At 72.0% G+C, this 56,353-nt stretch carries 51 protein-coding genes and 1 tRNA gene; 10 read left to right on the top strand and 42 right to left on the bottom strand.

Annotated features, from left to right (window positions below; translation table 11 throughout):
- The 22 genes from SM793_RS03310 to SM793_RS03205 form a co-directional block, all read right to left on the bottom strand.
- The gene (locus tag SM793_RS03310; protein WP_320436452.1) at positions 1-915 is read right to left on the bottom strand and encodes a F0F1 ATP synthase subunit gamma; all 915 of its coding nucleotides are present in this window, start codon (positions 913-915) and stop codon (positions 1-3) included.
- A gap of 32 nt (positions 916-947) precedes the next feature.
- Positions 948-2,522, bottom strand: a complete 1,575-nt coding sequence (gene atpA / locus SM793_RS03305; RefSeq protein WP_266312931.1) for a F0F1 ATP synthase subunit alpha — start codon at positions 2,520-2,522, stop codon at positions 948-950.
- Positions 2,523-2,677: 155 nt separating this feature from the next.
- Positions 2,678-3,493 (bottom strand): F0F1 ATP synthase subunit delta, encoded by an 816-nt coding sequence (locus SM793_RS03300; protein ID WP_320436451.1) that lies wholly within the window; start codon positions 3,491-3,493, stop codon positions 2,678-2,680.
- Positions 3,490-4,047: a F0F1 ATP synthase subunit B gene (locus SM793_RS03295; RefSeq protein WP_320436450.1), complete on the bottom strand. Its 558-nt coding sequence runs from the start codon at positions 4,045-4,047 to the stop codon at positions 3,490-3,492. The genes SM793_RS03300 and SM793_RS03295 overlap by 4 nt, the downstream gene beginning before the upstream one ends.
- A gap of 34 nt (positions 4,048-4,081) precedes the next feature.
- Positions 4,082-4,318 (bottom strand): ATP synthase F0 subunit C, encoded by a 237-nt coding sequence (gene atpE / locus SM793_RS03290; RefSeq protein WP_030392786.1) that lies wholly within the window; start codon positions 4,316-4,318, stop codon positions 4,082-4,084.
- 96 nt (positions 4,319-4,414) lie between these two features.
- Positions 4,415-5,227, bottom strand: coding sequence for a F0F1 ATP synthase subunit A (gene atpB, locus SM793_RS03285; RefSeq protein WP_320436449.1), 813 nt, complete (start codon positions 5,225-5,227; stop codon positions 4,415-4,417).
- A gap of 285 nt (positions 5,228-5,512) precedes the next feature.
- Positions 5,513-5,956 (bottom strand): hypothetical protein, encoded by a 444-nt coding sequence (locus SM793_RS03280; RefSeq protein ID WP_320436448.1) that lies wholly within the window; start codon positions 5,954-5,956, stop codon positions 5,513-5,515.
- A 284-nt stretch (positions 5,957-6,240) separates the two neighbouring features.
- A complete protein-coding gene (locus SM793_RS03275; RefSeq protein WP_320436447.1) occupies positions 6,241-7,599 on the bottom strand; it encodes an MraY family glycosyltransferase in 1,359 nt (452 codons plus the stop codon).
- A 160-nt stretch (positions 7,600-7,759) separates the two neighbouring features.
- A complete protein-coding gene (gene glyA, locus SM793_RS03270; RefSeq protein ID WP_320436446.1) occupies positions 7,760-9,034 on the bottom strand; it encodes a serine hydroxymethyltransferase in 1,275 nt (424 codons plus the stop codon).
- 213 nt (positions 9,035-9,247) lie between these two features.
- On the bottom strand, positions 9,248-9,889 hold the full coding sequence (locus SM793_RS03265; protein ID WP_320436553.1) for a protein-tyrosine-phosphatase: 642 nt from the start codon (positions 9,887-9,889) through the stop codon (positions 9,248-9,250).
- A 29-nt stretch (positions 9,890-9,918) separates the two neighbouring features.
- Complete coding sequence (locus SM793_RS03260) at positions 9,919-10,566, bottom strand: L-threonylcarbamoyladenylate synthase (protein ID WP_266271495.1); 648 nt, start codon at positions 10,564-10,566, stop codon at positions 9,919-9,921.
- A gap of 162 nt (positions 10,567-10,728) precedes the next feature.
- Positions 10,729-11,595 (bottom strand): peptide chain release factor N(5)-glutamine methyltransferase, encoded by an 867-nt coding sequence (gene prmC / locus SM793_RS03255; protein WP_320436445.1) that lies wholly within the window; start codon positions 11,593-11,595, stop codon positions 10,729-10,731.
- Positions 11,596-11,653: 58 nt separating this feature from the next.
- Complete coding sequence (gene prfA / locus SM793_RS03250) at positions 11,654-12,730, bottom strand: peptide chain release factor 1 (RefSeq protein ID WP_320436444.1); 1,077 nt, start codon at positions 12,728-12,730, stop codon at positions 11,654-11,656.
- Between the two features lie 142 nt (positions 12,731-12,872).
- Positions 12,873-13,094, bottom strand: a complete 222-nt coding sequence (rpmE, locus tag SM793_RS03245; protein WP_320436443.1) for a 50S ribosomal protein L31 — start codon at positions 13,092-13,094, stop codon at positions 12,873-12,875.
- Between the two features lie 144 nt (positions 13,095-13,238).
- The gene (locus SM793_RS03240; protein WP_320436442.1) at positions 13,239-14,402 is read right to left on the bottom strand and encodes an LCP family protein; all 1,164 of its coding nucleotides are present in this window, start codon (positions 14,400-14,402) and stop codon (positions 13,239-13,241) included.
- A 132-nt stretch (positions 14,403-14,534) separates the two neighbouring features.
- Positions 14,535-16,685, bottom strand: a complete 2,151-nt coding sequence (gene rho / locus SM793_RS03235) for a transcription termination factor Rho (protein WP_320436441.1) — start codon at positions 16,683-16,685, stop codon at positions 14,535-14,537.
- A 600-nt stretch (positions 16,686-17,285) separates the two neighbouring features.
- Positions 17,286-18,221, bottom strand: coding sequence for a homoserine kinase (gene thrB, locus SM793_RS03230; protein ID WP_320436440.1), 936 nt, complete (start codon positions 18,219-18,221; stop codon positions 17,286-17,288).
- A 380-nt stretch (positions 18,222-18,601) separates the two neighbouring features.
- Positions 18,602-19,699 carry a threonine synthase gene (gene thrC, locus SM793_RS03225; RefSeq protein WP_320436439.1) on the bottom strand — a complete coding sequence of 366 codons (1,098 nt, stop codon included), beginning with the start codon at positions 19,697-19,699 and terminating at the stop codon, positions 18,602-18,604.
- 9 nt (positions 19,700-19,708) lie between these two features.
- Complete coding sequence (locus SM793_RS03220; RefSeq protein WP_320436438.1) at positions 19,709-21,001, bottom strand: homoserine dehydrogenase; 1,293 nt, start codon at positions 20,999-21,001, stop codon at positions 19,709-19,711.
- A gap of 139 nt (positions 21,002-21,140) precedes the next feature.
- Positions 21,141-22,535, bottom strand: a complete 1,395-nt coding sequence (lysA, locus tag SM793_RS03215) for a diaminopimelate decarboxylase (protein ID WP_320436437.1) — start codon at positions 22,533-22,535, stop codon at positions 21,141-21,143.
- 87 nt (positions 22,536-22,622) lie between these two features.
- On the bottom strand, positions 22,623-24,278 hold the full coding sequence (argS, locus tag SM793_RS03210) for an arginine--tRNA ligase (RefSeq protein WP_320436436.1): 1,656 nt from the start codon (positions 24,276-24,278) through the stop codon (positions 22,623-22,625).
- A gap of 87 nt (positions 24,279-24,365) precedes the next feature.
- On the bottom strand, positions 24,366-24,803 hold the full coding sequence (locus SM793_RS03205) for a response regulator (protein WP_320436435.1): 438 nt from the start codon (positions 24,801-24,803) through the stop codon (positions 24,366-24,368).
- Positions 24,804-24,995: 192 nt separating this feature from the next.
- Here SM793_RS03205 and SM793_RS03200 point away from each other — a divergent pair.
- A tRNA-Arg gene (locus SM793_RS03200) sits at positions 24,996-25,067 on the top strand.
- A 1,559-nt stretch (positions 25,068-26,626) separates the two neighbouring features.
- Here SM793_RS03200 and SM793_RS03195 read toward each other — a convergent pair.
- Genes SM793_RS03195 through SM793_RS03185 form a run of 3 tightly spaced genes read right to left on the bottom strand, consistent with a single transcriptional unit; the run spans position 26,627 to position 27,452 of the window.
- On the bottom strand, positions 26,627-26,848 hold the full coding sequence (locus tag SM793_RS03195; RefSeq protein WP_320436434.1) for a hypothetical protein: 222 nt from the start codon (positions 26,846-26,848) through the stop codon (positions 26,627-26,629).
- Positions 26,845-27,087, bottom strand: a complete 243-nt coding sequence (locus SM793_RS03190; protein WP_320436433.1) for a hypothetical protein — start codon at positions 27,085-27,087, stop codon at positions 26,845-26,847. The genes SM793_RS03195 and SM793_RS03190 overlap by 4 nt, the downstream gene beginning before the upstream one ends.
- Entirely contained in the window at positions 27,084-27,452 is a 369-nt protein-coding gene (locus SM793_RS03185; protein ID WP_320436432.1) for an ATP-binding protein, read from the bottom strand. The genes SM793_RS03190 and SM793_RS03185 overlap by 4 nt, the downstream gene beginning before the upstream one ends.
- A gap of 304 nt (positions 27,453-27,756) precedes the next feature.
- Between SM793_RS03185 and SM793_RS03180 the strand changes: the two genes are divergently transcribed.
- Both SM793_RS03180 and SM793_RS03175 read left to right on the top strand, forming a co-directional pair.
- Positions 27,757-28,611: a helix-turn-helix transcriptional regulator gene (locus SM793_RS03180; RefSeq protein WP_320436431.1), complete on the top strand. Its 855-nt coding sequence runs from the start codon at positions 27,757-27,759 to the stop codon at positions 28,609-28,611.
- 8 nt (positions 28,612-28,619) lie between these two features.
- Positions 28,620-28,811 (top strand): DUF397 domain-containing protein, encoded by a 192-nt coding sequence (locus tag SM793_RS03175; RefSeq protein ID WP_320436430.1) that lies wholly within the window; start codon positions 28,620-28,622, stop codon positions 28,809-28,811.
- Positions 28,812-28,867: 56 nt separating this feature from the next.
- Here the strand turns inward: SM793_RS03175 and SM793_RS03170 are convergent, their stop codons facing one another.
- The 4 genes from SM793_RS03170 to SM793_RS03155 all read right to left on the bottom strand — a co-directional run bounded on the left by SM793_RS03170 (position 28,868) and on the right by SM793_RS03155 (position 34,313).
- Entirely contained in the window at positions 28,868-29,845 is a 978-nt protein-coding gene (locus tag SM793_RS03170; protein WP_320436429.1) for a serine protease, read from the bottom strand.
- 182 nt (positions 29,846-30,027) lie between these two features.
- On the bottom strand, positions 30,028-31,506 hold the full coding sequence (locus SM793_RS03165) for an MFS transporter (protein ID WP_413815868.1): 1,479 nt from the start codon (positions 31,504-31,506) through the stop codon (positions 30,028-30,030).
- Positions 31,507-31,814: 308 nt separating this feature from the next.
- Positions 31,815-33,539, bottom strand: coding sequence for a DUF885 domain-containing protein (locus tag SM793_RS03160; protein ID WP_320436427.1), 1,725 nt, complete (start codon positions 33,537-33,539; stop codon positions 31,815-31,817).
- 84 nt (positions 33,540-33,623) lie between these two features.
- Positions 33,624-34,313, bottom strand: coding sequence for a rhomboid-like protein (locus tag SM793_RS03155; protein WP_320436426.1), 690 nt, complete (start codon positions 34,311-34,313; stop codon positions 33,624-33,626).
- A 328-nt stretch (positions 34,314-34,641) separates the two neighbouring features.
- Between SM793_RS03155 and SM793_RS03150 the strand changes: the two genes are divergently transcribed.
- The gene (locus SM793_RS03150) at positions 34,642-35,391 is read left to right on the top strand and encodes a TetR/AcrR family transcriptional regulator (protein ID WP_320436425.1); all 750 of its coding nucleotides are present in this window, start codon (positions 34,642-34,644) and stop codon (positions 35,389-35,391) included.
- Between the two features lie 133 nt (positions 35,392-35,524).
- Here the strand turns inward: SM793_RS03150 and SM793_RS03145 are convergent, their stop codons facing one another.
- Positions 35,525-36,385, bottom strand: a complete 861-nt coding sequence (locus SM793_RS03145) for a fumarylacetoacetate hydrolase family protein (RefSeq protein ID WP_320436424.1) — start codon at positions 36,383-36,385, stop codon at positions 35,525-35,527.
- Positions 36,386-36,775: 390 nt separating this feature from the next.
- Between SM793_RS03145 and SM793_RS03140 the strand changes: the two genes are divergently transcribed.
- The gene (locus SM793_RS03140) at positions 36,776-37,477 is read left to right on the top strand and encodes an MBL fold metallo-hydrolase (RefSeq protein WP_320436423.1); all 702 of its coding nucleotides are present in this window, start codon (positions 36,776-36,778) and stop codon (positions 37,475-37,477) included.
- On the opposite strand, the gene SM793_RS03135 is transcribed toward SM793_RS03140, so the two are convergent.
- The 7 genes from SM793_RS03135 to SM793_RS03105 all read right to left on the bottom strand — a co-directional run bounded on the left by SM793_RS03135 (position 37,433) and on the right by SM793_RS03105 (position 44,416).
- On the bottom strand, positions 37,433-38,647 hold the full coding sequence (locus SM793_RS03135; RefSeq protein WP_320436422.1) for a serine/threonine-protein kinase: 1,215 nt from the start codon (positions 38,645-38,647) through the stop codon (positions 37,433-37,435). The genes SM793_RS03140 and SM793_RS03135 overlap by 45 nt on opposite strands.
- A 124-nt stretch (positions 38,648-38,771) precedes the next feature.
- Positions 38,772-39,758 carry an ABC transporter substrate-binding protein gene (locus SM793_RS03130; RefSeq protein WP_320436421.1) on the bottom strand — a complete coding sequence of 329 codons (987 nt, stop codon included), beginning with the start codon at positions 39,756-39,758 and terminating at the stop codon, positions 38,772-38,774.
- Positions 39,759-39,813: 55 nt separating this feature from the next.
- The gene (locus tag SM793_RS03125; protein ID WP_320436552.1) at positions 39,814-40,566 is read right to left on the bottom strand and encodes an amino acid ABC transporter ATP-binding protein; all 753 of its coding nucleotides are present in this window, start codon (positions 40,564-40,566) and stop codon (positions 39,814-39,816) included.
- 95 nt (positions 40,567-40,661) lie between these two features.
- Positions 40,662-41,681: an amino acid ABC transporter permease gene (locus SM793_RS03120; protein ID WP_320436420.1), complete on the bottom strand. Its 1,020-nt coding sequence runs from the start codon at positions 41,679-41,681 to the stop codon at positions 40,662-40,664.
- Between the two features lie 28 nt (positions 41,682-41,709).
- Positions 41,710-42,663, bottom strand: a complete 954-nt coding sequence (locus SM793_RS03115; RefSeq protein ID WP_320436419.1) for an ABC transporter substrate-binding protein — start codon at positions 42,661-42,663, stop codon at positions 41,710-41,712.
- Between the two features lie 92 nt (positions 42,664-42,755).
- Positions 42,756-43,241, bottom strand: coding sequence for a GNAT family N-acetyltransferase (locus SM793_RS03110; protein ID WP_413815864.1), 486 nt, complete (start codon positions 43,239-43,241; stop codon positions 42,756-42,758).
- The gene (locus SM793_RS03105; protein WP_320436418.1) at positions 43,238-44,416 is read right to left on the bottom strand and encodes an LLM class flavin-dependent oxidoreductase; all 1,179 of its coding nucleotides are present in this window, start codon (positions 44,414-44,416) and stop codon (positions 43,238-43,240) included. The genes SM793_RS03110 and SM793_RS03105 overlap by 4 nt, the downstream gene beginning before the upstream one ends.
- A gap of 778 nt (positions 44,417-45,194) precedes the next feature.
- On the opposite strand from SM793_RS03105, the gene SM793_RS03100 reads away from it, so the two are divergent.
- Both SM793_RS03100 and SM793_RS03095 read left to right on the top strand, forming a co-directional pair.
- Positions 45,195-46,250, top strand: a complete 1,056-nt coding sequence (locus SM793_RS03100) for an amino acid ABC transporter permease (RefSeq protein WP_320436417.1) — start codon at positions 45,195-45,197, stop codon at positions 46,248-46,250.
- Entirely contained in the window at positions 46,247-48,202 is a 1,956-nt protein-coding gene (locus tag SM793_RS03095; protein WP_320436416.1) for an FAD/NAD(P)-binding protein, read from the top strand. Before SM793_RS03100 ends, SM793_RS03095 begins: the two co-directional genes overlap by 4 nt.
- Positions 48,203-48,235: 33 nt before the next feature.
- On the opposite strand, the gene SM793_RS03090 is transcribed toward SM793_RS03095, so the two are convergent.
- Positions 48,236-50,146 carry a serine/threonine-protein kinase gene (locus SM793_RS03090; RefSeq protein WP_320436415.1) on the bottom strand — a complete coding sequence of 637 codons (1,911 nt, stop codon included), beginning with the start codon at positions 50,144-50,146 and terminating at the stop codon, positions 48,236-48,238.
- Positions 50,147-50,367: 221 nt separating this feature from the next.
- Between SM793_RS03090 and SM793_RS03085 the strand changes: the two genes are divergently transcribed.
- Genes SM793_RS03085 through SM793_RS03075 form a run of 3 tightly spaced genes read left to right on the top strand, consistent with a single transcriptional unit; the run spans position 50,368 to position 53,737 of the window.
- A complete protein-coding gene (locus SM793_RS03085; RefSeq protein WP_320436414.1) occupies positions 50,368-52,653 on the top strand; it encodes an FdhF/YdeP family oxidoreductase in 2,286 nt (761 codons plus the stop codon).
- The gene (locus SM793_RS03080) at positions 52,646-53,320 is read left to right on the top strand and encodes a CatB-related O-acetyltransferase (protein WP_413815863.1); all 675 of its coding nucleotides are present in this window, start codon (positions 52,646-52,648) and stop codon (positions 53,318-53,320) included. Before SM793_RS03085 ends, SM793_RS03080 begins: the two co-directional genes overlap by 8 nt.
- An 18-nt stretch (positions 53,321-53,338) precedes the next feature.
- Positions 53,339-53,737, top strand: a complete 399-nt coding sequence (locus SM793_RS03075) for a hypothetical protein (protein WP_320436412.1) — start codon at positions 53,339-53,341, stop codon at positions 53,735-53,737.
- A gap of 174 nt (positions 53,738-53,911) precedes the next feature.
- On the opposite strand, the gene SM793_RS03070 is transcribed toward SM793_RS03075, so the two are convergent.
- From SM793_RS03070 to SM793_RS03055, 4 genes are all read right to left on the bottom strand, one after another.
- Entirely contained in the window at positions 53,912-54,103 is a 192-nt protein-coding gene (locus SM793_RS03070) for a DUF397 domain-containing protein (RefSeq protein WP_320436411.1), read from the bottom strand.
- Between the two features lie 248 nt (positions 54,104-54,351).
- A complete protein-coding gene (locus SM793_RS03065; RefSeq protein WP_320436410.1) occupies positions 54,352-54,786 on the bottom strand; it encodes a DUF397 domain-containing protein in 435 nt (144 codons plus the stop codon).
- A gap of 253 nt (positions 54,787-55,039) precedes the next feature.
- Positions 55,040-55,231 carry a DUF397 domain-containing protein gene (locus SM793_RS03060; protein ID WP_320436409.1) on the bottom strand — a complete coding sequence of 64 codons (192 nt, stop codon included), beginning with the start codon at positions 55,229-55,231 and terminating at the stop codon, positions 55,040-55,042.
- The gene (locus SM793_RS03055; RefSeq protein WP_320436408.1) at positions 55,224-56,102 is read right to left on the bottom strand and encodes a helix-turn-helix transcriptional regulator; all 879 of its coding nucleotides are present in this window, start codon (positions 56,100-56,102) and stop codon (positions 55,224-55,226) included. The genes SM793_RS03060 and SM793_RS03055 overlap by 8 nt, the downstream gene beginning before the upstream one ends.
- Positions 56,103-56,353: the final 251 nt, after the last annotated feature.

The raw sequence follows: 56,353 nt of genomic DNA, 5'->3' as shown, positions 1-56,353 counted from the left end.
TCATTCGCTCCCGCGGCTCGCGTCAGCGAGCGCGTTCGCGCCACCGACGATCTCGCTGATTTCCTGGGTGATCTCGGCCTGGCGGGCCGAGTTGGCAAGCCGCGTGAGCGACTTGATGAGCTCGCCGGCATTGTCCGTCGCGCTCTTCATCGCGCGGCGGCGGGCGGCGTGCTCGGAAGCGGCCGACTGCAGCAGCGCGTTGTAGATCCGGCTCTCCACGTACCGCGGCAGCAGCGCGTCGAGGACGCCCTCCGCCGACGGCTCGAAGTCGTAGAGCGGGAAGATCTCCGTCTTGGCCGACGACTCGTCGCTGACCTTGACCTCGTCGAGCTTCAGCGGCAGCAGCCGCGCGTCGACGGCGGTCTGCGTCAGCATCGACTCGAACTTGGTCGAGATCACGTGGACCTCGTCCACCCCGCCGGTCTCGGCCGTGAAGGCCTCGATCAGCGCGGCCGAGACGAGCTTGGCGTCGCCGTACGTCGGCTTGTCCGAGAAGCCCGTCCACGACTCCGCGACCGCGAGGTCACGGAAGCCGTAGAACGAGACGCCCTTGCGGCCGACGGCGTACGTCACCACGTCCTTGCCCTCGGACCGCAGACGCTCGGCGAGCGCCAGCGAGGCCTTGATGGCGTTGGACGAGTAGCCGCCCGCCAGACCGCGGTCCGCCGTGATCAGCAGGACTGCGGCACGCGTGGCGTTCGGGTTCTCGCTGGTGAGCGGGTGCTTGGCGGTGGACCGGGTGGCCACTGCCGTCACCGCCCGGGTGAGCTCATCGGCGTACGGGGTGGAGGCGGCCACCGCGCGCTGCGCCTTACCGATGCGCGCCGCGGAGATCATCTCCATCGCCTTGGTGATCTTCTTCGTCGCGGTGACAGAGCGGATCCGGCGCTTGTAGACCCGAAGCTGTGCTCCCATGGGTCGTTACGTCCTTTCCCTCGCTACCGGACTCAGGCCTGCTCGGAGAGCAGCTTGCCGTCAGCCGTCTGGTAACCCTGCTTGAACTCGCCGATGGCGGCGGTCAGCGCGTCGACGGTGCCGTCGGCGAGCAGGCCGGTCTCGACGATGCCCGCGAGCAGGTCCTTGTGCTGCAGGCGCACGTAGTCCAGGAACTCGCGCTCGAAGCGGCGGATCTCGGCGACCGGGACGTCGTCCAGCCTGCCGGTGGTACCGGCCCAGATGGAGACGACCTGCTCCTCGACCGGGAACGGCTGGTACTGGCCCTGCTTCAGCAGCTCGACCATGCGCGCACCGCGCTCCAGCTGGGCCTTGGAGGCCGCGTCCAGGTCGGAGCCGAAGCCGGCGAAGGCCTCCAGCTCACGGTACTGGGCGAGGTCCAGGCGCAGACGGCCGGCGACCGAGCGCATGGCCTTGATCTGGGCGGAGCCACCGACGCGGGAGACCGAGATACCGACGTTCACGGCCGGGCGGATGCCGGCGTTGAACAGGTCGGACTCCAGGAAGCACTGGCCGTCGGTGATCGAGATGACGTTGGTCGGGATGTACGCCGACACGTCGTTGGCCTTGGTCTCGATGATCGGAAGACCGGTCATCGAGCCGCCGCCCAGCGCGTCGTTCAGCTTCGCGCAGCGCTCCAGCAGACGGGAGTGCAGGTAGAAGACGTCGCCCGGGTACGCCTCGCGGCCCGGCGGGCGGCGCAGCAGCAGGGAGACGGAACGGTAGGCCTCGGCCTGCTTCGACAGGTCGTCGAAGATGATCAGGACGTGCTTGCCGTCGTACATCCACTCCTGGCCGATGGCGGAGCCGGTGTACGGAGCCAGGTACTTGAAGCCGGCCGGGTCCGAGGCGGGAGCGGCCACGATGGTGGTGTACTCCAGCGCGCCGGCCTCCTCCAGGGCGCCGCGGACGGACGCGATGGTGGAGCCCTTCTGGCCCACGGCGACGTAGATGCAGCGGACCTGCTTCTCCGGGTCGCCCGAGCGCCAGTTGTCGCGCTGGTTGATGATCGTGTCGACAGCCACCGCGGTCTTGCCGGTCTGGCGGTCGCCGATGATCAGCTGGCGCTGGCCGCGGCCGATCGGGGTCATCGCGTCGATGGCCTTGATGCCGGTCTGCAGCGGCTGCTTGACCGACTTGCGGGCCATGACGCCCGGGGCCTGCAGCTCCAGGGCGCGCCGACCGGTGGCGGCGATGTCGCCGAGACCGTCGATCGGGTTGCCCAGCGGGTCCACGACGCGGCCGAGGTAGTTGTCGCCGACCGGCACGGAGAGGACCTCGCCGGTGCGACGCACCGTCTGGCCCTCCTCGATGCCGCCGAACTCACCGAGGATGACGACACCGATCTCGCGGGTGTCGAGGTTCAGCGCGAGGCCGAGCGTGCCGTCCTCGAACTTCAGCAGCTCGTTCGCCATGACCGAGGGCAGACCCTCGACATGCGCGATGCCGTCCGCCGCGTCAGTGACCGTGCCGACCTCTTCCACAGAGGCGGCGTCCGGCTGGTACGACTGGACAAAGTCGGCCAGCGCGTCCCGGATCTCCTCCGGACGGATCGTAAGCTCCGCCATCAGGCTTCCCTGCTCTCCTAGTTTGCGATCCTCGGCCCGCCATTGAGGGCCGCAAGTGCTCGACTCTCGGCCGGGTCGTATGAACCGGCCGTACGTTTTGCCGACTCCGGTGGAGCCGGTTTCCCGACCGAGGGTCGGATGTGCTGCTTGGGTGTTCAGCCTTCGAGTACCTGGCGAGCGCCCTCGAGGCGGCTCGACACGGTGCCGTCGATGATCTCGTCACCGATCTGCACCCGGACACCGCCGACGACCTCGGGGTCGACATCGATGTTCAGGTGGACCTGGCGGCCGTACAGCCGGCCGAGGGCGCCCGAGAGGCGGTCCTTCTGGCTGTCCGACAGCGGCACCGCGGTGGTGACCCGGGCCACCATGCGATCGCGCCGGGCGGCGGCGAGCTTGGAGTAGGTCTCCAGCCCCTGCTCCAGGCTACGGCCACGCGGGTGGTTGACGAGGCTGGTGATCAGCCGCACGGTGCCCGCGTTGGCGCGGCCGCCGAGCAGCTTCTTGATCAGGGCCGCCTTGGGGACGGCACCGGCCTTGGGCTCGGTCAGCGCGGCGCGCAGCTCGTGCGAGCCGCTCACCACCCGGCCGAACCGGAAGAGTTCGTCCTCGACGTCGTCCAGGGCGCCGGCCCGGTCGGCGGCGATGACCTCCGCGTACGCGGCCAGCTCCTCCACCGCGTCGACCAGGTCACGGCCACCCGACCAGCGGGAGCGGACCAGGCCGGAGACCAGGTCCGCCGTCTCGCCGGAGACCTGGCCGGCCAGCAGCGAGGAGGCCAGCTGAGCCTTGTCCTGGCCCGACCGGGACGGGTCGGTCAGCACCCGGCGCAGCGAGACCTCGCGGTCCAGCAGGGCCGTGACGGCGGTGAGCTCCTCGGCGAGCCGGGCCGCGTCCACCGAGGTGGAGTCGGTCAGGCTCTCGAGGTTCTGCCGCCCGGCGGCGAGGGCCTCACGGCTGGCGCCGATCACTTCGCCGCACCCTGAGCAACGGCGGCCTTGGCCTCCAGCTCGTCCAGGAAACGGTCGACGACGCCGCTCTGCCGCGTCTGGTCCTCGAGGGACTCGCCCACGATGCGGGACGCCAGCTGGGTGGCCAGCGCGCCCACGTCCTGGCGCAGGGCGGCGGTCGCCTGCTTCTTGTCGGCCTCGATCTGGGCGTGGCCGGCGGCGACGATGGCCTCGCGCTGACGCTGGCCCTCCTCGCGCATCCCGACGAGCTGAGCAGCGCCCTGCTCGCGAGCCTGCTCAACGATGCGAGCAGCCTCGTGGCGCGCCTCGGCGAGCTCGGCGCGGTACTGCTCGAGCAGGGCCTGCGCCTCGTTCTGAGCGGCCTCGGCGCGCTCCATGCCGCCCTCGATGGCATCCCGGCGCTCCGTCAGCACCTTCTCGATGCTGGGGAGGAGCTTCTTGCCGAGGAGACCGAAGACGATGAAGAAGCAGAGCAGGCCGATGATGATCTCGGGCGTAGCGGGGAGGAGAGGGTTCATCTTCTCCTCGGCCGCGAGCTGAGCCGCGATGCTCATATCTGGACCTTCCTCGAATGGGTCTGCGGCGGGATTACTTGTTGCCGAAGACGAACGGCATGACGATGCCGATCAGCGCGAGGGCCTCGGTGAGCGCGAAGCCGATGAACATGTTGGAGCGGATGAGGCCGACAGCCTCGGGCTGGCGGGCCATGGCCTGGACGCCGTTGCCGAAGATCAGACCGACGCCGATGCCGGGGCCGATGGCGGCGAGGCCGTAGCCGATCGAGGCGACGGAACCGTAGACAGTGCCCTCAGCGAGGAAGCTCATTGCAGTTGTCCTTTGCAGGGTGGTGAACCGGTGGTGATTGGCCACCGGGCATTCCGGGAGGTGTGGATCGTGGCGGGCCCGGTGAGGGGCCCGGGCTCAGTGCGCCTCTTCGAGGGCACCGGCGATGTAGCTGCTGGCCAGCATCACGAAGATGTAGGCCTGCAGGAACTGGACCAGCAGCTCGAAGGCGGTGAGGCCGACGGCGACGATGAACGAGGCCGAGCCGTACAGCGCGCCCAGGGTCGGGCTGAGCAGGTACCAGGAGGCGATGGAGAACATCACGATCAGCAGGTGGCCGGCGAACATGTTCGCGAAGGCTCGGACCGCGAGCGTGAAGGGGCGCACGAAGATGTTCGAGAAGAACTCGATCGGCACCAGGATGAACATCACCCAGCCCGGGATACCCGACGGCCAGCAGAGGTTCTTCAGACCACCGACGAAGCCGTGGTTCTTGAAGGTCAGACCCATGTAGGTGACCCACACGACGCCCGCGAGGGCGGCCGGGAAGGCGATCGCCGCGGTCACCGGGAACTGGGCGAAGGGAATGACCGACAGGATGTTCATCAGCCAGATGATGAAGAACATCGAGACGAGCATCGGGACGTACTTCTCGCCCCGCTTGCCGATCGTCTCCAGCACGATGGAGCGCTTGACGAAGTCGTAGCCGATCTCACCGACCAGCTGCAGCTTGCCCGGGACGATCTTCGGCTTCGCGAAGGCGGCCCAGAAGAACCCGATGACCAGGACAGCCACGATCATCGACAGCAGCATCGGCTTGTTGAACTCGAAGCTGCCGATGGTGAAAATCGGCTCGAACTGGAACTCGTTCAGCCCTGGGGCCGGGAAGCCGCAGCCAGCGTCCCCGAAGTGGCAACTGCCTGAGGCGAGGGACGTGAGTTCAGCACTCACCACGGACTCCTTCGTCGTGACGCATGGTTACGGCAACCTCGGTGTGTCGGCATGGCCTGCGGCCACGAAGCGGCACTGAAACTTGATGGGGTTCTCGCCGACCCCGCGCGGCAGAGCACTGCACCACAGCGGGATCATCGAAGACTGCGCGGATCCGGGGGGCGATCGATCCGCGGTGCGGATGGACCAGGCCTCTTCCCGTACTCCGTTGTTGCGACGGACGATAGCAGTCCGTCAGTGCGGCATAAACACCGCCCCCCTCGTTGGGGGGACAGTGGGCCGTCGTCACTGTTGACGCCCCTTGTCCGAGGGCTTCTCGGCCTTGTTTTCGGAGGCGTCGGTCTCGACGTAGAAGGTCTTGGCCTTGAGGAAGCCGCGCACCTGGAAGCCCGTCCAGACCAGCACGCAGCCCAGCAGGGTGAAGGCGAAGGCCTGCCGGTTGAAGAGCTCGGTGTTCTTGAAGACCGCCAGCACGATGCCGACCAGCAGGATCTGAGTGGTGTACACCAGCAGCCCGACGGCCATCATCATCTGCGGGTTCGACCTGGTCAGCCGGTCGAGGGCGACCTGGCCCGAGGCGAAGAAGACCATCACGAGCAGAGCGCCGAGGAAGGCCCCGAGCAGGCCCTTGCCCCCCGCGACGGCGAAGGAGACCGCCATGGCGATGACTCCGGCGACCGCAGTGGGGATCGCGGCGCCTCGGAGGATCCGGGCGTCGTTGGACGGCATGTCGGCAACTCCGGCGGCATGTCGAGTGGCGGGGGGACGGGCACAGAACTCGGTGGGGTGATACCGGACCGGAACCACCGCGGGCCGGCCGCTCGACGGCGAGCCCGTCGAGTGGGACCCGCCAGGGACGGAAGTCATCCACCTGTCAGGTCTTTCGGCGCGTTCTCGGTACTCGTGAACGGTATCACAAACTATTTGATGAGAGCTTTACCATGTTTGTGTGGCACCTGTCACACCGATGGCCCAAGGGTGCCGCCGTTCGGGTGAACCGGCTTGACGTGCCCTCACTTCTCCCAACGACCCCGGCCGTTGCCGTGTCCGCGGCCGGTGACCGCCGACGATCCCTTGGGCACTCCGCCGAGCAGCCGCTTGTCCTCGGCCGACAGTTCGGCCATCGGTTCGGAGCTCGCACGTCCGGCCGACTCGGCGGTGAGCCCGGTCTCCTCCACCGCCGGGGCGGCGGCCCTGGCCACCGGACGGCGGCGGTAGCGCGGCGGCACGAAGGCCTGCACCGCGCGCGGGGCCCGGGGCCGGAACCGGGGGGTGAGCAGCACCACCAGGCCGACCAGGCAGAGCCCGGCCAGCGTGAGGACGACGGTCCGGCCGGTGTTGGTGACCGAGAAGGCGACGGTCCCGAAGGCGATCAGCGCGGCCCAGAAGTACATGATCAGTACGGCGCGGCTGTGCGAGTGGCCGACCTGGAGCAGTCGGTGGTGCAGGTGCCGCTTGTCGGCGGCGAACGGGGACTGGCCCGCCCAGGTGCGGCGGACCACGGCGAGCAGCAGGTCGGCCAGCGGCAGCGCGATGACCGTCAGCGGCAGCAGCAGCGGGATGTAGATCGGCACCAGGGCGTGCACGGTGGCGGTCTGCGACCCCAGCTCGCTGGTGATGAGGTCGGGGTCGACCCGGCCGGTGATGGAGATCGCGGCGACGGCCAGCATCAGGCCGAGCATCATCGAGCCGGAGTCGCCCATGAAGATCCGGGCCGGGTGCATGTTGTGCGCCAGGAAGCCCAGGCACATGCCGATCAGCAGCACGCTGAACAGCACCGCGGGGGCGGCGTCGGAGATCGTGTAGCCGTACCAGAGCCGGTACGAGTACAGGAAGAAGGCGATCGCGGCGATGCAGACCATGCCGCCCGCCAGGCCGTCCAGTCCGTCGATGAAGTTCACCGCGTTGACCATGACGACGACCAGGACCACCGAGATGACCATGCCCTGGGTCGGACTGACCGCGACCGGCCCGACGCCGGGCACCGGCAGGGTGATCACCGTGACGCCCTGCCAGACCATCACACCGGCGGCGATCATCTGGCCGCCCAGCTTCACCAGGGCGTCCACACCCCACTTGTCGTCCAGCACGCCGAGCAGCCACATGATGCCGGCGCCGGAGAGCAGCGCGCGGATGTCGGTGCCCTGGGAGAACACCTTGCTCAGGTTGTCGAGCTGGGAGGCGACCAGGATGCCCGCGCAGAGTCCGCCGAACATCGCGATGCCGCCGAGCCGCGGCGTCGGCTCGCGGTGCACGTCACGCGCGCGGACCGGGGGCATCGCCCCCGCCGCGATGGCGAACTTCCGGACCGGGCCGGTCAGCAGATAGGTGACCGCCGCGGTGCAGAACAGCACCAGCAGATACTCACGCACCACTGGCCTCCCGCAGCGCTGTCCGACGGTTGGGTACCGAAGGTACTCCCGTGCCTGTCCGAGGTTCGAGGTGCGTCGCCACGGCACACACCTTATTGAGTCGGACGCCGGGGGGACGCATCGCGGTTCGCCCTACCGGGTAGGAGATTCGGAAGCGCGGTCAGCGCCGCCCGGCGAAGGCCCGCGCGAGCTCCCTGACCCGCTCCGCCACCCGGACGTCCGTACCCCCGGCGAGCAGCCGTCCGATCAGGGCGGCGATCTCCGCCAGCTCCGCCTCGCCCATGCCCTGCGAGGTCACGGTGCCGGTCCCGAGCCGGATCCCGGAGGCCTCCGACGGCGGCGCCGGGTCGTACGGCAGCGCGCACTTGCCGAACAGCAGCCCGGCGGCGGCGCAGCGGCGCTCCGCCTCGGCGCCGCTGACGCCGAGCCCGCCGACGTCGGCGGTCACCAGATGGGTGTCGGTCCCCCCGGTCAGCGGGCGCGCCCCCGCCTCCGCGAGCCCGGCCGCGAGCACCCGGGCCCCGGCCACCGTGCGGTGGGCGTACGCCCGGAAGGCGGGCGTGGCGGCCTCGGCCAGCGCGACGGCCTTGCCGGCCACCTCGTTCATCGCGGCGCCGCCCTGGCTGAACGGGAACACCGCCCGGTCGACCCGCTCGGCCAGCTCGGCGGTGCACAGCAGCAGACCGCCGCGGGGGCCCCGGAGCAGCTTGTGGGTGGCCGCCACGGTGACGTCCGCGTACGGCACCGGGGACGGCGCGACACCGGCCGCGACCAGGCCGGTGGTCTGCGCGACGGAGGCCACCAGATAGGCGTCCGTCTCGTCGGCGATCGCCCGGAAGGCGGCCCAGTCGGGGTGCCGCGGGTAGGAGATCGAGCCGGCCACGATCGCCTTCGGCCGGTGGCGCAGGGCCAGCTCGCGGACCTGGTCGAGGTCGATCAGCCCGTCCTCGCGGCGCACCCCGTAGCCGACGAAGTCGAACCAGCGGCCGGAGAAGTTGGCCCGCGAGCCGCAGCTGAGGTGGCCGCCGTGCTCCAGCGACATCGCGAGCACCACGTCGCCGGGCCGCAGCAGCGCGGCGTAGGCGGCGAGCATCGCCGCCGTGCCGGAGCGCGGCTGGACGTTGGCGTGCGGGGCGGCGAACAGCTCACGGGCCCGGTCGATCGCCAGCAGCTCGGCGGCGTCGGCGAGGGAGCAGCCGGTGTGGTGGCGGCGGCCGGGGTAGCCCTCGGCGTACTTGTCGATCAGCGGGCCGGTGAGGGCCGCCAGCACGGCCGGGCCGGTGAGGTTCTCCCCCGCCAGCAGCTGGATCGTCTCGGCCCGCCGTTCGGCCTCCGCGGCCATCAGGTCGGCCAGTTGGGGATCGGCCCGGAACAGGGCGGCCGAGAGCGCCTCGGGGGTCTCGACGGGGCCGGTCGCGGCATCGGTGACGGTCATGGCGGGACTCCCGGGCGCGTCGGGTCGGATCCCTCCAGCGTAGGACCGCCCCCGCGCCCCGGCACGGCGGCGCGTGCCGGGGTACGCCCGGCCGTACGAAGCGGCGCGACCGGGCCGGCGGCACCACGGCACCCGGTCGGCACCCGGTCGGCACCCGGTCGGCACCCGGGCCTGCACTCAGTGCGGCGCTCAGTACGGCGCTCAGTACGGCGCTCAGTACGGCGCGCGGACCCCGGTGAGGGCGGTGACCACGGGGTCCACGGCGTGGAATATCTCCTCGCCGCAGTTGCGGAACATGCCGATCGGCGCGCCGTACGGGTCGTGCAGCTCGTCCGTCTCGGGGTCGGCGGCCAGCAGCCAGCCGCGGAGCGCCGCGGCGGCCCGGACCAGGGCCCGGGCCCGCTCGGTGACGTCGGCGCCGCGGCGCGGGTCCGGCAGGGTCCCCGGGTCGATCGTCCGGACCAGCCGGGTGAACTCCTTCAGCGTGAAGGTGCGCAGCCCCGCCTCGTGGCCCATCGAGATGACCTGGGCCCGGTGGTCCAGGGTCGCGGTGAGCACCAGGTCGGCCTCCACCACGTGCTCGTCCAGCAGTTCACGGCCGGTGAAGCCGCCGCTGTCGGCGCCGTACTCGTCCAGCACCGTGGCGGCGTGGTCCTCCATCGGCGCGCCGACATGGCCCCAGGTGCCGGCCGACTCGACCAGGATCCGGCCGGCCACCCGGGGGTTCAGCCGGGTGTCCAGCTCACGCCGGGTGAGCCGCTCGGCGATCGGCGAGCGGCAGATGTTGCCGGTGCAGACGTACAGGATCCGGAAGTGGTCCAGCGGCCTGGGTCCCACGCTCAGGTACGGCGATATGCCGGGCCCGGCATGGAGGGAGGCGGCCGTCAACTGCCGGCCTCCAGGTCGGGGACGACCTCCCTCAGCTGCTCGACGGAGATCGCGCCGGCCCTCAGCAGTACCGGCACCTTGCCGGTGACGTCCACGATCGACGAGGCCTGGGCGTGGTCGGCGGTGCCGCCGTCCAGGTAGACCGAGATGGCGTCGCCGAGCTGCTGCTGGGCCTCGTCGCAGGTGGCCGGGGACGGGCCGCCGGTGCGGTTGGCGCTGGAGACGGCCATCGGACCGGTGGCGTTCAGCAGCTCGATGGCGACCGGGTGCAGCGGCATCCGGACCGCGACGGTGCCACGGGTCTCGCCGAGGTCCCAGCGCAGCGAGGGCTGGTGCTTGGCGACCAGGGTGAGCCCGCCCGGCCAGAAGGCGTCGACGAGCTCCCAGGCCTGCTCGGAGAAGTCCGTGACCAGGCCGTGCAGGGTGGTCGGCGAGCCGACCAGGACGGGTGAGGGCATGTTGCGGCCGCGGCCCTTGGCGGCGAGCAGGGCGGCCACCGCCTCCGGGGAGAAGGCGTCCGCGCCGACCCCGTAGAGGGTGTCGGTGGGCAGCACGACGAGTTCGCCGCGGCGGATGGCCGAGGCGGCCTCACGCAGACCGGTGGCGCGGTCCCCGGCATCGGCACAGTCGTAGCGGCGGCTCATCGGTGCGGTCCCCTTCCGGACGGGCTCATGGTGATGCTCATGGTGGTACTCGCGGTGGTGCCCGCGCTGGTGCTCGCGGGGGTGCCCGAGCTGGTGCTCGCGTCGGTGTTCACAGCGCCGCTCCGGCGTCCGACGCGCGGTGCCCGTCGGTCACCCGGTCGGTCACAGCGACGCCTTGCGGGCCGTGGTGAAGCGCGGCCGGTTGTTCAGGTCGCGGTGGTCGGCGGTGTCGGTCCAGCCGGCCTCCTCGTTGAAGATCCACGGGACCTGCCCGCCCTGGGTGTCGGCGTGCTCGATCACCACGGCGCCGCCGGGGCGCAGCAGACGGGCGGCGACGCGCTCGATGCCGCGGATGGTGTGCAGGCCGTCCTCGCCGGAGAACAGCGACATCTGCGGGTCGTGGTCGCGGGCCTCCGGCGCCACGTACTCCCACTCGGTGAGCGGGATGTACGGCGGGTTGGAGATGACCAGGTCGAAGCGGCCGTCCCAGGCGCGGTCGTCCTCGAAGGCCCGGGTGGCGTCGCCCTCGTGCAGGGTGACCCGGGCGCGGTCGGGCGAGGACCCGATGTTGCGCCGGGTGTAGGGCAGCGCGCCCTCGTCCAGCTCGAAGGCGTGGACGACGGAGCGGGGCAGCTCCTGGGCGAGGGCGAGCGCGATGGCGCCGGAGCCGGAGCAGAGGTCGACGACCAGCGGCTCGGCCACGTCCATGTCGCGGACGGCGTCTATGGCCCACTCGACGACCGACTCGGTCTCCGGGCGGGGCACGAAGACGCCGGGGCCGACCTCCAGCTCCAGGTAGCGGAAGAACGCCCGGCCGGTGATGTGCTGGAGCGGCTCGCGGGCCTCCCGGCGGGCCACCGCCTCCCAGTACCGGGCGTCGAAGTCGCCGTCCTTGACGGTGTGCAGCTGGCTGCGCCTGACGTTGTGGACGTGTGCGGCGAGTTCCTCCGCGTCGAAGCGCGGCGACGGCACGCCGGCCGCGGCCAACCGCTGGGTGGCCTGGGCCACCTCGGCGAGTAGCAGGTTCATCCGTACGACCTCGTGCTTCCGCTCTCCGGCCCCGGCGTCGGTCCCGCCGCCGCCGGTGTCAGTTCTGGTGGGCCGCGGCGAGCTTGGCCGCGGCGTCCGCGTCGACGCAGGACTGGATGACGGCGTTCAGTTCGCCGTCCAGCACCTGGTCCAGGTTGTACGACTTGAAGCCCGTCCGGTGGTCCGAGATGCGGTTCTCCGGGTAGTTGTACGTCCGGATCCGCTCGGAGCGGTCCACCGTGCGGACCTGGCTGCGGCGCGCGTCCGAGGCCTCGCGCTCGGCCTCCTCCTGCGCGGCGGCCAGCAGCCGCGAACGCAGGATGCGCATCGCCTGCTCCTTGTTCTGCAGCTGGCTCTTCTCGTTCTGGCAGGACGCCACGATACCGGTCGGCAGGTGGGTGATCCGGACCGCGGAGTCGGTGGTGTTGACCGACTGGCCGCCCGGGCCGGAGGAGCGGTACACGTCGATCCGCAGGTCGTTGGCGACGATCTCGACCTCGACCTCCTCGGCCTCGGGGGTGACCAGCACGCCCGCCGCGGAGGTGTGGATGCGGCCCTGGGACTCGGTGGCGGGGACGCGCTGCACGCGGTGCACGCCGCCCTCGTACTTCAGCCGGGCCCAGACGCCCTGGCCGGGCTCGGCGTTGCCCTTGGTCTTCACGGCCACCGAGACGTCCTTGTACCCGCCGAGGTCGGACTCGTTGGAGTCGATCAGCTCGGTCTTCCAGCCGATCCGCTCGGCGAAGCGCAGGTACATCCGGAGCAGGTCCCCGGCGAACAGCGCGGACTCCTCGCCGCCCTCACCGGCCTTGATCTCCAGGATGACGTCCTTCTCGTCGTTCGGGTCGCGCGGGACCAGCAGCAGCCGCAGCTCCTCGGTCAGCTCCTCGCGCCGGGCCTCGCCGGCCTTCACCTCGGAGATGAACTCCGGGTCCTCGGCGGCGAATTCGCGGGCGGCCTCGATGTCCTCGCCGGCCTGCCGCCAGGCCCGGAAGACCCGGGTGATCGGCGTCAGTTCGGCGTAGCGCTTGGCCAGCCTGCGGGCGTTCGCCTGGTCGGCGTGGACGGACGGGTCGGCCAGCCTCGCCTCGAGGTCGGCGTGCTCGACGAGGAGCTCTTCGACTGCCTCGAACATGGGGTGGCCTTCTTCCCGGGAATCGGTGGGTGGATCGGAGGGGGACCGCGGAGCGCGGAGGGTGCGGGGGACGCGAACGGCGCCGGTCCCCCATGCCCCCGGAACGAGTACGGGGGCACCGGGAACCGGCGCCGAGGGAGCGCTAGGCCTTCGCGCTGTGCTGCTTGCCGAAGCGGGCCTCGAAGCGGGCGACGCGGCCACCGGTGTCGAGGATCTTCTGCTTGCCGGTGTAGAACGGGTGGCACTGCGAGCAGACCTCGGCGCGGATCTCGCCGCTCTTCTCGGTCGACCGGGTGGTGAACTCGGCGCCGCAGGTGCAGGTCACGTGGGTGACCAGGTACTCGGGGTGAGCGTTGGACTTCAAGGGGTTCTCCTAGTGTTCGGGAGGGTACCGGGTCGGCGGCGGGGACGCCGCTCGTGAACCGGGACCGACGGACCAGTCTGCCAGGACCGGCCGCTTCTTCCCAAACCGGGGGGCGCTCCGGGATATTCCGGGCCCCGCCGGGGCTCAGCCGCGCCGGGCCGGGGCGGTCGCCGCCGCCGTCGCGGGGGCCTTCGCCGGGGCCGTGGGGGTCGCCTTCGCCGGGGCGGTGGGGGTCGCCTTCGCCGGGGCCGTGGGGGTGGCCTGGGCGGGGTTGGACGGCTGGGTGGCGGCCACGGCCTCGGGGACCGGCCGGTCGGCCCTCAGGGCCGCCCACAGTTGGTCGGCCTGCGGCTCCAGCTGGACCACCCGGTCCGGGTCGCCGGGGGCGGCCGTGACCGGCAGGGTGACCATGCCGAGCCGGTCCGGTCCGATTCCCTTGAGCCGCTCGGCCAGACCGACCAGGGAGTTCACCGAGGCGAGCGCGGAGTCGGTGGTGATCGAGCGGGTCAGGGTGTCGCCGACCGACCAGAGCTTCACCGGGTCGGTCATCAGCCCGATGCCGCCGGCCTGCTGGAGCAGCGAGCGCACCATCTGCTTCTGCAGCTCGATCCGGCCGAGGTCGCTGCCGTCCCCCACGCCGTGCCGGGTGCGGACGAAGGCGAGCGCCTGCTTGCCGTCGAGGTGGTGCTCGCCGGGCTGGAGGTCCAGGCCGCTGTCCTGGTCGTGGATGGCCACCGTGGTGGTCACGGTGGCGCCGCCGACCGCATCCACGAGCCGGGCGAAGCCGGCGAAGTCCACCTCGACGTAGTGGTCCATCCGCAGCCCGCTGAGCTGCTCGACGGTCTTCACCGCGCAGGTCGCGCCACCGGTCTCGTAGGCGCTGTTGAACATCGCGCGCTTGGCGGCCGGCACCGGCCGGCCCTGCCGGTCGGTGCACTCGGGGCGCGGGACGAGGGTGTCGCGCGGTATGGAGACCACGTCGGCGCGCGAGTGGTCCTGGTTGACGTGCAGCACCATCGCGGTGTCCGAGCGGGCGGTGCCGCCGGTGTCGCCGCCGGCCAGGTCCGCGTTGCCGCCGGCCCGCGAGTCCGAGCCCAGCACCAGCAGGTTGAACGAGCCGTCGGTGGCCGTGGGCGGGCGGGAGGTGCCGAGCCGGCCGTCGATGTCGACGCTCCTGATGTTGCCGTCCAGCCGCAGGTACGCGTACCCGGCGGCCCCGGCGCCGAGGACGACGAGCGCGGCGGACCCGCAGGCGGCCGCGCGCAGGAGCTTGCGGCGGCGGCTCGGGACCCTCTTGTGTTCGGCCATACGGTCCAGAATAAATCGGACAAGATACTTGAAAGAGTCCAGACTGTCCCAAGTCTGGAACAAACCGGCCCGGAACCGCGGCGAGCCCCGGGCCGCTCGCGCGGGCCGGGGCTCGTCCGTGTACCGAGAAGGTCAGTCGCCGGACCCGGGGGTCGTCTTGGCGATCTGCATCAGGAACTCGGCGTTGCTCTTGGTCTGCTTCATCTTGTCCAGCAGCAGCTCGATCGCCTGCTGCGAGTCGAGCGCGTGCAGCACCCGGCGCAGCTTCCAGACGATGGCGAGCTCGTCGGCACCGAGCAGGATCTCCTCCTTGCGGGTGCTGGAGGCGTCCACGTCGACGGCCGGGAAGATGCGCTTGTCCGAGAGCTTCCGGTCGAGCTTGAGCTCCATGTTGCCGGTGCCCTTGAACTCCTCGAAGATCACCTCGTCCATCCGCGAGCCGGTCTCGACCAGCGCGGTGGCCAGGATGGTCAGCGAGCCGCCGTTCTCGATGTTGCGCGCGGCGCCGAAGAACTTCTTCGGCGGGTACAGCGCGGTCGAGTCGACACCACCGGACAGGATGCGGCCGGAGGCCGGCGCCGCCAGGTTGTAGGCGCGGCCCAGACGGGTGATCGAGTCCAGCAGGATCACCACGTCGTGGCCCAGCTCCACCAGGCGCTTGGCGCGCTCGATCGCCAGCTCGGCGACCGTGGTGTGGTCCTCGGCCGGACGGTCGAAGGTCGAGGAGATGACCTCGCCCTTCACCGACCGCTGCATGTCGGTGACCTCTTCCGGACGCTCGTCGACCAGGACGACCATCAGGTGGCACTCGGGGTTGTTGTGGGTGATCGCGTTGGCGACCGCCTGCAGCACCATGGTCTTACCGGTCTTCGGCGGCGCGACGATCAGGCCGCGCTGGCCCTTGCCGATCGGCGACACCAGGTCGATGATCCGGGTGGTCAGGATGCCCGGGTCGGTCTCCAGACGCAGCCGGTCCTGCGGGTACAGCGGGGTCAGCTTGTTGAACTCGGGACGGCCGCGGCCGTTCTCCGGGTCCATGCCGTTGACGGAGTCCAGCCGCACCATGGCGTTGAACTTCTCGCGGCGCTCGCCGTCCTTGGGCTGGCGCACCGCGCCGGTGATCGCGTCACCCTTGCGCAGGCCGTTCTTGCGGACCTGGGCGAGCGAGACGTAGACGTCGTTCTGGCCCGGCAGGTAGCCGGAGGTGCGGACGAACGCGTAGTTGTCGAGGATGTCGAGGATGCCCGCGACCGGGATCAGGACGTCGTCCTCGCTGATCTGCGTGTCGACGACACCGGCCTCGAAGCCCTCGCGGCGGCTGCCACGGCCCCGGCGGTCGCGGTAACGGCCGCGGCGGCCGCGGCGGCCGTCGCCGAACTCGTCGTCGTCGAAACCGCCCTGCTGGGCCTGCTGCGTCTGCGGCTGGGCCTGCTGGGCGGCGGGCTGGCGGCTCTGCTGGCCCTCGCCCTGCGCACCCTGCTGCTGGCCGCCCTGGCGGTCGGCACGGTCGGTGCGCTCGGCACGATCCGTGCGCTCGGGGCGGTCGGTCCGGTCCCGGCGGTTGCGCCGGTCGCGGCGCGACTCGCGCCCGTCGCCGTCCTGGCCGGCCGGGGCCTCGGCGGTGTCCTGGCGGCCCTCGCGCTCGCCGCCCTCGCGGCGGTCACGACGGTCCCGACGGTCGCGGCGGGTCTCGGGGCGACCCTCCTCCCGGCCCTCCAGGGCGCGGGCGCCCTCGGAGCGGGCCTCGGTCTGCTTGGCCTCGGTCGCCACGGCGGCGGGCGCCTCGGCGGCCTCGCCCGGCTCGGCGACCGGGGCGCCGGCGGCCGAGGTGGCCCGGCGGCGGGTGCGCTCGGCCCGGGCGGGCGCGGCGGTCTCGGAGGCGGCCTGGACCGGGATCTCGATCTGGGCCTGCGCCTCGGCGGCGGCCGGGGCCTCGGCCCGGGCGGCGGCGGCCTTGGTGGCACGGCGGGCGGGCTTCTCGGCCGGCTCGGCCGTCTCGGCCTTGGCCGCGCGCTTGGCGGCCGGAGCGGCGGCGGCGGCGGTGCCTGCGAGCAGCGGGTCTCCGCCGCTCTTCTCCTTGATGGTCTCGATCAGCTGGCTCTTGCGCATCCGCCCGGTACCGGTGATGCCCAGGTCCCCGGCGAGCTTCTGCAGCTCCGCCAGGACCATGCCGTCCAGGCCCGCGGCGGCGGTGCGGCGGCGCCGCGCCGGCGCCGCGGGGGCGGCGGCGTCCGACGCCTCGGCGTCCGGGCGCGCGCCCATCAGATCGGTGGTGTCGCTCACTAAGGGTCCTTCCCTGGAGCGGACGTCGGCCTGTCTGGCTCGGCGACCGGTTGTGCTGTCCTGACCGACGCTCGACTGCGTCGGTCCGAGGCGGTGATCCCCCGAATGGCGGTGCCGGTCGGGGGAGAGCTGCGAGGTGCGGTGCTAGAAGCACGGTGGTGCTGAGTGGCGTGGCGGGACGGTCGTGTGCCGACCCTCCCCCGGCCGCCGGCCGGGAGCTGCCCCCACGCTGCCTGCGAATCCCGGGCCCCGTCGCGTGACGGTGGCCCGCGCTCCGCCCGTCCTGTTCCTCCAGGTGGGAGGCCGCGGGTGGGAGTCAGGTGCCGTCACGGCTTCGGGATGCGGTCGCAAGTCGCGCAGGCAGGCTGCGTACGCGCTGCGGTGGGCTCCCGGAGAATCGTCGCCCCGTGTATCGCCTGGACTCCGCTGACGCGGAGTGCTGGGATCGGGACGCGGCGCACCGAGCCCCGGAGGGCACCTGGTGCAGCAATGAGGTTAACACTACCGACCCCCTCAGACATTCCCCAGCCTTGCGCTTGCCAATCGTGTCCGGACGGTCCGGTGCCGAGGCACCGGACCGGACCGCCGCGGACGGGATGTTCAGACGTCGAGCGGGAGCACCGAGGCTCCGGTCCGGTCGAGTTCGAGCCGGTGGGCGGCGAACACCGGGCCGCTGCCGCCGTGGTCGCCCGCGAAGTCCAGGACCTTCTGCACGCCCGCCTCGTCGGTGAGCGCGAGCACGGTCGGACCGGCGCCGGAGATCACCGCGGGCACGTTCTCGGCCCGCAGCGCGGCCACCAGCGCGGCACTGTCCGGCATCGCGGAGGCCCGGTAGTCCTGGTGGATCCGGTCCTCGGTGGCGGCGAGCAGCAGGTCGGGACGCCGGGTCAGCGCCTCCACCAGCAGCGCGGACCGACCGGCGTTGGCGGCGGCGTCGGCCAGCGGGACGGTCCTCGGCAGCAGCCCGCGGGCGGTCTCGGTGAGCACCTCGGTGGCCGGGACGAACACCACCGGGACGACCTCGGCGGAGGGCTCCAGGGCGATCGCCCTGGCCCGGTCCTCCTCGGTCCACGCCACGGTGAAGTTGCCGCGCAGGCAGGCCGCGACGTTGTCCGGGTGGCCCTCCAGCTCCGAGGCGAGCGCCAGCAGTCCGTCGTCGTCCAGGGCGGACGGGCCGCCGATGGTGACGGCGCGGGCGGCGACGATGCCGGCGCAGATCGCGGCGGAGGACGAACCCAGGCCGCGGCCGTGCGGTATGCGGTTGGCGCAGACCACTTCGAGGCCGCGCGGCTGGCCGCCGAGGTGGTCGAAGGCGGCGCGCATCGAGCGGACCAGCAGGTGGCGCTCGTCGCGCGGGAGCGTCTCGGCACCCTCGCCCGCGATGTCGACGGAGAGCCCGGAGTCGGCGACCCGGACGACCACGTCGTCGTACAGGCCCAGGGCGAGTCCGAAGGCGTCGAACCCCGGACCGAGGTTGGCGCTGGTCGCGGGAACCCGGACCCGGACGGCGGCGGCACGGAACGCGGGACCGGCCATGCGGTGGACACTCCTGGGGAAATCGGGCGGCGCGAAGCGCGTCGGTGCGAGGGTGGGGAGCGGGCCGCGGGGCCCCGGCCGGGGCGGGCGGTCACATTCGGTGGTGCGGCCCGGTGCGGGGTCGGATCCGGGGCATGTGCCACACGGCCGCACCCAGAGTATCGAAGACAGGTTCCACAGCGGTACACCCCCTGGGCCTTCGATCTGGTGTGTTGCCGGTTCTGGCCGGAATTCATGCCGGATTCGGATCCGAATCCACCACTGAATTGACACAAAAGTGTCAGTCGAGAACGAGACCGGGCCGACCCCCGAAAGGGTCGGCCCGGGTGGGGGGATGTTCGTCCGCCCGCCGTCCGCGCGATGCCTCGCCGGACGCTCCGTCAGTCGAGCAGGCCCAGCTGCCGGGCCGCGGCCTCCGGGTCGATCGGGACGATCCGGGGCTGCGGCGCGCCGGCCACCGCCCAGTCCGGGTCCTTGAGGCCGTTGCCGGTCACGGTGCAGACGATCCGCTGGCCCGGGTCGACCAGGCCGGCCTCCGCCTTGGCCAGCAGACCGGCCACCGAGGCGGCCGAGGCGGGCTCCACGAAGACACCCTCCTGGGAGGCCAGCAGCCGGTACGCGGACAGAATCTGACGATCCGTCACCTTGTCGATGAGACCGCCCGATTCGTCCCGCGCGGCAAGTGCGAAGTCCCAGGAGGCCGGGTTGCCGATCCGGATCGCGGTGGCGATGGTCTGCGGGCTGAGCACTGGGGCGCCGTCCACGATCGGGGCCGAGCCGGAGGCCTGGAAGCCCCACATCCGCGGGGTGCGGGAGGCCAGGCCGTCCGTCGCGTACTCGCGGTAACCCTTCCAGTACGCGGTGATGTTGCCCGCGTTGCCGACCGGCAGGACGTGGATGTCCGGTGCGTCGCCGAGCATGTCGACGATCTCGAAGGCGGCGGTCTTCTGGCCCTCGATCCGGACCGGGTTCACCGAGTTGACCAGCGCCACCGGGTACTTCTCGGACAGTTCACGCGCAAGGGTGAGGCAGTCGTCGAAGTTCCCGTCCACCTGGAGGATCTTCGCGCCGTGCACCAGCGCCTGGCCCATCTTGCCGAGGGCGATCTTGCCCTGCGGGACCAGCACCGCCGACACCATCCCGGCCCGCACCGCGTACGCGGCGGCGGAGGCGGAGGTGTTGCCGGTGGAGGCGCAGATGACGGCCTGGGCGCCGTCCTCCTTCGCCTTGGAGATGGCCATCGTCATACCGCGGTCCTTGAAGGACCCGGTCGGGTTGGCGCCCTCGACCTTGAGGTAGACCTCGCAGCCGGTGCGCTCGGACAGCACCTGGGCGGGGACCAGCGGGGTCCCGCCCTCCAGCAGGGTGACCACGGGGGTCGCCGCGCTGACCGGCAGGCGGTCCCGGTACTCCTCGATCAGACCCCGCCACTGGTGGGTGTGGGTACCTCGGGCGGCGTTCTCGGCAACGCTGCTCATCATCTGTTCCTATTCCCCTTCGACCCGCATGGTGCTGGCCACGTCGCGCACGCTGTCGAGTGCGCGGAGCTTGTCGACCGTCGCCGACAGCGCGGCGTCAGTGGCACGGTGGGTGACCACGACGAGCGAGGCGTCGCCGTCGCGGCCCTGCTGGCGCACGGTGTCGATGGAGACGCCGTGCTCGGCGAAGACCGAGGCGACCTGGGCGAGCACCCCCGCGCGGTCGTCGACGTCCAGGCTGACGTGGTAGCGGGTGAAGACCTCGTCCATCGGCTTGGCCGGCAGCTGGGTGTACACGGAGTCACCGGGGCCGGTGGCACCGGCGAGCTTGTTGCGGCAGACCGCCACGAGGTCGCCGAGGACCGCCGAAGCGGTCGGCGCGCCGCCCGCGCCCGGGCCGTAGAACATCAGCCGGCCGGCCGCCTCGGCCTCCACGAACACCGCGTTGTACGCCTCGCGGACCGAGGCCAGCGGGTGGGACAGCGGGATCATCGCCGGGTGGACGCGCGCGGTCACCGACTCGCCGTCGGCGGCCCGCTCGCAGATCGCCAGCAGTTTGACCACGCAGCCCATCTCCTTGGCGGAGGCGATGTCGGCGGCGGTCACCTCGGTGATGCCCTCGCGGTACACGTCCGCGGCGGTCACCTCGGTGTGGAAGGCGATGCCGGCCAGGATCGCGGCCTTGGCGGCGGCGTCGAAGCCCTCCACGTCGGCGGTCGGGTCGGCCTCGGCGTACCCGAGCGCGGTGGCCTCCTCCAGCGCCTCCGAGTACCCGGCGCCGGTGGTGTCCATCTTGTCGAGGATGAAGTTGGTGGTGCCGTTGACGATGCCCAGCACCCGGTTCACCCGGTCGCCGGCCAGCGACTCGCGCAGCGGGCGCAGCAGCGGGATCGCGCCCGCCACCGCGGCCTCGTAGTAGAGGTCGACGCCGGCCGCGGCGGCGGCCGCGTGCAGCTCGGTGCCGTCCTGGGCGAGCAGCGCCTTGTTGGCGCTGACCACCGAGGCGCCCCGCGAGAACGCCGCCAGGATGAGGTTCTTGGACGGCTCGATGCCGCCCACGACCTCGATCACCACATCGATGTCGCCCCGGGTGACCAGGGCCTCGGCATCGGTGGTGAGCAGGTGCTCGGGCACGCCCGGACGGACCCGCCCCGGGCGCCGGACCGCGATGCCGGCGAGCTCGACCGGCGCGCCGATGCGCGCGGCGAGGTCGGCGGCGTCTGTCGTCATGATGCGCGCCACCTCGGAGCCCACCACACCACAGCCCAGCAACGCCACCTTCAGCGGCCGCGTACGCATCATCCGACTCCGCTCTGCATTCGTCGTTCTCAGGTCGTTCCGGCGGGCATTTCGGTATCCCGCCGGACTTTCGTTCTCCACCAGTCTCCGGGACTTTCCGTACGGATCTACGGTCGTTCCATGATCTGAGACAAGGATTTCGTCATCCGATATCGAGACGCAGGAGATCCTCCTCCGTCTCGCGCCGGACGATCACCCGGGCCGCACCGTTCCGGACGGCGAGCACCGGAGGCTTCAGAGCGTGGTTGTAGTTGCTCGCCATCGAGCGGCAGTAGGCGCCGGTGGCGGGCACCGCGATCAGGTCGCCCGGGGCCAGGTCGGCCGGCAGGAAGGCGTCCCGCACCACGATGTCGCCGGACTCGCAGTGCTTGCCGACCACCCGGACCAGCATCGGACCGGCGTCACTGGTGCGCGACACCAGGGCCACCGTGTACTCCGCGTCGTAGAGCGCGGTCCGGATGTTGTCGGACATCCCGCCGTCCACGCTGACGTAGGTGCGCAGGCCCTCGAGCGGCTTGACGGTGCCGACCTCGTACAGGGTGAACGCGGTCGGGCCGACGATCGCCCGGCCCGGCTCCACGCTCAGCCGGGGGGCGGCGAGGTTCGCGGCGGCGCACTCGCGGCGGACGATGTCGGCCAGCGCGGCCGCGATCTCGGCCGGCTCCCGCGGGTCGTCCTCGCTGGTGTAGGCGATGCCGAGGCCGCCGCCGAGGTCGATCTCGGGCAGCTCGACGCCGTGCTCGTCGCGGATCGACGCCAGCAGGCCGACCACCCGGCGGGCGGCCACCTCGAAGCCGGCGGTGTCGAAGATCTGCGAGCCGATGTGCGAGTGGATACCGCGCAGTTCGAGGCTCCCCGGGTGCGCCAGCACCCGGCGGACGGCCTCGGCGGCCGCTCCCCCGGTCAGCGAGAGGCCGAACTTCTGGTCCTCGTGCGCGGTGGCGATGAACTCGTGGGTGTGCGCCTCCACGCCGACGGTGACCCGGATCAGCACCGGCTGGCGGACGCCCTGGTGCGCGGCCACGGCCGCCAGGCGCTCGATCTCCTCGTAGGAGTCGACCACGATGTGCCCGACGCCGGTCTTCACCGCGTGCTCGAGCTCGTCCACCGACTTGTTGTTGCCGTGCAGCGCGATCCGCTCCGGCGGCATCCCGGCGGCCAGCGCGACGGCGAGTTCGCCGGAGCTGCACACGTCGAGGTTGAGGCCCTCCTCGTGCAGCCAGCGCACGACCGCCTTGGAGAGGAACGCCTTGCCGGCGTAGTAGACGTCGGCGTCGCTGCCGAAGGCGTCCCGCCAGGCGCGCGCCCGGGCGCGGAAGTCGGCCTCGTCCATGACGTAGGCCGGGGTGCCGAACTCGGCGGCGATGCGGTTCACGTCGAGGCCGCCGACGGTGACCACGCCGTCGGCGCCGCGCGCGACGGTCTCCGACCAGACCTTGGGGTCGAGCGCGTTCAGGTCGGCCGGCGGGGCCTGGTAGTGCCCCTCGGGCAGTACGTCACCGTGACGGGGGCCTGCGGGATGTGCGGAGCGAGACATGTCCTCGGTTTCCTCGACCTATGGCGAGGGGCGGCGACGGTCCCCGTTGACCGTCAGCCGCCCCCGCTGTGCGCATGGGGGTGGTGCCTACATCCGCTCGGGCGACGTCACGCCCAGGAGCGTGAGGCCGTTGGCGATGACCGTGCGTGTCGCGTCGGCCAGCCAGAGGCGGGCGTGCGTGAGGTCGGTGACCTCCTCGTCGCCCTTCGGCAGGATCTGGCAGTTGTCGTAGAAGCGGTGGTACTTGCCCGCCAGCTCCTCCAGGTAGCGGGCGACCCGGTGCGGCTCGCGCAGCTCGCCGGCCGTCGCCAGGACCCGCGGGAACTCGCCGAGCTGGCCGAGCAGGTCGGACTCCCACTCGGTCGAGAGCAGCTCGGGTTTGAAGTCGGCGGAGCGCGTGATGCCCAGCTCGCCGGCCTTGCGCTGCACCGAGCACATCCGGGCGTGCGCGTACTGGACGTAGAAGACCGGGTTCTCGTTGGTCTGGCTGGTCAGCACGTTGATGTCGAGCGTGATGGTGGAGTCCGTGGAGGACCGCGCCAGCGTGTAGCGGGCCGCGTCCACGCCGATCCACTCGACCACGTCGTCGATGGTGATGATGTTGCCGGCCCGCTTGGACATCCGGACCTCTTCGCCGTCGCGAAGCATCTTCACGAACTGGCCGATCCGGACCTCGATGTTGCGGTCCATGTCGTCGCCCGCGCAGGCCGCGATGGCCTTGAGCCGGTTGACGTAGCCGTGGTGGTCCGCGCCCAGCATGTAGACCGAGACCTCGGAGCCGCGGTCGCGCTTGCTCAGGTAGTACGCGGCGTCGGCGGCGAAGTAGGTGGTCTCGCCGTCGGCCTTGATCAGGACGCGGTCCTTGTCGTCGCCGAAGTCGGTGGTGCGCAGCCAGATCGCGCCGTCCTGCTCGAAGACGTGGCCCTGCTCGCGCAGCCGCTCGATGGCCTTCTCGACGGCGCCGGAGTCGTGCAGCGACTTCTCCGAGAACCAGACGTCGAAGTGGGTGCCGAACTCCTCCATCGAGCGCTGGATCTCGGCGACCATGAGCTTGAGGCCCTCGGTGCGGAAGACCTCCAGCTGCTCGTCCTCGGAGAGGTCGAGCACGCCCGGGACGCCCTCGGTGATCGCCTTGGCGATGTCGGCGATGTACTCGCCGACGTAGCCGTCCTCCGGGACGGGCCTGCCGTTGGCGGACGCCTGGAGCGACTTGGCGAACTTGGAGATCTGGACGCCGGCGTCGTTGAGGTAGTACTCGGTGGTGACGTCGGCGCCGGAGGCGCGCAGCACCCGGGCCAGCGAGTCGCCGACGGCGGCCCAGCGGACGCCGCCGATGTGGATCGGGCCGGTCGGGTTGGCGGAGACGAACTCCAGGTTGATCTTCAGGCCCTTGAGGGCCTCGTTGCGGCCGAAGGCGGAGCCGGCCTCGACGATGGTGCGGGCCAGCTCGCCCTGGGTGGCGGCGTCGAGGGTGATGTTCATGAAGCCCGGACCGGCGATGTCGACCTTGGTGACGCCGGTGATCCCTCGCAGGCGCTCGGCCAGCAGTTCGGCGACGGCTCGCGGCGGCTTGCCGGCCGGCTTCGCGAGCTGGAGGGCCACGTTGGTCGCGTAGTCGCCGTGGTCCCTGTTCTTGGGGCGCTCGATCGTCACGTGCTCGGGCACGGCGACGGCCAGCTCGCCCGCCTCGACGGCGGCGCTCACTGCGGCCTGGACTGCCTGGGAAAGCTCTGCGGGGGTCACGACGCCAAGCGTAGGCGAGAGGGGGTGGGCCCTCGCCACCCGGTTTGCCGGTTGAGACGCCGGGGCACCCCGCTCGGGCCCGGGCACTCAGGCCCGATCACTCCGGCCTGTTCGCCCAGGGCGAAACCCGTCCACCGCCCCGCCGTCCCGGTCGCGCTCCATCAGCCGCCGCACCAGCGCGACCAGGTCCGCCGGATCGAAGGGCTTGCCGAGGTAGCCGTCCACCCCGACCGACTCCCCCAGGTCCAGGTCGGCCGGCGAGCAGGCGCTGACGATCGCGATCGGCAGCAGCCGCGTCCCGGGCGCCGCCCGCAGCCGGGCCGCCGTCCGCAGGCCGTCCAGCCTCGGCATCATCACGTCCAGCGTCACCACGTCGGGCCTCACCTGGCGGACCACCTCCAGGCACTCGGCACCGTCGGCGGCGGTCACCACCTCGAAGCCCTCGAGCTCCAGGTTGACCCTGATCAGCTGGCGGATCACCTCGCTGTCGTCCACCACGAGGACCCGCCCGGACACTCCCGACACCTCACCGAGGGTATCGGCGGCCCCGCCGCCCCGTCCGGCCTTTGGCCACTTCCGCCCGGACCGCCTGTCCCGGCCCCGCCCCGGACCCGCCCCGGCCCCGCCCCGGACCTCCGGGAAACCCGTGCACGGAGCACGGCGCGGGCCTGGTAGTGTTCTCCACGTCGAAGCGAACGCGACGACAACAATGAGCAGGCCCCCGTAGCTCAGGGGATAGAGCACCGCCCTCCGGAGGCGGGTGCGTAGGTTCGAATCCTACCGGGGGCACTTCGCAGGAAGTGCAGAACAGGCCCAGGCCAGTGGCGAGTTGCCACCGGACTGGGCCTGATTCGTTTTTCCGGCGCTGACGCCCGGTCAACCTGTGGCGTGCCCGGTAGGCCCGTGGGGCCGTCGGGTCGACCCGTGGGGCCGGGGCGCGGCCCCACGGGGACGGTGGTCAGCTCGCGGCGGCGGCACCCGCGCCGGCGGGGGCGGAGGGCGGTGGCGGCGAAGGTCTCGGCGGGGCCGAAGTCGGTGAAGGTGACCTTGTTGACGGCCTCGGCGCCTTGCCCCACTTCTCGGCCGGGCCCATCCGGGTGTACGCGCTGTCGGTGGTGATGACCGTCTTGCTCCCGTGGCTCCTTGTTCCGCACAAGGAGCCGCCTGAGCAGGGAAGGGGCCATCGCTGGGCTCCGCACCATCCAAGCCCGGGGGCGGAGGAGTAGGAAGTCGGACGGGCCGACGTCCTACGTTGCCCCGGGGGTTGACCGGCTCAGGGTCCGGTGCGCATCGGCGTGAGTCTGCCGTTTCCCATTCCGGTGGCCCCTTGCTGCGCGCAAGGGGCCACCGGAACACGGTGAGGGCCGTTGAGCAGTAACGCCCACACTCCAGGGGCGGTGTGAGAAGTCGGACCGGCTTACCTCTCTGCTTCACGCCACTCAGCCTCAATCGGCTGTCCCTCGCTCGGGCCGAGCGAGGGACAGTTGCTCATGGCACGCCGTTTCCCCTGCTGAGGTCGATGAGCCGGCGAAGCAGGAAGTCGAGGCTGCCGACTTCCTGCTGTTGGGGCACGCGGTGGGAGTCGTTTCCGGTGGCCCCCTTGCGCCGCGCGGGAAGCCATCGGAGTACGGCCGGGTCTTCGTTGGGCTCCGGTGAGGTCTGCTGGGCGGCACTGTCCCGGCTCGGGGGTGGAGGAGTAGGAAGTCGAGCGGGCCGACTTCCTACTCCGTCCCGGGGCTGACCGGCCCAGGGCCGCAGGACGTATCTGCGTGAGCTTGCTGTTCCTCGCTCCGGTGCCCCCTTGCGCGGCAAGGGGGCACCGGACCCCCCGGTTCCTCTGGTGAGGTCCGGGAGCCAACAGCAGCAAAGGTCGAAGCCGCCGACTTCCTGCTCCTGGGCTCGCCTCCGACTGCTCCCTTGCGGGCAGAAACGGCCACCGGAACGGGAGCTGCTCCGCATCGCGCAGCCCCAGCCGGCTGGGGCCGGAGACCAGGCGGAGCAGGAAGTCGGGGTGGCTGACTTTCTGCTGCTGGGGCACGTCGTGAGAGTTGCTTGCGGTGGCCCCTTGCTGCTGGCAAGGGGCCACCGAGCACGGTGAGGGCGTTGGGCGGTAGCGCCCGAGCTCCCGGAGTGGGGTGGGAAGTCGGACCGGCCGACGTCCTGCTCCGCGCCACCCAGCTTCGGTCGGCTGTCCCTGGTGGCGGACCAGGACGTCGATGCTGCCGACTTCCTGGTCCGGGCTTTTCTTCCGGTGGCTCCCTTGCTGTGTGCAAGGGAGCCACCGGGATCGGGTCGTGTCGCCGGTGGAGTGGGAAGTCGGTGGGGCCGATTTCTCACTCCGGGGAGGGTCAGTGGGGTATGCGGGTGTGGGGTTGCTGGTCGGTCTGGTGGGCGGTCCAGGTGTGTTCGGTGGTGCCGTCGGGGAGGGTGTGGGGTTGCCAGTGGCCGTGGCGGGTGATCGGTGGTGGGGGCGGGCCGATCTTGAGGGCGGTGACGACGCCGGTGACGACGGTGGCGATGGCGAGGGCGAGGAGGACGGCGAAGGCGGCGCCGACGAGGAAGCCGCTCACTGTCTGGCCTGCTCGCGGAGCAGGGTGAGGAGGTTGAGGAGGGTGGAGACGGGAGCGTCGCCGAAGTCGACGAGGAGGCGGCCGTCGATGGTGGGCTCCGAGACGGTGATGGAGCCCCACTGGAGTCCGAGGGGCCTGCCGCGTTCGTGGAGTTCGCGGAGGAGGGCGGTGACCTCGGGTTCGGTGTAGGTGCGCAGGATCTTGTCGTGGGGGCCGATGGGGCCGACGGGGGCGTTCACGCGGCGGCGTCCAGCTCGAACCAGACCCGCTTGCCGTTCTTGGCGGGGTCGGCGCCGAAGCGGTGGGCGAGGGCGCGGACGAGGTGGAGTCCGCGCCCGGAGACCGCGTAGGGGTCGGCGGAGATCCGGGGTTCGGGCAGGTCGGGGCTGTCGTCGGCGACGGAGACGCGCAGGGTGCGGGTGGACAGGAGGACGACCACGACGGTCGGCGCCTGGCAGCCCGCGTGCCGCCAGGCGTTGACGTACAGCTCATGGAGGGCGAGTTCGGCGTCGGCGACGAGGTCGTCCGGCCAGGAGGCGAGGGCGAGCGCGGCGCGCAGCTCCTCGCGGGCGGTGGACCAGTCGGGCGGGCTGCAGGCACGCATGAGAAACCTCCGAGGGAGAGGCGGGGGTGGGGAGGAGAGCGTCGGTGGAACGTCACCGTGAGCCAGGCCAGGCCGAAGCCGGTTGCTCTGCGGCGCAGAAGGGCAGCAGGCGCCTACTGCCCTGTGAACAGGCATTACTGACGATCCATCGGATCGCATCGGAGGCCGACGCTACAGCAAGAGTTCCCCATGAGGTACCGACTAGCTCAAACATCACCCTCAAGTGGGAAGCCGGGAAGGGAGTGGTGGACCGATCCGGCTGCCAGGCGGCAGACTTGGCGCCATTCACGTAAGGAACGAACGCATGCCGCCACGCCGCCACCCGTCCTTCAAGCAGCGCCGACTCGGTGCCGAGCTGCGACGGATTCGCGAGGCCACGACACTCAGTGGCCCGCAGCTTGCCAGAATCCTCGACATCGACGTGAGTCAGATCAGTCAGATGGAGTCCGGCAGGATTGGAGTCAGCCGCCAGCGTCTGCGCGCCGTCACCAATGCCTGCAAGTGCCTCAACGAACCTCTGATCGAAGCGCTGGGAAACATGACGCAGGATCGGACGAAGGGCTGGTGGGAGGAGTATCGCGGCATCATCCCCAGCACCTTCCTCGAGTCTGCGGAGCATGAGGATTTTGCCGCAGGGGCGATCAAGATTTGGACGGCCGCGTTCCTTCCGGGGCTCCTGCAGACCGGAGACTATTCGAAGGGGATTTTCAGGCGGGTCATTCCCCAGCTCACCGTTCATGAGGTCGATCTGCGGATTGCCTTTCGAACGCAGCGCAGAAACCTCTTCCTCCGAGACCCTCGGAAGAAGCTGGAGATCTACCTTCACGAATCCTGTCTGATGACACGCTATGGCGGCACCGATGTACTGCGGCAGCAGCTTGGCTGTCTGGTCGACGACTCGCTCAGGGAGAACATAAGCATCCGCGTGATCCCCTTCGGTGTGGATACCCAGCCAGGACCGATCGAGAGCATCATCTACAGCTTCGGCGAGGTGCCGGAGCTGGATACCGCCGAGATGGAGTCCTCGCGGGGACCCTTCTTCTTCGACGCCCCGGGGGAACTCGCGTCCTACCGTGCAATCTTCGGGCGCATCGAGAAGTACGCGCTCACAGAGGACGAATCGCGCGACCTGATCAACCGGACCGCCCGAACTTTGTAAGGATCGAGATGCATCAGAGCAACTGGCAGAAGTCTTCCTTCAGCAGCTCAAGCGATAACTGCGTGGAAGTCCGAACCATGGACGGGCTGGTCGGCCTTCGGGAGTCCGATGATGGCGAACTCATACTTCACACTGCCACCTCCACCTTCGCCGGCCTCCTCCGCACCATCAAAGCTGGCGAACTCGACCACTACGCCTAAGCACTAGCGGCCCTCGCTCGTTTCGAGCGAGGGCCGCCATCGCTGGTCCCGCAAGGTCAGGAGGCCGCCGCCTCGGCGTAGAGCGCCGCGATCGTGTGATCGAAATACGCGCTGTAGGAGATGTCATCAGTGTCTCCACCCTGCTGGTAGCCCCCGATGGCGCCCACGACATGCCCGGTGGCTGTGGAGATCCACGGTCCGCCGCTGGTCCCGCCCGGGTAGCCCGGGCAGTCGACGACCCGCTGGTAGGCACTCTGACGCCCGGTGGTGTTGGTGCACAGCAGCGGCTGCTCGCCGTCCGCCGGGTAGCCGTAGAGCCGGACGGCAGTACCGAAGGGCTCGTCGGTGCCGAGGGTGTTGCCGCCGACCACGTCCTCGACCCGGCGCCCGCCGTCATCCGCAGCTGTCTCCAGGACGGCGAAGTCCTCGTCCTGGTCCCCGCCGTGGGCCCAGCCGGTGGTGGTGTGCACGGCGGTGACCCGCCAGGTGCCGTACGGGGCCCGGCCGTCGCGGTAGCCCGGGGCGAAGGTCACTCCGCTCGGGTTGTCGATGCAGTGGGCGGCGGTGAGCAGCAGGTTCCCGGTGGTGCTGTGCAGCACGCTCGCGGTGCAGAAGTGGTTGCCAGGGCGGACCGCGCCGGTGAACAGCGCGCCGACGGTGGCCGCCTCGGGGGTGGCCGGGGCGGTGGCGGTAGTGCCGGGCGGCCCGTCGGCGGTCGTGGGGGCGGTCGTGGGGGCGGCCGTTGTGGGCGTGGAAGCGGAAACGGGCGACTGGGCGGCCGGCTCCGACGGCTCCGACCCGGCGACCGGGACGGTGACCGGCACGGCGGCCGGAACGGTGGGGACGCCGGGCGCGCCCGGGACCGGCGGCGCGACGGCGGCCGAGGTGGCCGGGGAGGCGACGGCGGTGGCCCGCGGGGTCAGGCTGTGCGTGCCCACCACCACGACCGCCACGGTGAGGACGGAGAGGGCCGTGGTGACCAGGGTCGGCGCCAGGAAACGGCGGCGGCGGGGGGTACGGCGGTGCTGGCCCATGCTCGGTCGGCTCCTGCCCTGGTCGGCGGCGGTACGAGGTCGGTCCCGACTATGGCGCCCCGAGCTGGGAGGGTCGTGATGCGTCGCTGGGAACGGCATGAGAATTCAGCCGGTCGCCCCCGTCCGGGAGGTCCGCGGACGGGGGCGACGGATCGGGGCGACGGATCGGGGCGACCGATCGGTCAGGTGCTCCGTTGTTGCTGGTGGGCCGGGCTCTGGGCCGGTGCCCCCGCACTCGTCGGGGCCTCGGCGGCGGTGCCCGGCGCGCCGCCGGTCGCCCCGGCGGCCTCGCCCGGCGCGGGCCGGTGGTCGATCATCACGAAGGCGATCAGCGCGGCCAGCAGCAGGATACCCATGGCGACCCAGGTGGCGATCACGTAGCCGTGCACCGCGCCCTGGGCCTGGACCGCCGGGTCCCCGGCGGTGGTGACCCGGGCGGCGAGCCAGCTCGCCGTGGCGCTGGCCGCGATGGTGTTGAGCAGCGCGGTGCCGAACGAGCCGCCGACCTGCTGCGCCGAGTTGATGGTGGCCGAGGCGGCCCCGGCCTCGTTCGGCGCGACACCGAGCGTGGCCAGGCTCATCGACGGCATGAAGATCAGGCCCATGCCGAAGCCGAGCAGCAGTTCGGCGGGCAGCACCATGCCGGCCCAGGGGCTGTCCACCTTCATCTGGGTCAGCCAGGCCATGCCGGCGGCGGCGAGCAGCAGCCCCGGTCCGATCAGGTTGCGGGACGGCACCCTGGTCATCAGCCGGGCGGCGAAGCCGGTGGAGCTGATGACGATGGCCGCCGTCATCGGCAGGAAGGAGACTCCGGACATCACCGGCGAGAAGTGTTTGATGACCTGCAGGTAGTAGGTCAGGAACAGGAACAGGCCGAACATGCCGATCATCGCCAGGCCGACCGAGAGGGCGCCGCCGCCGCGGTTGCGCTCGGCCACGATGTGCAGTGGCAGCAGCGCGTGCGGGGTGCGCTTCTCGACCAGGACGAACACCACGAGCAGCAGCACGCCGAGCCCCAGCGAGCCGAGCACCAGCCAGTCGCCCCAGCCGCGGCTCACCGCCTCGGAGGTGCCGTAGACGATGGCGAGCAGGCCGCCGCAGCCGAGCACGGCGCCGGGCAGGTCGAGTCTGGTCCGGGTCTCCTTGCCGATGTGGTCGCGGGTCAGCACGGAGAACGCCGCGAAGGCGGTGGCGATCGCGATCGGGGTGTTCACGAACAGGCACCAGCGCCAGTTCAGGTACTCGGTGAGCAGGCCGCCGAGGAGCAGGCCGATCGCCGCGCCGCCGCCGGCGATCGCGCCGAAGATGCCGAAGGCGGTGCTCCGCTCCTTGGGATCCGTGAAGGTCGTGGAGAGCAGTCCCAGCGCGGACGGGGCGAGCAGCGCGCCGAAGGCGCCCTGGAGGGCGCGGGCGGCGAAGAGCATGGTGGGGCCGTTGGCGGCGCCGCCGATCGCCGAGGCGAGGGCGAAGCCGAGCAGGCCGATGGTGAAGACGCGCTTGCGGCCGAAGAGGTCGCCGAGCCGGCCACCGAGGAGCAGGAGTCCGCCGAAGGCCAGCGTGTAGGCGGTGATCACCCACTGCCGGTCGGCGTCCGAGATCCCGAGATCCTTCTGGGCCGACGGGAGGGCGATGTTCACGATGGTGATGTCGAGGACGATCATCAGCTGGGCGATGGCGATGATGGCCAGGGCCCACCAGCGGCGGGAGCCCGCCGTTCCATGACCGGTGGCAGCTTGGGCTTGGGAGGACACTGGGGGAGCCTTTCCGAAGGGGAGCGGAGAGGTCACGCAGTCGCCTTCAAGCCAAACTCGCCTCGCGGCGAATGGCAAGGAAAAAGCTCACCAAATCGGTTGAAACGGGACCAAAGAACCAGCTCTACCGGGACCGCGGCCCGAGGTCCCGCCACCGGCCGCGGCCCGAAGTCCCGGGACCTGCCCGGGACCTCGCGCCGCGTCCGGGCGGCACCGGACTAGAGCACGGACAGCTCCGCGACCAGGTCGTCCAGGCCCAGCGAGCCCTGCGACAGCGCCGCCATGTGCCAGGCCTTGAGGTCGAACACCTCGCCGCGCGCCTCGTGCGCCGCCCTGGCCGCCGCGCGCCCGCGCAGCCAGGCCCGCTCGCCCAGCTTGTAGCCGATCGCCTGGCCGGGCAGGCCCAGGTAGCGGACCAGCTCGCTGTCCAGGAAGTCGGTGGACAGCCCGCAGTAGCGGCCGAAGAACTCACGGGCGGCGGCCGGCTCGACCCGCTCCCCCGGGCGGTACGGCGAGTCGGCCGGGAAGTCCAGGCCGACGTGCATGCCGATGTCGACGATCACCCGCAGCGCCCGCATCATCTGCGCGTTGAGGTAGCCGAGCCGGTGGCCCGGGTCGGTGAGGTAGCCGAGCTCGTCCATCAGGCGCTCGGCGTACAGGGCCCAGCCCTCCAGGTTGGCACTCACCCCGCCGAGGCTGACCTGGTAGGTGGAGAGCCGGTCCGCGACGTAGTTCCACTGCGCGAGCTGCAGGTGGTGGCCGGGGACGCCCTCGTGGTACCAGGTCGAGACGAGGTCCCACTCCGGGAAGCGCTCGCGGCCGAGGGTGGGCAGCCAGGTCCGGCCGGGGCGGCTGAAGTCCAGCGAGGGGGCCGTGTAGTACGGCGCGGCGGCGCTACCGGCCGGGGCGAGCCGGGACTCGACCCGGGTGATCGGCTCGGCCAGGTCGAAGTGGATGCCCTGGAGGTCGGCGATCGCGCCGTCCATCAGCCCCTGGAGGAACTCGCGGGCGGCCTCGGCGCCGAACCGCGCGGGGCCGTCGGTCTCCAGCCACTTCATCGCCTGCATCGGGTCGGCGCCCGGCCGCACCTTCTCGGCCTCGGTGCGCATCTGGGCCAGCAGGTCGTGGAACTCCTGCCAGGCCCAGGCGTACGCCTCGTCGAGGTCCAGGTCGGCGCCGGTCCAGTAGCGCACCCAGCGGCTGTAGCGCTCGCGGCCGACGGTGTCCGGGGCGTCGGCGGCGGCCGGGCCGTAGACCTCGCCCAGCCAGTCGCGCAGGGCCGCCAGGCCCTCGGCGGCGGCCGTCGCGTGGCCGGAAAGCTCCGCGCGCAGCGGCTCGGGGGCCTCCCGGACCAGGTCGCCGAACCAGCCGCCCGGGGTGTCGCCGGCGAGCCACTCGCCGAGCTGGCCGATCACGGTGGTCACCTGGCGGGGACCGGAGAGCAGGCCGCGCGCGATGCCCTCGGCGAGGGTCGCGCGGTACCCGGCGAGCGCCTCCGGCACCCGGGCGAGGCGGCGGCCGAGGATGCCCCACTGCTCCTCGGTGTCGGTGGGCATGAGGGTGAAGACGTCGCGGAGGTTGTGCAGCGGCGAGCCCAGGTTGTGGACGGCCCGGAACCGCTCGCCCGCGTCGTGGACGGCGAGTTCGGCGACGAGCCGCTCGCGCAGCAGGCGGGCGCAGCGCCGTTCGGCTTCGTCCCGGGTGGCGTCGGCCGTGGTGGCCTGGTCGAGTGCCGCCTCGGCCTCGTCGAGCCGGGCCAGGGTGGAGCGCCCCAGGTCCGCGATCGCCTCGGCGCCGGCCGGGGAGAGGTCGGGGAGGCGGTCGTCCTCGGGGTTCAGGCCCAGGTACACCGCGGTCAGCGGGTCGAGCTCGGCGAGGTCCCGCACATAGGCGTCGGCGACACGGCGGGGGGTGGTGCCGTCGGAGGTGATCAGTTCAACCATCCGGACATCATTTCGTGGCACGCGCCGTTTGCAAGCCCCTACCCGGTGGCATGGACCGGCCAATTCGTCCCCGTCGGCGCACCCTCACCCGACCGGGTGACGCCGCCGCCAGTGCCGCAGGGTCCGACCCGGGTCCCAGCGGGGCCGTCCGTGTGCGAAGCGGAAGAAGCCGAGACCGATCAGCACGGCGCTGAAGTGCCCGAGGTCCGTGAACGTGTGCGAGGCCACCAGCGGCACCAGGTAGAAGACGACGACCCCGGCGCCGTAGATCCACCGCCAGCCGCCCGCGAACCGGTAGGTGAGCACCGCGACCACCCCCGCCAGCGCGTACGAGACCCCGACGTCCACCGTCGCGGCCATGCTCCGCTGCAAGGTCCCCCGGACGATCCCCCAGGCGACCACGCCCTCGCTCACCAGGGTCGCCAGCACATGGGCGGTCGCGGCCACCGCGAACCAGCGCACGGTGCCCAGCCAGCGCTCGGCGTTGGCGTGGAACACGGTGAACAGCACGGCGTACAGCGGCCAACTGGACGTCTCGGTCCACAGCGCGCTGGCCATCAGGGCGTGCACCGGACGCGAGCTCAGCTGGTCCAGATTGGTCGAGCGGGCGGCCAGGAACCAGTCCAGGGTGCGCTGGTCCATCCGGGCCACCACGAAGCTGGTGACCGCCAGCAGGAGCAGCCACAGGTACGTCCCCGGCGCCGAGCGCACCCACGGCAGGAGCGCCCCGCGCAGGCTGCGCGCGCGGGGCGGACGTTCCAGTGTGTGCGCCATCCGGCGGGCCTCCTCGGCAGGGTGGCGGGTGCGTCCCATCCTCGGCCGAGGGCCGGTGCACCGCCTCCCGGGGCCTGCCCGGAGCCTACCCGGGGCCCGTCCGGAGCCGCCCCGCGGCATCCCCGGCACCGGCCCGGCACCGCCCCGGCGCCGCCTCGCCCCCGCCCCGGCGCCGGCCTCCGGGCGGGCCTTCGCGCAGGCCCCGGCGCAGTCCCCGGCGCAAGCCGTCGCGAGGCGGGGGCGACCGCCCGAACGGGCGCAAACGCCCGTTCGGAAGATCGGTGCACACCCGGCTCCGATCCGGCCCGGGGCCGTTACGCTGACCGGCATGGAAGCCAGCTCAGCGCCCGTACCGCCAGCCCCCGAACCGGCCGCCAGGCCGCGGCGCGCCGGGTACCGGCGGCTGCCGGTGCAGCAGCGGCGCGAGCAGCTGATCGCGGTGGCCCTGGAGCTGTTCGCGCACCGGGCACCCGAGGAGGTCGGGCTGGACGACGTGGCGCAGGCCGCCGGCGCCTCCCGGCCGCTGGTGTACCGCTACTTCGCGGGCGGCAAGCAGCAGCTGTACGAGGCCGCGCTGCGCAGCGCGGCCGAGGAGCTCACCGGCCGGTTCGTGGTGCCGCTCGCCGGGACCCCGACCCAGCAGCTGTCCGCCGTCCTGGAGAGCTACTTCGCCTTCGTCGCCGAGCACGGCACCGGCTACTCGGCGCTGCTGCGCGGCGGCTCGGTGGTGGAGACGGCCCGCACCTCGGCGATCGTGGACGACGTCCGGCGGGCGGCGCTCAAGCGCACGCTGCGCCATCTCGGGGTGCGGCAGGCCGGGCCGAGGCTGACCCTGCTGGTGCGCTCGTGGATCGCGGTGGTCGAGGGGGCCTCGCTGAGCTGGCTCGACGAGGGCCGGGAGGTCCCGGTGGACGAGCTGCGAGAGTGGCTGGTGGACCAGTTCGTGGCGATGGCGGCGGCGACCTCGCTGCACGACCCGCAGACGGCCGAGGTCCTGGCCGGGCTGCTGGCCCTGGAGGGCGCGGACTCGCCGCGGACGGCCCGGCTGCGGGCGGCGCTGGGCGGCCCGGCCGAGTAGCCCGGCGCGGCAGGGCCCGGCGGGGGCCCCGGCGGGGGCGCGGCGGACGGCCCGGCCCGGAATCCGTCCCGACCCCCGTGCCAAGGGTCGGGACGGCTCTGAGCCCTGTGCCTTACGCCTTATGCCTTATGCCTTATGCCTTGCCGAGGACCTGCCGCTGCCGGCCGAGCCCGTCGATCTCGATCTCGACGATGTCGCCGGGCGCCAGGTACGGCGTGCCAGGGCGGCCCAGGGTGACCCCGGCCGGAGTCCCGGTGACGATCACGTCGCCCGGCTCCAGCACCATGAACTGGCTCGTGTAGCGGACCAGCTCCAGCACCGGGAAGACCATCCGCTCGGTGGAGCCGTCCTGGCGCAGCTCCCCGTTGACCCACAGCCGCAGCGGCAGCCGCTGCGGATCGGCCACCTCGTCGGCGGTGACCAGCCACGGCCCGAGCGGGGTGAAGGTCTCCGCCGACTTGCCCTTGTCCCACTGGCCGCCGCGCTCGAACTGGAAGGCCCGCTCGGTGACGTCGTTGGCGATGGTGTAGCCGGCGATCACCCCGGCCGCCGCCGCGTGGTCCGGCAGGTAGCGGGCGGTCCGGCCGATCACCACCGCCAGCTCGGCCTCGTAGTCGGTCTTCTCGCCGCCGCGCGGCACCAGCACCTCGTCGTACGGGCCGACCACGGTCGAGCTGGGCTTGAGGAAGATCACCGGTTCGTCCGGGATCGCCGCGCCCGCCTCGGCCGCGTGGTCCCGGTAGTTGAGGCCGATGCCGACCACCTTGCCGGGGCGCGCCACCGGCGGGCCGACCCGCTGCCCGCCGATCTCGGTCACCGGCAGCCGGCCGGCCGCCAGCTGCCCGGCCAGCGCGGCCGTGCCGTCGCCGGCCAGCCCGGCGAGGAAGCCGCCGTCGATGTCGGCGGTCACCCCGGAGAGGTCGTACGCGGTGCCGTCCTGGCCCAGCACGACCGGGCGTTCGGCGCCCGGCGGGCCGACACGGAGAAGCTTCATCCGATCCCCACCTCCTAGTTCGTCGAGTTCGTCGCAGTTCGTCGCAGTCCGCCGGGCTTCGGCCCCGGGCCGCCCGGAGGCGGCGCGGACCGTGCCCGGCCCCTGTTCTGCGAGGTATATCAACGGCGCGCCGCCCCGGGCCAGACCGTTCCGATCGGCGAAATCCTCCCAACCGTCCGAGCCCGGCGCCGGGCGCGCTGGGCGCCCGTACGGTTGACAGCCGGCCAGGGCCCGCCGGGACTGCCTGCAGACTCCCCCACCGGCCCTCCCCACCGGCCCTCCCCACCGGCCCTCCCTACCGGCCCCTCCCCACCAGCCCGCCCCACCGGGCCGTCACGCCCGGGGCGAACACCCGGTCGAACGACCGCCCCCCGGGGCAGGATCCACCCCATGGAGATCACCCGGATCCGCCCCGAACTGACCCTGGTCACCCTCGACTTCGGCACCGTCTACCTCTGGCGCGACGAGGACGGCTCGCTGACCCTGATCGACACCGGCACCGCCGGACAGGCCGACGCCATCGAAGAGGCGATCCGCGCCGACGGCGCCGACCCGGCGGCCCTGCGCACCATCGTGCTCACCCACTACCACGAGGACCACGCCGGATCGGCCGCCGAACTCTCCCGGCGGCTGGGCGCCGAGGTGGTGGCCCACCGGCTGGAGGCCCCGGTGCTCCGTGGTGAGCAGCAGCCCCGGCCGATGGTGCTGAGCCCCTTCGAGCAGGAGATCTGGGACAGCCTGCCGTCGCTGCCGCCCGCCCCGCCCTGCACGGTCGACCGCGAGGTGGCGGGCGGCGAGGTGCTCGGCTTCGGCGGCGGCGCGGTGGTGGTGCACGTGCCGGGCCACACGGACGGTTCGATCGCGCTGCACCTGCCGGAGCGCGGCGTGCTGTTCACCGGTGACCTCGCGGCCAACGTCGAGAGCCGCACCATGCCCGGCGTCTTCAACGCCGATCCGGCGCTGGCCGTGGAGTCCTTCCGGCGGCTGGCCGGGCTGGAGGCCGACACCGTGCTGTTCGGGCACGGCGTGCCGATCCCCGAGGGCGGCTCAGCCGCCCTGCGCCGTGCCGTCGAGCAGCTCGGCCAGCACTAGCGGACGGGCCGGTTCGGGCGCGGCCTCGGCGCAGTCGCGCTCCCACCGCTCCAGGTCGCGCCCGACGTCCGCACGGGCCCGCGGGTGGCCGTCCAGCGCGGGCAGCAGCTCGCGCAGCAGGGCGACGGCCGCCCGCGGCCGGCCCGAGCGGGCCAGCCACAGCGCCAGGTCGTGGCAGGTGCGCAGGGTCCGGGGGTCGGCCGCCCCGAAGGCCCGGGCGAACTGCGGTATCAGCGCGACCAGTTGCTCGGCGGCCCGCTCCGGCGAGCCGGCCGCGCCGCGCCGCCAGGCGTCGTCGGCCTTCTGCCGCAGCGCGTCCGGGTCGCTGCCGCCCTTGCGGTCGCGCAGCGCCTTGAGGTCGCGCAGCCGGGCGCGGACCTCGGCGGCGTCGGCGGGCCGGTCCGCCGCCTTCTTGGCGAGCAGTTGGAGGATCAGCCGGTCCAGGGCCGGATCGGCGGTGTCCGGGGGCAGCGGCTGCTCGTTGAGGTGCGCGTACATCATGGTGACGGCCTGGTCGGCGTTGAACGGGCGGCGGCCGGTGCACAGTTGGTAGAGCACCACGCCGAGGGCGTAGAGGTCGGCCCGGCCGTCGATCGGCAGGCCCGCCCAGCACTCCGGTGCCAGGTAGACCGGCGTGCCGATGACCACATCGGTGGAGGTGAGTCCGCCGGCGGCCGGCTGGGAGAGCAGGCGGGCGATGCCGAAGTCCAGCACCTTGGCCTCGCCGCTGTCGGTGATCATGATGTTCTCGGGCTTGATGTCCCGGTGCACCACGCCGTTGCGGTGCGCGGCGTCCAGCGCCTTGCAGATCTGCCGCACCCACCGCAGCGAGACCGCCGGCTCCGGCAACCCGTCGCGCATCACCTGGGCCAGCGAGCGGCCCCGGACCAGCTCCATCACCAGGTAGTGGGTCGACCGCGCGCCGTCCTGCACCCGCCCGTAGTCGTACAGGGTGACGATGTGCGGATTGGACAGCAGGCCGACCGTCCTCGCCTCGCGGATGAACCGGCCGACCGCCTCCTCGTCGCCCGCCTTCTCGTCGGAGAGCACCTTGAGCGCGACCGCCCGCCCGATGGTCTCGTCGTGGGCGGCCCAGACCACGCCGAACCCGCCCCGGCCGAGCTCCCGGTCCAGCCGGTAGCGGCCGCCCACGACATCGCCCGCCTGCATGCGTGCCCCCAAGTCCGCCGGAATCGAACACCGTTCATCCTGACCGGGTCACGATAGCGGCGGGGAGCGGCACCCGGGTGAACGGCCCCGGTGCCGCTCCCGCGTCCGACGCGGGGGACGGGCCCTACGGCTTGGCCTTGGGCAGGCCGACCGGGTTGACCTCGGAGCTGGGCACCGCCTCGGCGTCCAGGCCCCAGCGCTTGAGCACCTGGGCGTAGCTGCCGTTCCCGATCACCTCGTTGATCGCCCCGTTCAGGGCCTTGACCAGGCCGCTGTCCTTCTTCGTGGTCGCCCCGATCTTGCCGAGCACCTCGGCGCCGCCGCCCGAGTAGGTGCCGATCACCTCGGTCTCGCCGGTCTGCACGGCGTGGAAGGCGGCCACCGGGTTGGGGCCGACGTAGGCGTCGATCCGGCCGGAGGAGAGCGCCAGGTAGTAGTCCGAGGAGTTCTGGAAGTACTTGATGTCGGCCGCCTTCAAGCCGTTCTTCGTGTTCTCCTCGTTCCAGGCGATCAGCAGCTTCTCCTGGTTGGTGCCGGAGGCGACGGCGACGGTCCTCCCGGCGATGTCCTTGGGCCCGGTGACCTTCCAGCCGCTGCCCTTCTTCGCCTCGAAGCCGAGGATGTCCAGCCGGTAGGTGGCGAAGTCGTACTTCTCCTTCCTGGCCTCGGTGACGGTGATGTTGGAGATGCCGACGTCGTACTTGCCGCTGTCCAGGCCGACGAAGATGTTCTCCCAGGAGACCGGGTTGAACTCGACCTTGAGACCGAGCACATCGCCGATCAGTGAGGCGATGTCCGGCTCGACGCCGATCACCGTCCGGTCGTCGTCGGCGTAGAAGTCCAGCGGCGGCGTGGTGCCGAGCGAGTCGACCACGGTCAGCGTCCCGCGTCTCCTGATCTCCTCCGGCACCAGGGCGGCCAGGGCGTCCACCTTGGGTGCGGTCACCCGGTTCTGTTGCGGGGTGAGGTTCACCGCGGTGCCGTTCGGGGCGGTGCTGCCCTTGGCGGGCGCGAGGTCCGCCGCCGCGTCCGAGGAGCTGCCGCAGGCGGCCAGGGTGAGGGCGGAGGCGAGCGCGGCGGCGGTCACGAGGGCGCGACGGGGTAGGGACACGGCGGAACTCCTGCGGGGTGAAGGGGGGAGGGGGAGAGTGAAGGGGGTGGGTGGGTCAGAGGACCTTGGCCAGGAAGGCCCTGGTCCGCTCGTGCCGCGGCTCGTCCAGGACCGCCCCCGGCGGGCCCTGCTCGACCACGACGCCGCCGTCCATGAAGACCACGGTGTCGGCCACCTCGCGGGCGAAACCGATCTCGTGGGTGACCACGATCATCGTGGTGCCGGCCCGGGCGAGGTCCTTGACGACGTCGAGCACCTCGCCGACCAGCTCCGGGTCGAGCGCCGAGGTCGGCTCGTCGAACAGCAGCACCTTGGGCTCCAGCGCCAGCGCCCGGGCGATCGCCACCCGCTGCTGCTGGCCGCCGGAGAGCTGCCGGGGGTAGGCGTCCGCCTTCTCGGCCAGGCCCACCCGTTCCAGCAGCTCCAGCGCGCGGGCCCGGGCCTGGGCCTTCGGCCGGCGCAGGGCGCTGATGGGCGCCTCGACGATGTTCTCCAGCACGGTGAGGTGCGGGAAGAGGTTGAAGTTCTGGAACACGAAGCCGATGTTTGTCCGCTGGCGCAGGACCTCGCGCTCCTTGAGCTCGTGCAGCCGGTCCCCGGCCCGGCGGTAGCCGATCAGCTCGCCGTCGATCGCGACGAAGCCGCGGTCGACCTTCTCCAGGTGGTTGATCGCGCGCAGCAGGGTCGACTTGCCGGAGCCGGACGGCCCGAGCACCACGGTCACCGAGCCGGCCGGGACGTCGAGGTCGACGCCGCGCAGCACCGCGTTCGGGCCGAAGCTCTTCCACAGGCCGCGGACCTGGACCATCGACGGTGCGGCGGCCCGCTCGTCGGCGGCCGACGCGCCCACGGGGGCGTCCTCCGCCGGAGCGTCCCCGGCGCGCGGTTCCTTGACGACGGTGGTCATGAGCGTCCTCCGAGGGCGACGGCGGTGGCGGTGCGGGCGCGCAGGCCCCGGACGAGGGACCGGGCCCGCTGGAGCGGGGTGGGCGGCGGGGTGCGGTCGGCTCCGCGGGCGAAGTACCGCTCGACGTAGTACTGGCCGATCGACAGCACGGTGGTCAGCAGCACGTACCAGACGGTGGCGACCATCAGCAGCGGCACCACCCGGCCGGTGCGGCCGTACACCACCTGCACCTGGTAGAAGAGTTCGCCGATCGCCATCACATAGACCACGGAGGTGCCCTTGAACAGCGAGATCACCTCGTTGGCGGCGGCCGGCAGGATGCCGCGCATCGCCTGCGGCAGGACGATCCGCCAGGCCTGCCGCAGGCGCGGCAGGCCGAGCGCGGCGGCGGCCTCGCGCTGGCCGGGGTCGACGGCGATGACCCCGCCGCGGATGATCTCGGCGGCGAAGGCGGCCTGGTGCAGCCCGAGGCCGAGCACGGCCGCGCCGAGCGCGCCCAGCACCCCGATCGTCTCGAAGTCCCCGAAGGTCGGCCCGAACGGGATGCCGACGCCGAAGCGCTTGTAGAGGTAGGAGAGGTTGAACCAGAAGACCAGCTGGACGATCAGCGGGACCGAGCGGAACACCCAGACGTAGGCCCAGGCGACGGACCGCAGGATCGCGCTGCGGGAGAGCCGCATCGCGGCCACGACGGTGCCCAGCAGGAAGCCCAGCACGGTGCCGTAGGCGGTGAGTTCGACCGTGCGGCCGACCGCCCGCAGGATGGTGTCGGCGGAGAAGTACACCCGGAAGGTGGCCCAGTCCCAGCCGGGGTTGGTGGCCAGGCCGTGGGCGAACTGGACCAGGACGACGAGGGCGGCGAGCCCGGCCGCCCAGCGCCAGGGGTACCGGGCGCGGACGGTGCGCAGGCCGTCCAGTTCGCCGAGGTCGAGCGGGGCGGCGGCGGGTGCCGCGCCGGGTGTGCGGCCGGGTTCCGCGCGGGGCGGGCCGGTGGTGGCAGCGGTGGCGGTGCTCATGGGGGACTCCTCCCGGAGGGACAGGGGATCACGCGTGCTCGGACGGGCTGATCAGGGACTCCTTGACGGCCGAGTCCGTCACCCCCCACTTCTTGAGGATCCGTTCGTAGGTGCCGTCCTTGATCAGCTCGTTGACGGCCGTCTGGAAGGCCGGGGTCAGCGCCGAGCCCTTCTTGAACGCGAAGCCGACGTCGAGCCGGTGGAACTCGCCCAGGAACCTGGTGCCGGACGCCTCCTGGGCGGCCTGGTAGCGCAGGCCGTTGATGGTCGACATCACGACGTCCACCCGGCCCTGCTGGAGGCTGGTCAGCGTGGCGCCGTTGTCGCTGAACGCCTTGACCTCGTAGGGCTGCTTGCCGGCGTCGGTGCAGACGTTCTTCTTGGCGTTGAGGGTGGTCTCGAAGGTGGTGCCGGCGCCGGTGCCGATGGTCAGCCCGCACAGCTGGACCAGGTCGGTGATCGGCTTGACGGCGGTGTTGTCCTTCTTGACCGCGAAGCCCTGGCCGTCGTCGATGTAGGTGACGAAGTCGATGGTCTTCAGCCGGGCCGAGGTCACCCCGAAGTTGCCGGTGCCGACGTCGTACTTGCCGCTGTCGAGCGCGGGCAGGATGGTCTCGAACGCCGCCTCCTCGCGCCGCACGGTCAGGCCGAGCAGGCGGCCCACGGCGTCGCCGAAGTCGATGTCCACCCCGGCGGCCTTCCTGGTCGCCTGGTCGGCGTAGAAGGCCGAGGGCGGGGCGCCGATCGAGGAGCCGAACTTCACCGTCCCGGCGGCCCGGACGTCGGCGGGCAGCAGCGCGGCGGCGGTGTCCGACTTCTTGAGGCCGGAGACGAGGTCCTCGGCGGCGGCGGAGGCGGCCGGCCGGGCGGAGCCGCCCGCCGCGGTGCCGGTGCTCGGGTCGGAACTGCACGCCGCCACGGCCAGGACCGGAAGCAGGGCGGTGGCGGCGAGCAGCCGGCGGCGGGCGGTGGTGGTTCTCACGGAGGTGCCTTTCGGGAGGTACGGGGGCGGTGCGGGTACGGATGCGGGTGCGGGTGCGGGTGCGGTGCGGGCAGGGCGAAGGGCGGGCGGACTCACGGCAGGTCCTTCTCGAACGGCAGCGGTCCGACGGTCAGCGGGTCGGCGTCCACATCGAACAGTGGGGTGTAGCCACCGGCCAGGTACAGCCCCCTGGCCTCCGGCTGGCGCGGGCCGGTGGTGAGGAAGATCCGGCGGTAGCCGGCCCCGGCGGCGGCCCGCTCCAGCTCGGCCAGCACCCGGCGGGCCAGCCCCCGGCGGCGGTGCGCCGAGGCCGTCCACATCCGCTTCACCTCGGCCGTCCGCTCGTCGTACCGCCGGTACGCGCCGCCGGCCACCGGCTCGCCGTCCTCCAGCAGGAGCAGCAGCAGGCCGTGCGGCGCGGTCCAGCTGTCCGCCGGGTAGCGGGTCATCTCCTCGTGCGCCTCGGGGCCGTAGCGGCGCACGTACTCCTCGGTGAGCTCGCGCACCAGCGGCTCGGCGAGCGGGTCGTCGATGCCGACCCGGCGGACCTCGACGTCGAGCGCCGGCGCGCCGCTCACGCCTGGGCCGCGATCAGCTGGTGCCGGTCGTGCTCGGCGCGCCCGGCCCGCTCGGCCTCCGCCGCCGCCTCGGCCGCCGCCTTGGCCGCGTCCCGCTTGGCGACCTCCTCGCGGACGATCGGGATGACGTACCGGCCGAAGTCGATCGCGTCGTCCACCAGGTGGTAGCCGCGGGCGGAGAGGATGTCCACGCCCAGGTCGTAGTAGTCCAGCAGCGCCTGGGCGACCGTCTCCGGGGTGCCGACCAGGGCGTTGGAGTTGCCCGCCCCGCCGGTGGCGGCGGCGGTCGGCGTCCACAGCGCCCGGTCGTAGCGCTCGCCGGCCTCGGCGATCTCCAGCAGGCGCTGCGAACCGGCGTTCTCGGGCCCGGTGCCGGCCGGGCGGCCGCGGCGGATCAGGTCGCCGCCCTCGCGCCGGGCCTTGATCGCGGCGACCGTCCGGTGCGCCTTCTCCCAGGCCAGTTCCTCGGTCGGTGCGATGATCGGCCGGAACGCCACCTGGATCCGCGGCGCGTCCGCCCGCCCGGCCTGCCGGGCCGCCTCCAGCACCCGCTCGATCTGCTCGGCGGTGCGGGCCAGCGGCTCGCCCCAGAGGCAGTAGATGTCCGCCTCGGCGCCGCCGGCCGCGTAGGCCGCCTCCGAGGAGCCGCCGAAGGAGACGCCCGGCCGGGGCTCCTGCACCGGGAAGACGTCGGAGACGAAGTCGTGGAAGCGGTAGTGGGTGCCCTCGTGGTCGAAGGGCTCCCGGCTGGTCCACGCCTTCTTGACGATCCGGATGTACTCCCGGGTGCGGTCGTAGCGCTCGTCCTTGGTGAGGAAGTCGCCCTCGCGCTGCTGCTCGTGGTCGTTGCCGCCGGTGATGAAGTGGACGGTGAGCCGGCCCTCGCTGATCCGGTCCAGGGTGGCGAAGGTCCTGGCGGCGAAGGTCGGGTACGAGACGTTCGGGCGGTGGGCGAGCAGGATCTGCAGGCGGTCGAGGCGGGAGGCGATGAACGCGGCGGCGGGCGCCGGGTCGGGCGAGCCGGAGCCGTAGGCGAACAGCACCCGGTCCCAGTCGTGGTCCTCGTGGGCGCGGGCCAGCCGCAGGGTGTAGTCGCGGTCGAACGCGGCCGTGGTGCTCGCGGTGGTCTCCGTACCGTCGGCGGTGGCGGCGATACCGAGGAATTCGACGGGCATGGTGGCGGGACCTTTCGGATCGTCCGCGGTCCGGCCGGACGCGGGTGGCCGGTGGGCGCGGGAGGGCGGGGAAGGGCAGCGGGAAGCTGCGGAGGGGAGGGGCAGGGCAGCAGTTCGGCAGGGCAGGGGGAACCGCCGGCCGGGGGCCGGAGGGGCGCCCGGAGCGGAGGACCGTAGCCGTACGGAGCAGGAGGCGGCAGGCGGCGGCGGGAGGGGGCGGCGGCGGGCACGTGACGGCCCGGGGCGGTGCGGAGGACTGCCGGAGCGCAGCGGGGCGGGGAGGAAGAGCGGTGGGCGGCAGCGCGCGGTCGACGAGCCGTCAGGAGGTGACGGCTGTCCCGGCCCGGGACGGGGCACCGAGGGAGGTCGCTCCGGGGGAGGACGGGGCCGGACGGGCGGCCCGCTGCCGGGTCAGCCGCGACACGCCGCGGACCACACCCGACCGAAGTCGATGTGGTCGCGGGTGACCAGGGGCTGCTCGGCGTACATGGCCTCAAGTTGAGCAGCGAACCCCGCACCCGTCAACCGTCCTCCATTACCGCTCTGTTGCGATCTCCTGTCGCCACGCGACACCTCCCGCGCCCCGGGCGCCCCGTCGCCGACGACCCTTGACACCCGCCGATCGAGCACGCGTACGATCCGAAGCGGAGTGCAGTGTCCCGCCGGACGCGTTGAGGGACGCGGGCCGGCCGCAACGGCCGTACGTGACCACGCCGTACCCCCGCCCCGTGCGCCCGTGCGCATCCCGCATCTCCGCCCTCCCGCCTGGAGCCTCCGCATGGCCACCCCGCCGGACGTCCTGCCCGTCCCGTCCTCCCCGCCCGCCCCGGTGCCGAGCCGCAAAGATGCCGCCACCCCCGTCCCCGCCCCCGACGTCTGGGCCGCCACCGCCCGGATCGTCCCGCGCCGCCGCACCGGCCAGTGGGTCTCCGCCGCCGTCGCCCTGCTGCTGTTCGCCATGGCGGTCAACTCCCTCGTCCACAACCGGGCGTTCCAGTGGGGCGTGGTCGCCGAGTGGTTCACCGCCGCCTCGGTGATGAACGGCCTCACCCTGACCCTCTGGCTGACCGCCGTCACCCTCGGTCTGGGCTTCGTGCTCGGCACCGTCCTCGCCACCATGCGGCTGTCCGCCAACCCGGTGCTGCGCACGCTCAGCTGGATCTACATCTGGATCTTCCGCTCCACCCCGGCCCTGGTGCAGTTGCTGCTGTTCTTCAACATCGGCGCGCTGTACCCGACCCTCGGCCTGGGCATCCCGTTCGGCCCGGAGTTCGTCACCGTCCGGACGGTCAACCTGTTCGGCCCGACCTTCACCGCCGTGGTCGGACTGACCCTGCTGGAGGCCGCGTACGCCGCCGAGGTGGTGCGCGGCGGCATCCTCTCCGTCGACCGGGGCCAGTTGGAGGCCGCCGCCGCGCTCGGCCTCGGCCGGTGGCGGGTGCTGCGCCGGATCGTCGTCCCGCAGGCGATGCGCTCGATCGTGCCGACCGCCGGGAACATGCTGATCGGCGCCCTCAAGGGGACCAGCATCATCAGCGTGCTGGCCGTCTCCGACCTGCTCTACTCCGTCCAACTGGTCTATCTGCAGTCCTACCAGGTCATCCCGATGCTGATGGTCGCCACCCTCTGGTACGTGGTGATCACCACCGTGCTCTCGGTCGGGCAGTACTACGTCGAACGCCACTTCGCGAAGGGCGCCACCCGCGAGGGCCTGCCGCCCACCCCGCTGCACCGGGCCCGCGCCGCCTACCGCCGGCTGCGCGCCGCCACCTCGGTGCCCGCCCCGGGGGAGGCCGCCGCCGGGGAGACCGTCCCGGGGAAGGCCGCCCGATGAGCGCCGTCCTGGTCGTCGTCGGCGCCGGGCCGCGCGGCACCGGCGTGCTGGAGCGGATCGCCGCCAACGCCCCCGAACTGCTGCCCGCCGACCGGCCGTTGCACATCCACCTGGTCGACCCGCACCCGCCCGGCGGCGGCCGGATCTGGCGCCACGAGCAGTCCCCGCTGCTGCGGATGAACTCGATGGCGGAGGACGTCACCATGTTCACCGACGAGCGCTCGACCCTCGACGGGCCGGTCCGCCCCGGCCCCTCACTGGCCGAATGGGCCGCGCGCCCCGAGGAGTTCGCCCCCTACCGGGAGATCGCCGACCCCGGGCTGCGGGCCGAGCTGCGCGCCCTCGCGCCCACCGACTTCCCCACCCGGCGGGCCCAGAGCGCCTACCTGGACTGGGTGTTCCGGCGCGCCGTCGCCGACCTGCCGCCGCACGTCACGGTCACCGTCCACCGGGACACCGCGCGGCGGATCGAGGGCCCGGCGGACGGCCGCCAGCTGGTCCACCTCTCCGACCGGGTCCTCACCGCCGACCACGTCCTCCTCACCCTCGGCCACCTCGACTCCACCCCCGACCCCCGCTACGCCGCCGACGCCGCCTTCGCCGCCCGGCACGGCCGCTTCCACCTGCCGCCCGCCCACTCCGCCGACGTCGCCGCCGAGCTGGAGCAGATCGCCCCCGGCGAGCACACCGTGCTGCGCGGCTTCGGGCTCGCCTTCGTCGACCTGGTCTCGCTGCTCACCGAGGGCCGCGGCGGTCGCTTCGAGGAGGCGGCCGACGGCGGCCTGGTCTACCGGCCCTCGGGCCGCGAACCGGTCGTCCACGTCGGCTCGCGGCGCGGCGTCCCGTACCACTCCAAGACCGGCTACCGCCTGGTCGGCCCGCCGCCGCCACTGCCCCGGTACTTCGACGCCACCGCCGTCGACGCCCTGCTGGACCGGCCCGGACCCCTCGAACTACGGCGCGACGTCTGGCCGTTGATGGCCAAGGAGATCGCCTTCGGCCACTACCACGAGCTGTTCCACGCCCACCCGGGGCGCACCGCCCTGCCCTGGGCGGAGTTCCTCACCGGGCTCGACACGCACCCCTGGGCGTCCCCGGAACTGGACGCACTGGTCGAACGCGCCGTCCCCGACCCGGCCGACCGGCTCGACCTCGAACGCCTCGACCACCCGCTCGCCGGCCTGGAACTCGGCTCCGCCGAGGAACTCCAGGGCTACCTGCGCCGCTACATCGCCGAGGACGCCGACCGGCGCGCCGACCCCGCCCACAGCGCCGACCTCGGCGCCTTCCTCGCGCTGCTCTCGCTCTTCGGTCAGCTGCCCCGGGTCCTCGCCTCCGGACGGCTCACCGCCCGGTCGGTGGGCGAGGAGGTCGACGAGTGGTTCTTCGGCTACTTCAGCTACCTGGCGTCCGGCCCGCCCGGCTTCCGGCTGCGGCAGCTGCTCGCGCTCTCCGAGGCCGGCGTGGTCCGCTTCCTCGGTGCGGGCGTCCGGGTCGAGCGGGACGAGCGCACCGGCAGCTGGCTGGCCTCCGGCGCCACCGTGCCCGGCCGCACCGTCGCCGCCACCGCGCTGGTCGAGGCGTACCTGCCCAAGCACGTGCTGGCCCGCACCCGGGACCCGCTGCTGCGCGAACTGCACCGGGACGGGCGGATCGTCGAGGAGGTGGTCAGCGACCCGGAGCACACCCACCGCTCGGGGCTGCTCACCATCCGGCCCCGGGACGGCCGCGTCCTCGACCCGGCCCTCGGCGGGGAGCCGCATCCGCGGCGCACCGCGCTCGGTCCGCACACCAGTGTGCGGGCGGCGGCGGCGTTCGCCCGGCCGCGCACCGACTCGCCCGGCTTCCGGCAGAACGACGCGGCGGCGCGGGCGCTGCTGGGCGCGCTGGCCGGGGTGGGGGCGGTGCCGGTGGCGGAGGCAGCGGAGGCCGAGGTGGTGGTGGCGGTCTGAACGCTCCGGTGCGCGGCCCGCGTCACGGCCCGGTCACGGCCCGTAGATCTCCTCCACCAGGTCCTCGGCCGTGACGTGGTCCGGGGCGGCGAGGATCCACTCGCCGATCTGCTTGATCCCGGTGCCCCGTTCCAGTGCGGTCAGACAGGCGTCGGCCTCCCGCTCCGAGGCGAACTCCCAGGCCAGCACGCGGCGGATCAGTACCAGCGCCTCGGCCGGGTGCATCCGCGGCCGCCGGCCGGGCCTCGGCCGCCCGACCGGGGCCGCCGCCAGCCGCTGCTGCTGGGCGGCCAGGTCCTGCCAGGCGCGCACGGTGACGGGGTGCTGCTCGCCGAGGACGCCGACGAGCTCGGGCAGCAGGGTGCGCAGCTGGAGCACCGCGCTCTCCGGGTCGCCCCGCTCGGCCGTGTACACCGCCAGGTCGTGCCGTGCCTGGAACACCCGCGGGTCGTGGGGACCCCAGGTGGCGTGCAGCTCCGGCAGCAGCTCGGCCAGCCGGCGCATCGCGCTGACCGTCTCGCCGCTCTCGCCGATGCAGCGGAGCAGGTGGTAGCGGGCGGTGAGGGTGTCCGGGTCGGACGGGCCGAGGGCGAGCCGCAGGTCCTCGGCGACGGTGGACAGCAGTCGGATCGCGCCGTCCAGGTCGCCGGTCCGGCTCAGGAACCAGGCGAAGTCACGCCAGGCGGCGAGGGTCTCGCGGTCCGCGGGGCCCAGCGCGGCCAGCGCCTCCTGGGCGACCGCGTGGAGCAGGGCGGCGGCCTCCTCGGGCGTCGCCGCCCGGTGCGCGGCGCTCCGGCGCTCGGCCAGGGCGGAGCGGACGGTCCCGTGCGGCTGCTGCGACTGGAGCTGCGGCGGGGTCGCGGCGCCCGGGGGTGGGGTGTGCGGGGGTGTGGTGTGCGGGGGCAGCACCATCGGCGCGAACACCACGGGCGGCGGGAGCACCGGCACCGGCCCGAACACCACGGGCGGCGGAAACACCGGCACCGGCGGGACGAGCACCACCACCGGCCCGAACCCCGGCTGTTCAGCGGGCTGCTCCGCAGGCACCTCCGCAGGCGCCTCCGCAGGCGCCTCCGCGGGTATCCCGACGGCCGGCCGCCCCGGCGCCGCCGTCCCCTCCGGCCCCGCCGCCCCCTCCAGCTCCGCGAGCCGACGCTCCACCGTCCGCGCGTCCGCCGGGCGGTGCTCGGGGTCCTTCGCCAGCAGTTCCGTGACCAGCCCGGCCAGTTCCGCCGGCAGCCCGAACTCCGCCGGGTCCAGCGCCGGCGGCGGCGCGTTCAGGTGCTGGTACATCAGCACCGGTGTCGAGTCGCCACTGAACGGCCTGGCCCCGGTGCAGAGTTCCACCAGGACGCAGCCGAAGGCGTAGAGGTCCGCCCGGCCGTCCACCCGGCCGCCGGTCCAGCGTTCCGGCGCCATGTACGCGGGACTGCCGACGACCGTGCCGGTGGTGGTCAACCCGCCCGCCCCGATGTCGAGTTGCGCGATGCCGAAGTCCAGCACCTTCACCGTGCCGGCCTCGGTGACCATGATGTTCTCGGGCTTGATGTCGCGGTGCACCATGCCCGCGTCGTGGGCGGCGGCCAGCGCCGAGCAGATCTGCCGCCCCCAGCGCACGCTCCGCTCCGGACCGGGCGGGCCGTCCCGGAGCACCGAGGTCAGGGTGCGGCCGGTGATCAGCTCCATCACCAGGTACGTCACCCTGCGGCCGCCCAGCTCACCCTCGCCGAGGTCGTGCACGGTGACGATGTGCGGATGCGAGAGGTTGCCGGCCGCGCACGCCTCGCGGACGAACCGCAGCGCGGCCTTCTGCTGGTCCTCGCCGTGGTGGTTGATGACCTTGACCGCCACCGGGCGCCGCATCCGGGTGTCGAAGGCCCGCCACACCACGCCGAAGCCGCCCTGGCCCAGCCGCTCGACCAGCTCGTACCGATCGTCGAGCACGTCGCCGATCATCACCCGCCCCACCCCCGCACTCGTGCCGCATCCGCACTCTATCCACGCGACCGCCGGCTCCGGCCGTCCCTCCGCCCGCTCTTTCTCCTTCCCCGCCCGGTTCCCGCCTTCGACCGCCTCTCCCCTGCCGCCCGCGAGTGCCCTGGTGGGAGGATGGCAACGGGCCCCGCGACGACGCGCAGGCCGTACGCACAGCGAGGAGCGCAGTCATGGCCAAGCAGGCCCCGCAGAGCGATCCGGCGCAGGACGCCCCCCGGGTGTCCGCGCCCCAGCACGCGGCCGCCGGCCTGCCCGCGGTCGGCCACAGCCTGCGGATGGCCGCCGAGCAGATGGGTGCCCGCCGCACCCTCAGCACCCTGCTCAAGGTCAACCAGCCCGACGGCTTCGACTGCCCCGGCTGCGCCTGGCCCGAGCCGGAGAAGACGCACACCGCCGAGTTCTGCGAGAACGGCGCCAAGGCCGTCGCCGAGGAGGCCACCGAGCGCCGGATCCGCGCCGAGTTCTTCGCCGCGCACCCGGTCGCCGAACTCGCCGAGCGCTCCGGCTACTGGCTCGGCCAGCAGGGCCGGCTCACCGCGCCGATGTTCCTCGACGAGGGCGCCACCCACTACACCCCGATCTCCTGGGACGACGCCTTCGCGCTGATCGCCGAGGAGCTGCGGGCGCTGGACACCCCGGACGGCGCCGCGTTCTACACCTCGGGCCGGACCAGCAACGAGGCCGCGTTCGCCTACCAGCTGTTCGCCCGCCGGCTCGGCACCAACAACCTGCCGGACTGCTCCAACATGTGCCACGAGTCCTCCGGTTCGGCGCTCACCGAGACCCTCGGCGTCGGCAAGGGCAGCGTCAGCCTCAAGGACCTCTACCAGGCCGACCTGATCATCGTCGCGGGCCAGAACCCGGGCACCAACCACCCCCGGATGCTCTCCGCCCTGGAGCGGGCCAAGCGCGCCGGCGCCACCATCGTCAGCGTCAACCCGCTGCCCGAAGCCGGGCTGGAGCGGTTCAAGAACCCGCAGCAGGCCCGCGGCCTGGTCGGCCACGGCACCAAGCTGACCGACCTCTTCCTGCAGATCCGGCTCGGCGGCGACCTCGCCCTGTTCCGTGCCCTGAACCAGCTGATCCTGGAGAAGGACGCCGTCGACCACGCCTTCGTCGCCGAGCACGGCCACGGCTTCGAGGAGTTCGCCGCCGAGGCCCGGACCACCTCCCGCGAGGAGGTGCTCGCCGCCACCGGGCTGCCGTGGGAGCAGATCGAGGAACTCGGCCGGATGGTCCTCGCCTCCGAGAAGGTCATCGTCTGCTGGGCGATGGGCCTCACCCAGCACAAGCACTCCGTACCGACCATCCGCGAGGTGGTCAACTTCCTGCTGCTGCGCGGCAACGTGGGCCGCCCGGGCGCCGGCGTCTGCCCGGTGCGCGGCCACAGCAACGTCCAGGGCGACCGGACGATGGGCATCTTCGAACGGCCCGCCCCCGCGTTCCTGGACGCCCTCGGCCGCGAGTTCTCCTTCGAACCGCCGCGCGAGCACGGCTTCGACTCCGTCGACACCATCCGGGCCATGCGGGACGGCCGGATCGGCGTCTTCTTCGCGATGGGCGGCAACTTCGTCGCCGCCACCCCGGACACCGAGGTCACCGAGGCGGCGATGCGCCGCTGCCGGTTGACCGTGCACGTGTCCACCAAGCTCAACCGCTCGCACGTGATCACCGGCGCCCGCGCGCTGATCCTGCCCACCCTCGGCCGCACCGACCGGGACGTCACCGCGCGCGGCGCCCAGTTCGTCAGCGTCGAGGACTCCATGGGCCAGGTCCACTCCTCGCGCGGCGGCCTGCGCCCGCCCGCCCCGGGCCTGCTCTCCGAGGTCGCCATCGTCTGCCGCCTCGCCCGCGCCGCCCTCGGCCCGCAGGACACCGTGCCGTGGGAGGACTTCGAGGTCGACTACGACACCCTGCGCGACCGGATCGCCCGGGTCGTCCCCGGCTTCCAGGACTTCAACGACAAGGTCCGCCGCCCGGGCGGCTTCACCCTCCCGCACGGCCCGCGCGACACCCGCACGTTCCCGACGGCGACCGGCAAGGCCAACTTCACGGTCAACCCGCTCACCGCCCCCGAGGTGCCGGAGGGCCGCCTGCTGCTGCAGACGCTGCGCTCCCACGACCAGTACAACACCACCATCTACGGCCTCGACGACCGCTACCGCGGCATCACGGGCGGCCGGCGGGTGGTCCTGGTCAACCCGGCGGACGCGGACGAGCTGTCGTTGTCGGACGGCCAGTACGTGGACCTGGTGAGCGAGTGGAAGGACGGCGTGGAGCGCCGCGCCTCGCACTTCCGCGTCGTCCACTACCCGGTGGCGAGGGGCGGCGCCGCCGCGTACTACCCCGAGACCAACGTCCTGGTGCCGCTGGACTCCACCGCCGACATCAGCAACACCCCGACGTCGAAGGCCGTCGTCATCCGCTTCGAGCCGGACAGCGGCGCCGATGCCTGACCCCGCTGGCCCTGACCCCGCCGGCCCTGACCCCGCCGGCCCTGACCCCACGGTGCTCCACCCGATGCCGGAGCAGCCCCGCGTGGTGCTGCTCCGGCCGCTGGTGACCTCCCCGCTGATCGAGGTCGGGGAGTTCACCTACTACGACGACCCGGACGACCCGACCGCGTTCGAGACCCGCAACGTGCTGTACCACTACGGTCCGGAGCGGCTGGTCATCGGCAGGTACTGCGCCCTGGGCACCGGCGTGCGCTTCATCATGAACGGCGCGAACCACCGGGTCGACGGCCCGTCGACCTTCCCGTTCCCGATCATGGGCGGCTCCTGGGCTGCTCATTTCGACCTGCTCACCGATCTCCCGAACCGTGGCGACACGGTGGTCGGGAACGACGTCTGGTTCGGCAACGGTGTGACGGTGATGCCGGGCGTCCGCATCGGCCACGGCGCCATCGTCGCCACGGGCTCGGTAGTTACGGCGGATGTCCCGGACTACGCCATCGTCGGCGGCAACCCGGCCCGCGTGATCCGCCACCGGTACGAGGAGGCGGAGATCGCCCGCCTCGTCGCTGTCGCCTGGTGGGACTGGCCCGCAGACCACATCACCGCCCACGTGCGGACGATCATGTCCGGAACGGTCGAGGAGCTGGAGGCCGTGGCCCCGGAGTAGTTCTGGCATTCTGCGTGGGTGTCGAAGAAGCAGAAGCGCGCCACGACCTTCGCCGAGGCGGTGGCGGCCATGCCGTCAGCGGCGGCGGAGGAGTCCCGTGGCTCTGACCTCCGCCCGCCCGTGGCAGCCCGCGGCTTCACCGACGCCACGGGCTGCTACTGGCAGCTCACCCGCGGTCCGATCGATCCTCGCCGGGCCAAGCGGCTCGCAGTTGATGCGGACGTGATGACGATGGGCACCTACTACGACGACCAGGCCGAACGGTGGCTCCCCCGTTTCCTTGCAGAGGCCGAACGCCCGGCGGCCTGGGTAGAAGCGCGGGCCCGGTTCGACGCTGCCTGTATACCGATCCACGAGGCGTACGAGTTCGCTGCGGAGGACGGCCGCGTCCTGCTCTTCATCGAGACGTACTGCTGAGTTCGCACCCACCCCGGGCGTTCTGAGCCGCATCCAGGGAAGTTCGCCCCCTGGATTCCTGGAGTGGGAAGTCGGCAAGTCCGACTTCCCACTCCGCCCTTGCCTCAGCTGGATGGAACAGCGACTGGAGGGCTGCCCCTCGCTCGCGCCGAGCGAGGGGCCACCCAGGAAGACTCATGCGAACCGGTCGAGTGCGCCGACCTTGATGACGTCGAGGAGGTTCAGGAGAGTGGCGTGGGTCGCGCGGACTATGACGCCGGGGTCATCGGACTCACGGAACTCCGCCCCTTCGGCGACTGCGCGAACCTCGACACACTCATCGTGCGCACCGCTGTAACTGGACTTCTGCCAAGCCTGCTCCAACATGCCTACCCTCGACTTCCTGCGCCGGCCCCGATCAGGCCAGCGGCGAATGCCTGTTGAAGGCGTACAATTCCGGTCGGTTCTTCTACTGCCTCTCACTCGTACCAGGGAAGGGACAGCAGGGAAACTCAGACCCGAACTGGAAAGTCGGCGAGTCCGACTTCCCACTCCAGCCTTGTGCCCCTATCGGGAGCAACAGCGGCTTGTGAGTGGCTGGCCCCTCGCTCGGGCCGAGCGAGGGGCCAGCCAGATCACGCGTGGTGGTCGAGACCGCCTGCCTTGATGGCATCGAGGAGGTCTACGAAAGCGGCGGGAGACGTGCGGACGAGGACGCCGGGATCATCGGATTCCCGGAGTTCCACCACCTCGCCGCGAGCACGGACCTCGACGCACTCGTTGTTCGCCGCACTGAAACTGGACTTTTGCCAGACGGAGTTGCTCACGCCTTCCCTTTCATCCGAGGTGTCAATGCCCCTGGTCACAGCCCCCAGCGCCGGCCTCCCCGATGGCCGTCCACCCATGGCACCCGGCGTGGAGAAGGCTGGTGGAGGTGTCAGGGGTTTGCGGAGTATGAGTCCGCTGTCATCGGACTCCCGGAGTTCGACCAGCCCACCCACAGCTCGCACCTCAACACAGTTGTCGTTCGCTGCGGAGTAACTGGACTTCTGCCATGTGTCGTTAGCCATGGTCGTTGTTCAGATCCCTTCGCGCGGCCTGGCCCAGGAAGTCGGAACCACCGACTTCCTGGGCCCACGGATCAACGGCAGGACGTCTGGTCTCGCGGTGGTCCCTTGGCCGCGCCAAGGGACCACCGGGCAAGGGCGCCGGGAGGGGTAAGTCGGCAAACCCGACTCCCGACTCCACTCTGCCGCGACTTGGAGAACCAACGGCTTGTGAGTGGCTGGCCCCTCGCTCGGCCCGAGCGAGGGGCCAGCGAGATCACGCGTGACGGTCGAGTTCGCTGGCCTTGATCGATTTGAGCAGGCTGGCGAAGGCCGCAGGATCCGCAGCGAGGCTCGTTCCAGGATTATCGGACTCCCGGAGTTCCACCACCTCACCCCGAGCACGGACCTCGACACACTCGTTGTTCGAGGCACTGTAGCTGGACTTCTGCCACTCAGAGCTAGACATTTCCGCTCTTCACTTCCTTCATGACGGATCGGATGAAATCACGCGAATCAGCTTCACCGAGAGCCGTCGAGTCAAGACGCGAGAAGATGACTCGATGCATGGCCAGGTCGGCTTGCGAGTCGAAGAAGAGGGCCCCTTGGGACACGTCCATCTCAATGGCGTCGAGTTCGGGAACCGGCCCTTCGGCGAAGGTCAGGTTCTCGCCCGAGCCCGGGAAGGTATCGAGGGCGAACGGCACCACTCGCACGGAGATTCCAGGGTGCTCGGAGTCGTTGAGAAGAGCATCGAGTTGGTCAACAAGCACCGTCGAGCCACCGAACTGCATCCGCAACGCGGCTTCGTGGATGAAGGTTCGCAACGGCGTGGAGCCTGACCGAACGATCTCCTGCCGACGAACGCGAAAGGCGGTCCTTGCTTCAACCTCCCCCGCCGAGAGCGGCGGAAACAGCCGAGCAAACACCGCAGACGCGTAAGCACTGGTCTGAAGCAGGCCCGGAATGTACGCGGTGGTGCAGAAGGTCAGCCTCTTGGCGTGGGCTTCAAGCTCGGCAATCTCCAGGAAGTCGATCGTCAGGGCGCCGCGGTAGTCCTCCCACCAGCCCTTCCCTCGCTCCGAAGCCATCTCTGCGAGAGCGTCGATCAGCGGCCCATTGGCGCACCGGCACGCCGAGGCAACCATCCGCAGCCGCTCGGGACTGACGCCGATCTTCGCCATCTCCATCTGCGTCACCTGGGCCGGGCTGATGCCGAGCTTCCTGGCGAGCTCGCTGCCACCGATCCCCGCTTGCTCCCGCATGCGGCGCAGCTCGCTTCCGAGGCGCCGTTGACGGAGGGTCGGATTTGGGCGAAGGGCCATGACGTCCTCTCTCATGGGGCTGGATCAGTGTGCCGCGCACCCGGCGGGCCGGTCCAACTGCGGGTCGACCACACGGTAGGGGGAACTTTTTCACCTCGCCCTATAAATAGAGGTGCCGTGGGCTATGGTCTATCTCACAGCGATCCGACGGATCGTCAGTAATGCCTGTTTACCAGGGCAGTAGGCGCCTGCTGCCCTTTTGCACCGCAGAGCAGCCGGGTCCGGACCCGGCCTCGTTCACGGTGGCGCATCCGTCGACGTTTCCT

The sequence above is a fragment of the Kitasatospora purpeofusca genome, from assembly GCF_034043715.1.
GTDB classification, from domain to species: domain Bacteria; phylum Actinomycetota; class Actinomycetes; order Streptomycetales; family Streptomycetaceae; genus Kitasatospora; species Kitasatospora purpeofusca_A.
This window is presented reverse-complemented; position numbering and strand designations above follow the sequence as displayed.

What these genes read in the sequence shown, in the direction of transcription:
- SM793_RS03080 (WP_413815863.1), top strand. Translation starts at nt 52,646, where the DNA reads ATGCCTGACCCCGCTGGCCCTGACCCCGCCGGCCCTGACCCCGCCGGC.
- SM793_RS03085 (WP_320436414.1), top strand. Translation starts at nt 50,368, where the DNA reads ATGGCCAAGCAGGCCCCGCAGAGCGATCCGGCGCAGGACGCCCCCCGG.
- SM793_RS03310 (WP_320436452.1), bottom strand. Translation starts at nt 915, where the DNA reads ATGGGAGCACAGCTTCGGGTCTACAAGCGCCGGATCCGCTCTGTCACC.
- SM793_RS03155 (WP_320436426.1), bottom strand. Translation starts at nt 34,313, where the DNA reads ATGGCGCACACACTGGAACGTCCGCCCCGCGCGCGCAGCCTGCGCGGG.
- SM793_RS03060 (WP_320436409.1), bottom strand. Translation starts at nt 55,231, where the DNA reads ATGTCTAGCTCTGAGTGGCAGAAGTCCAGCTACAGTGCCTCGAACAAC.
- prfA (WP_320436444.1), bottom strand. Translation starts at nt 12,730, where the DNA reads ATGTTCGAGGCAGTCGAAGAGCTCCTCGTCGAGCACGCCGACCTCGAG.
- SM793_RS03100 (WP_320436417.1), top strand. Translation starts at nt 45,195, where the DNA reads ATGGCCACCCCGCCGGACGTCCTGCCCGTCCCGTCCTCCCCGCCCGCC.
- SM793_RS03260 (WP_266271495.1), bottom strand. Translation starts at nt 10,566, where the DNA reads ATGAGCCGCCGCTACGACTGTGCCGATGCCGGGGACCGCGCCACCGGT.
- SM793_RS03135 (WP_320436422.1), bottom strand. Translation starts at nt 38,647, where the DNA reads ATGCAGGCGGGCGATGTCGTGGGCGGCCGCTACCGGCTGGACCGGGAG.
- SM793_RS03125 (WP_320436552.1), bottom strand. Translation starts at nt 40,566, where the DNA reads ATGGTCCAGGTCCGCGGCCTGTGGAAGAGCTTCGGCCCGAACGCGGTG.
- SM793_RS03295 (WP_320436450.1), bottom strand. Translation starts at nt 4,047, where the DNA reads ATGAGCATCGCGGCTCAGCTCGCGGCCGAGGAGAAGATGAACCCTCTC.
- SM793_RS03145 (WP_320436424.1), bottom strand. Translation starts at nt 36,385, where the DNA reads ATGAAGCTTCTCCGTGTCGGCCCGCCGGGCGCCGAACGCCCGGTCGTG.
- SM793_RS03240 (WP_320436442.1), bottom strand. Translation starts at nt 14,402, where the DNA reads ATGGCCGAACACAAGAGGGTCCCGAGCCGCCGCCGCAAGCTCCTGCGC.
- SM793_RS03055 (WP_320436408.1), bottom strand. Translation starts at nt 56,102, where the DNA reads ATGAGAGAGGACGTCATGGCCCTTCGCCCAAATCCGACCCTCCGTCAA.
- thrB (WP_320436440.1), bottom strand. Translation starts at nt 18,221, where the DNA reads ATGGCCGGTCCCGCGTTCCGTGCCGCCGCCGTCCGGGTCCGGGTTCCC.
- SM793_RS03120 (WP_320436420.1), bottom strand. Translation starts at nt 41,681, where the DNA reads ATGAGCACCGCCACCGCTGCCACCACCGGCCCGCCCCGCGCGGAACCC.
- SM793_RS03160 (WP_320436427.1), bottom strand. Translation starts at nt 33,539, where the DNA reads ATGGTTGAACTGATCACCTCCGACGGCACCACCCCCCGCCGTGTCGCC.
- SM793_RS03105 (WP_320436418.1), bottom strand. Translation starts at nt 44,416, where the DNA reads ATGCCCGTCGAATTCCTCGGTATCGCCGCCACCGCCGACGGTACGGAG.
- glyA (WP_320436446.1), bottom strand. Translation starts at nt 9,034, where the DNA reads ATGACCGTCACCGATGCCGCGACCGGCCCCGTCGAGACCCCCGAGGCG.
- SM793_RS03070 (WP_320436411.1), bottom strand. Translation starts at nt 54,103, where the DNA reads ATGTTGGAGCAGGCTTGGCAGAAGTCCAGTTACAGCGGTGCGCACGAT.
- SM793_RS03095 (WP_320436416.1), top strand. Translation starts at nt 46,247, where the DNA reads ATGAGCGCCGTCCTGGTCGTCGTCGGCGCCGGGCCGCGCGGCACCGGC.
- lysA (WP_320436437.1), bottom strand. Translation starts at nt 22,535, where the DNA reads ATGTCTCGCTCCGCACATCCCGCAGGCCCCCGTCACGGTGACGTACTG.
- SM793_RS03150 (WP_320436425.1), top strand. Translation starts at nt 34,642, where the DNA reads ATGGAAGCCAGCTCAGCGCCCGTACCGCCAGCCCCCGAACCGGCCGCC.
- atpA (WP_266312931.1), bottom strand. Translation starts at nt 2,522, where the DNA reads ATGGCGGAGCTTACGATCCGTCCGGAGGAGATCCGGGACGCGCTGGCC.
- SM793_RS03065 (WP_320436410.1), bottom strand. Translation starts at nt 54,786, where the DNA reads ATGGCTAACGACACATGGCAGAAGTCCAGTTACTCCGCAGCGAACGAC.
- SM793_RS03185 (WP_320436432.1), bottom strand. Translation starts at nt 27,452, where the DNA reads ATGCGTGCCTGCAGCCCGCCCGACTGGTCCACCGCCCGCGAGGAGCTG.
- SM793_RS03175 (WP_320436430.1), top strand. Translation starts at nt 28,620, where the DNA reads ATGCATCAGAGCAACTGGCAGAAGTCTTCCTTCAGCAGCTCAAGCGAT.
- SM793_RS03165 (WP_413815868.1), bottom strand. Translation starts at nt 31,506, where the DNA reads ATGATCGTCCTCGACATCACCATCGTGAACATCGCCCTCCCGTCGGCC.
- SM793_RS03220 (WP_320436438.1), bottom strand. Translation starts at nt 21,001, where the DNA reads ATGATGCGTACGCGGCCGCTGAAGGTGGCGTTGCTGGGCTGTGGTGTG.
- SM793_RS03180 (WP_320436431.1), top strand. Translation starts at nt 27,757, where the DNA reads ATGCCGCCACGCCGCCACCCGTCCTTCAAGCAGCGCCGACTCGGTGCC.
- atpE (WP_030392786.1), bottom strand. Translation starts at nt 4,318, where the DNA reads ATGAGCTTCCTCGCTGAGGGCACTGTCTACGGTTCCGTCGCCTCGATC.
- SM793_RS03280 (WP_320436448.1), bottom strand. Translation starts at nt 5,956, where the DNA reads ATGCCGTCCAACGACGCCCGGATCCTCCGAGGCGCCGCGATCCCCACT.
- SM793_RS03170 (WP_320436429.1), bottom strand. Translation starts at nt 29,845, where the DNA reads ATGGGCCAGCACCGCCGTACCCCCCGCCGCCGCCGTTTCCTGGCGCCG.
- SM793_RS03140 (WP_320436423.1), top strand. Translation starts at nt 36,776, where the DNA reads ATGGAGATCACCCGGATCCGCCCCGAACTGACCCTGGTCACCCTCGAC.
- thrC (WP_320436439.1), bottom strand. Translation starts at nt 19,699, where the DNA reads ATGAGCAGCGTTGCCGAGAACGCCGCCCGAGGTACCCACACCCACCAG.
- prmC (WP_320436445.1), bottom strand. Translation starts at nt 11,595, where the DNA reads ATGAACCTGCTACTCGCCGAGGTGGCCCAGGCCACCCAGCGGTTGGCC.